The sequence below is a fragment of the Staphylococcus sp. HMSC065D05 genome, from assembly GCF_001813195.1.
Lineage (GTDB): Bacteria > Bacillota > Bacilli > Staphylococcales > Staphylococcaceae > Staphylococcus > Staphylococcus epidermidis.
Window position 1 is genome coordinate 1 of record NZ_KV811775.1, and the last position, 50,179, is coordinate 50,179.

A 50,179-nucleotide genomic window follows, 5' to 3' on the forward strand; every position below is an offset into this window, starting at 1 on the left:
TTTATATAATTCCCACTAATTGGGGTCAGTCCAATTTTCCTAGGTTCTTTATTATTAATCACAAACAATGACAGAATTGAAAAGTTATTCTTCTCAATAAAAGATGTAGCCCGAAAATGAAGAATTTCACCGGAAAATAACACAGACAATGTCAATTGAGGCACATGGTTAGTATGAATATTGTCCCCCCTTCTTTTAATCTTACGTGGTAAAATATGATTCAATAAAACGGGTTATTTGTTTATATTGTATGTAACCATCTGCTACATATTCATCATTCATCGTAACTAATGGGTAAAACAACTCATCTTCATTAATTCTTTCTATAAATTGCATATCATGATCAGTTAAATTTTCAGTATCATTTCGTATGTCAATATATGTAAATTCAAAATGATGTTGAGGAAACTTTCTTAAAAGTAATGCTTGAAGCCATTGATAAGTATCTATAGAAGTAGGTGCATTTACACAACTCGCACAAACGACTTCTGCTCCATATACGACAACACTAATTTTAGTCATTAAAATCCCCTATCTTATTTTATAGATTTTTACTACTTTATCTATTATAATGTAATAATAATGATTATGAAATAATTGCTCTGAAAGGAGACATGTCACATGCCTACTGAGAATCCAACAATGTTTGATCAAGTAGCAGAAGTTATAGAACGTTTGCGTCCATTTTTATTACGAGATGGTGGCGATTGTACGCTTGTAGATGTTGAAGATGGTATAGTTAAGCTACAATTACATGGCGCTTGCGGAACATGTCCTAGTTCTACAATAACCTTAAAAGCTGGCATCGAGCGTGCGCTTCATGAAGAAGTTCCAGGTGTAATAGAAGTAGAACAAGTATTCTAATATATCCCTATATATTTATAAACCTAGGACTCATAGTAACGTCCTAGGTTTTTTTAATTTGATAGAAATGAATAATACTTTACATCGAGGTGTTTCCCTTACAAATCTCGTTACACGGGATGAACAACGAATTCTGTACCTAGTTCACCTAATTTTATTTCGGTTAATAATATTATTTGTTGCCTTGATGTTAATCATCTTGACGACCTTTGTGATGTTTGTGTGGTGGTTTATTTTTAGAATAATCGACTTCATGATTTTTAGGTGCATGACCATCCATATGTCTTGCGATTTGCTGGTCGACATAAACCCAACCTTTCCATCCAATATGAACAGCATCACTAATTACGTACTTTTCATAGTCCTTGTTTGTCAAATCATAAATTTTTCCACCATTATCAACTACTGTTGAATGAATCTTTTTATATACAGCTTCACGTCTATCTTTTTTGATACCTATATGATCATACCATCTTCCATTTGAAGGTATACTAACATATTGTACATCAGCTCCAGCAGCATGTAGCGTTTGCACTAATAGTTTTAAATCTTGGAACTCAGGTGAGTTAATGTTGAACTCATAATCCCTTTTGATTTTACGCTTGTTTTGTTTTATCAATTTCCAATATGGATCTCTTATATCATATTTATTAGATTGAGTATTTGCTTTGCCTATATCGACAGCTTTATGTTTCATTTCATCCCATGAAGCATCTTCTCTTGTTGCCGGTTTTACTTCTTCTAAAGGTGGCTTAGTGAATGAGAATAATGATTTAATAGCTTCAATCTTAGTTAATTGATTTTCTTTAAATGAAGAAATGTAGTTTCCAGAGACATCATCAGGGCGTTTTGCTTGTTCTCTAAGGTATGACTTATTGTGTGCATGCGGAAACTGTAACAATCTTTGTGCATACCGTTTCTTCAAATTAGCTGGCATATCTTTTTGATTAAACATCTGATTGATTTGACTTTGTGACATACGAGCATCAAAGTTTTGATTTGTTAATCCATGATTCGTAAACCATTGTGGAGAAATAATAAATGTAAATTTCTTTCCTTTTAAATTGTCGTATTGCGCTGCAAGTTCAACTGCATTAATTAAATCTGTCGAACCTCCCGCACCAATAAGGAACGTTTCTTTACTAGCATTTTGTTTATTTAGCGCTATACCTGGATTAAAAGGATCATCCTTTTCCAGTTCACTGGAACCATAAATCGGGTAATACTTATTTGACTCGAATAATTTATTTTGAATGAGCGTGCCTTTTAAAACTTGATCAGTTAAAGAAATTCTATTATCAGCTAACGTCTTATTTGTCACAAGACCAGTAAACCAACTTGCTGGTAAAAATAAAAATATAATAAATATGACGCTGCTGATTATAATGGGTAAGAATGGTTTCAGTTTCATCGTAACTCTTCTAAAGCTTCTACAATTTTATTAGGAGTTGCCCACTCATCTCTATCAAAGTCCATAATTGACACTTCAATATCCAATTTATTTTGAATTTCTAAAAGTAAACCTACAGTTTGAAATGAATCAATAATACCTTCTTCAAAGATTTCTACATCTGGGTTTTCCTTCACAATGTTATTTTCAGCTACTTCTGCTAATAAATCTAATACTTGTTCTCTAAATTCCATAATTAATTACTCCTTTATTAAATAAATTTGCCTGAGAAAATTAAGAATCCGAAAGTTACAAAATGGAAGGTAATGATAATACTTATAGCTGTAGTGAAACCATTTTGCCAACGTGGTGGATGCTTTTTACGCCAACGCTCATAATAACCATAACCTATGAATAACGCTGCGTGGTATAATCCATATACAATGTAATATACTTCTAGACCATGCCATACTCCCATTATGAAAAAGTTTAAAAAGAACGCTACATTTGACATTGCAAATTGACTTTTTAATAACTTCTTACGTGACATGTAGAATAAAGATCTCATATAGATACAATCTCTAAACCAGAAAGATAAAGTCATATGCCATCTATTCCAGAAATCTTTAATATTTTTGGCTTTAAACGGTTGTTTAAAGTTAGGTGGCGTCTTAATACCATATAAATAACTCACTGCAATCGCGAATAAACTGTATCCTGCAAAATCAAAGAATAAATATAAGCTATAGACGTACATATATAGCCACATATGAGTAAACCCATGTAGGTTAAGTTGTAAAGGATTAACAGCGTATGTCTGAATCAAATACGCAATAATATATTTATATAAGAACCCTAACATAATCATATGAATTGCTTTGATAACAAGCTCTCTGTACTCTGCACCACTAGGTACTTTCTTATCATCTTTCACAAAACGTTTATATCTATCAATAGGTCCAGATGAAATGGTTGGGAAGAAAGAAATGAATTGTATCAATTTCCCTACTTTGATTTCTTTAATAGAACCATCACGAATCTCCATAATTAATTGAACACTTTTGAAAGTGACGTACGAGATACCTAAAAATCCTACAAATTCAATTAATTTACTTTCATGGAAGTGAATTTGATGTCCACCTAACCATGAACTCTGTAATATCTTAACAATTGCTAGAGGGAGAATAGACAATACCATAATTGTTACAAATTTTGTAAATGTATTCTTCCTTTGTCGTGATTGATAGTAGTACATAATGAGGGCAACCTGCCATATGACATAAATAATAAAACAAAAAAGTTGTGCACTTAGATATTTTTGCCCTAACAGATTATGTTTATCTGATGCAAATATAATGACAATCATGATTGCTGTACTTATACCATTGTAAATATAACTTCGCTTACCTAAGAATCCAAGTATTATCACAGGTATAAGAACGATAAATGCAATTAAGAAAAATGTAAATGTGCCATAAGGTATCATCCGTTTACAACCTCGGCAATTTTCTTACGATCTAATTTACCATTTAATGTGAGTGGTAGTCGTTCCATCCATTCGAACTTTCTAGGAATCATATATTCTGGTAAGCGTGATTTAAGTTCGTGTTTAATTTGAGTTGTCATTGCTAAATTATCTTCTACAGATTCAGTAGGTACTACTGCTCCTATTAAATGTACGACCTTTCCATTTTTATAAACCGGCACAACAACAGCCTCTCTTACATGTTTTGACTGGCGTAATTGTGTTTCAATTTCCTCTAGTTCCATACGATAACCATTTAGTTTAATTTGGAAATCAATACGTCCTTGAATAAACCACAATCCATCTTCAATTTTAGCTTTATCCCCAGTATGATATGTTCTGACACCGTCTTCAAAATTAAATACTGCGGCTGTCTTTTCTTCATTCTTTAAATAACCTAAACTGACGCTTTGCCCCTCAATGACAAGTTCTCCTTCTTCAGTAGCAAATAATCTTGTACCAGGTCTAGTCACACCAACTGGTAAAGGATTATATTGATTTAAAATTTCTTCTGTGATTTGTATACTTGTGACTGCAACAGTAGCTTCAGTTGGTCCATATGTGTTATAAATCATTGAATTCGGAAATCTTTCAACTAAGACTTTAGCTGTTTTATGCGGTAAAATTTCCCCACAGAAAAAGAATTGCTTTAAGCTATTATATTGTTGTTCATTTAAATTAGGTAATAATAAACACATTTCTATAAAAGAAGGCGTAGAAACCCAAACATTCATCGGTGTTTGAACTAACATTTCGTTCAATAGTTTAGGTTTTTTGATCATATCTTTATCAACAAGATTTAAAGTACCACCTGATGTTAAACAAGGATAGATTGCCATTACTGATAAATCAAACGAAAATGGCGCTTGATTTAACCATTCTTTACCAGTACCAGTTTTATTTAAAGATACCATCCATTCTGCGAATTCATTTAAACTTGCATATTCAATTTGTACACCTTTAGGTTCTCCCGTAGACCCTGAAGTAAAAATTGTATATACTACATCGTTTTGCTTCATTTGACTATCAAAGACAATTGGATATTGTGAATCCTGAATATCGCTAACCTTAAGCACTTGTGCATTTGTCTGTTCCAAAGTCTCATCTGAAGTATTGAAAATGATTTCCGGTTGTACTTTATCAATAATCATATTGACACGTTCTTTTGGAACAGAAGTATCGATAGGAACATAACCGCAACCGGATTTAATCGCTCCAATCATACCAACAATCATGTAAGGTGACATGTGACCATATAAAATCATTGGCTTTTTACTATCTTGTAATAGATGTGCTAACTTACTTGATTCTTCATCAAGTTGCTTATATGTTAGCTCATCATTTGTATGTCTAACCGCAACTGCTTCAGGTTGTTCCTGAACAAAGTGGTTTAGAATATTAATTAAGTCTGCCATAACTACTCTCCCTCATTAGAATTCATTATAAATGAAGTTGTTTTGTGTATCACCACTACCATAAATTAAATACAGCGCTATAAAAATAGCTAAATATAACAAAGTGATTAAGTAAGGCTTCATTTTATCAAAATATTTGTTAGAAGGCTCTTTTCCTTTCATTTTTAAATAGCACCTCTCAAACTCTAACTATTATTAATCGTAAATCTTCTCAATGTTCTTATATTAAATCATGTACTATGAACCTTAATCATTACTAATAGACATCAAGCAATACAATATACATTTTATAATTTAATTTTACAATTCATTATATCTTTGTTTCAAATATAATTCAATTCAAATTTTATGTCTTCATTAAAATTGTATTGAAATTTTTACATATTCAAATCATATGTCAACGACTTAATTAGAAATGGTTCTCTCTTTTTAAGAACAACATTATTTTAATTCTAAAGCCATAATTAGACAATTACAGTGGATATAACAAAATTGTTAGTTTTATCAAATAAAAAAATTCACGTTATCACATTCAATTGATGGAATATGACTAACGTGAATAAATTTTAAATGTGTAAAGGGGTTACAGGGGTTAGTGGTGCATCATTATTTAATACTGCTTTAATATTATCTATACAAAGTTGTACCATTCGATTTCTAGTGACTTGAGATGAACTTCCTATGTGAGGTAACACCACAGCGTTAGGTAATTTCAGTATTGGATGGTCAGGTTGAATAGGTTCTTGACGCATAACATCTAAACCACAGGCTTGTATCTCATGATTTTTTAATGCTTCTAAAAGTGCTTCCTCATCTACAATTGCACCTCTTCCAATATTAATGAAGACAGCATCATTTTTCATTTTATTAAAAGCTCGATTATCAAATTGATTCTCAGTTTTCTTTGTTAAAGGTGCTGTGCAAATAATAAAATCACTTTGTTCAAGTAAAGAGCTAAATGTTACATATGTAGCATTTAACTCACTTTCAGCAATTAAATCACGTTTGCGGTTGTGATATATTATCCGTGCATCAAACCCTTGTAAGCGACGTGCAAACGCTTTTCCTATATCACCCATTCCAAAAATACCAACAGTTGCACCGTATACATCTTTTCCTGATAATAAGTATGGTCCCCAACTTTTCCACTTACCCTCTTGAATATATGAAGTCGCTTCTATGATTCTACGGGCTACAGTAAGCATCAATGTAAACCCTAGTTCGGCAGTTGTCTCTGTCAGTACGTGAGGTGTATTAGTAACAACTACACCATGTTTCTTTGCTAATGTAATATCAATATTATCAAAACCTACAGCCATATTAGCAATCACTTTAAGTTGTTGTGCCCTGAGAAATACTTCTTCATCAATATGCTCACTCAATGTGATCACACATGCTGTTGCATCTTCAACGTTAGCAAGAAATGACTCTCTAGACATGGGCGTTAAATCGTGTTCCCACATGACAACTTGTCCTATTTTTTTAAGTTGTTCAATGTAGTGTTGTGGAATTTGACGTGTTACGAGTATTTTATTCATATGCACACCTCTATTAATTTCAAAACAGATAGATGATAATTTTATTTTTCTAATTCTGCAATAGCTACATTTAAATCTTTAAATGAATACGTAGGCGGTATTTCTTTAGATTGAATATCTTCATACGTACTCACACCAGTTTGAACATGTATCGTATCAATACCCACGTTAATACCTGACATAATGTCTGTGTCATATAAATCACCAACCATTGCCACTTCTGATTTTTCTAATCCAAGTATATCTAAAGACTTAGACATTATAATTGTTTCAGGTTTACCAATAAACTCTGGCTGAATGCCGGTAGAGACGCTGACCACACTCGTAATAGCACCATTACCAGGTAAAAAACCTCTCTCTTTAGGTATTGATACATCTGGATTGGTAGATATAAATTTAGCTCCATTACGTACAGCTAATGTTGCAATTGATAATTTTTCATATGTGACCTTTTCGTCTAAACCAATAACTACATAATCAACATGTTCATCGTTTTTTATTGAAAGCCCTGCATCAGTTAGTGCAGTTTTAAGTCCATGGCCACCAATCATATATACAGTTGCATTAGGATGCTGTTCAGAGATATAATCCGCTGTTGCCAATGCTGACGTTACAACTTCATCTGGTTTAGCATCAATATGCATCTCACGTAATTTCTCAGTAACTTGAACAGGTGTCTTTGTAGAATTATTAGTTACATATAGATGAGGGATATGATTATTATTTAAATAATCTATAAATTGTGCGGCACCGTCAATTTCCTCTGTGCCTTTATACATTGTCCCATCTAAATCGATTAAGTATGCCTGATAATGTTTCACTAGTTATTCTCTCCTTTTCCAAATGCGGTAATTGGTACATTTTCATTTTCTAAAAATTGTCCTACTTCTTGAATAAATTGCTTATAGTGTGGTAGTGCATCATCAAATAACGGCTCAATTTTATTCATATTCAAATCGATATAGTGATGTGCAAACTGTTTTCTAACATCAATAGTTCGATTGATATGTGATTGTGTTTCTTTTGAAATAACATTTTCCAATTCTAAAATATCTATTACATCTTTATAATTACCAGGATCTCTTAAAATAAACCCATCTATAATCATATTGCCGATATCTACAGAAGATTCAATTAACATTTGGCCAATTCGTTCAAAAGCATATGGATTCCTTTTATTATCATTGTAATCTTCAGTGAGCTTTTGTAAGTAAGTGATTTTCTGAGTTAGTTTATCTTTATCTACGAAATACATTCGCTTGTCACCTCTTCATACATCTAATAAATTAATCATACCATAGTTTTGCAGTCATCATCATTTGTCGTTATACTTAAATATAATAGTTTTCGCAATGTAAAGGAGCGTCAGAGATATGATAGATATGTATTTATATGATGATGAAGAACAAAGCCAAGTACAGTTCGTCGGCTTTGTTGGTGAGCATAGTCGCTACGACTTAATGCTTGTACAAACAGATAGACACTACGGTAAAACTTTAGTTTTAAATATGCAGACTAATCAATTTGGCATTATAGGTTCAGATGATATAGAAGAAGAAGGTTACATTTCTCATATATTAGGAGTATCAAAGGAAGAAGCGGATGAAATTATTGAATATTTAAATGAGGTTATTCAATAGAAGCGTTATGTTATAAAAGTCCACTTAAATTGAGATGACGCTCTCAACTTAGTGGACTTTTATTGATCTATAGCTCGGGTATGTTTTTCTGTGTCTTGAATAGTAGGTTGAATCTTAACATCATGTAATTTATCAATGATATCTTCTTTATCATCCATTTCTTCAATAAATTCATTTGGTGACAAACGTCTGACAACAAAATAAGGACAACCAAAATTACAATATTCTAATATATAATCTTGAATACTTGAAAACCGTTTACTTATTTCTGCCTTTTTATTACTATCTTTATAAAATCCTTTTAAGCGTAATTGATCGTAACCATAATCACCTACGACATAATCATATTTATCTAATATATCCGAATACCTAGCAGAAAATATTTCCTCATCAAAACATTCTCTATATTCTTCTATCAATTCAAAATATTGTTGGTCGACTTTAATCATATTTTCACCTTACAAAAAATGAAATAGAGGCAATAAGCATCAAAAATGCCATAAATCACTCACCGATATCTTCAATACACACATTTATTAAAAATATAATGAAATTTTATGTATCACATAAATTATAGATACTCGATAAGCGAGGCACTTATGCCTCTATTTTTAATAGTTTAAAAAATTATTACTTAATTGAGTTGTTCTTCACCTTGGCGTTGTTTCTCTTTAGCCGCTTCATTCACTTGTTCATCAGCATGATACGAACTTCTTACTAAAGGTCCTGCTTGACAATGTTTAAATCCTTTTTCCATTGCAATCTTTCTCATTTTACCAAATTCTAATGGCGTATAATATTTCTCAACTTTCAAATGTTTTCGAGACGGTTGTAAATATTGACCTATAGTTAAGATATCAACATCATTAGCGCGTAAATCATCCATCGTTTCATAAATTTCTTCCATCGTTTCACCTAGACCAACCATCAAACTAGATTTTGTTGGAATATCAGGTTGCAATTCTTTAGAACGACGTAAAAATTGTAAAGTTCTATCGTAAGTTGCTCGAGCTCTAACTCTTGGTGTTAAGCGACGAACCGTTTCAATGTTGTGATTAAGAATGTCTGGTCTAGAAGCCATTAATGTTTCAAGGGCTTCATAATCGCCACCCATGTCAGATGGTAAAATTTCTATTGTTGTAAATGGATTTCTTTCTCTTACTTTGCGTACTGTTTCTGCATACACATTTGAACCTTGATCTCTTAAATCATCACGTGCAACAGCAGTAATTACAACATGTTTTAAATTCATTAATTCTACTGATTCTGCAACTCGTTCTGGTTCATTTAAATCTAATTCATTAGGCAAACCCGTTTTTACTGCGCAGAATCGACATGCTCTTGTACATACTGCCCCTAAAATCATAAATGTAGCTGTACGACGCGCACCCCAACATTCGTGAATATTCGGACATTTAGCTTCTTCACACACTGTGTGTAAATTTTTCTCACGCATCATTTTCTTAAGACCAGTATAATTATCGTTTGTGTTAAGCTTAATCTTTAACCAATCCGGTTTACGTAAAATTTCTTCATTTCTAGTCGCCATAACAACGCATACCCTCCTGTTTAATATATCTTCGTTTATTATAACATATCGGTATTAACATTAAATTAAAATTCAATATACGCTTTTTTATAATTTTAGTAATTTCTCTTTAAAAATATCACGTAAAAATTCAGGCATAATATAATCTATAGATAACCCCTTTAACAGTGGGAAATATCTTCCAAAAGTATACATATCAACAGTACCTAACGTATATTGTTTATCATTTTGAATCTCTTCATCGCCTATAAAATAACGCTCTTCTGACTCAATAAAGCCAAGATTATATAAAATATATCCTCCAAAGATATCCCCTCTAAAACCAAGACCTTGTGCATGTTCGTGCATATATTCTTGCTTTTGGCTTTTTTGAATCACTTGCTTTAATTGTTTGCCAGTTAATCGAACCCTTACAATATTGATTGGATGGGGTAACATGCGATGTATATCATATTCCGTCACTTTATCAGCTTCAATGCCTTTTACTATAAGTCCAGCATTTACGATTGCACAATCAGCGCTTGAAAACTCATATACACTCTCAGCCAGTAAATAGGATGTTCTAGTAATAACATCTGTTCTTTTGACTAAGTTCACATGATGATTAACTACTGGTTTACTTAGAAGTGCTCTTCCTTGTTCTTCAAAATGTGTCTCGACTAAAGGAAGTGTTTCAATAGGATGAATTTTGGCGATTTTATCAACGATTTTTCCATTTTCAATCGTGATATTAACTTCACCTAAATAATAGCCATATTTTCCTGCAGCTGCCATCAAAACACCATTATTTATTTCTCCATGTTCAAAATGATGGTGTGTATGACTACCAAAGATAACATCTATTTCCGGAATCTCTTGGCATAACTTTTCATCAAAAAAGATACCGACATGGCTCATAACCATCAAAAGATCATATTCACCTTGATGTGCATTGATTTCATCTTTGATTGCCGCTAGTGGATCAGTAACAATCCAATCCAGTGCTCGATAAAAAGGTGTGAACGGCGCCGTTGCTGCAACAAATAAAATACGCGTTCCTTTTATTTCTTTGATATACGAAGAGGCAATATGATGTGGAAGATGTCCCTCTTCATCTATGACATTCGTGCAAATCACTTTAAAATTCGCATCGTTATATAGATTTTGTAAAGCATCATGAGAAATTGTCATTCCTTCATTATTTCCAATGGTTGCAATATCACAATGTGCTTCATTTAAAAGTTCTATATTTTTATGTCCTACCGTAGCTTCTGTCACAGGTGCTGATAAATCAACATGATCACCTATATCTATATAGAGTGAGGGATGTTCAAGTTGCGGTCTATGTTTTGCCATATAAGCTTGAATACGAGCATATTCATTTAAATGACTATGAATATCATTCGTGTGATATATTGTTAATTCCATAACATGATCCCCCTCTTTAAAATTTATATACTTAATTGTACTTTAGCATTAAAGAACAAAGTCTCAAAGCATAACTACTTCACTTTTAAATAAAAGATTTAATGATTAAATATACCCCCATGATAAGCATTACTGTTCTCAATAACATCACAACTGTGTCGGATTTCATAGATCGATTGACCCTTACACCTATTTGTGCACCTATCACACTTGAAATAATGAGAATGATGGAATATCCCCAAGCCACATGTCCTTGAAGGATATGCCCTATCGAACTCATCACACTTGAAAAGAAAATCATCATCATACTTGTGCCTACTGCAACATGTGGTGGAAATCTAAAGACGATGAGCATAAGAGGGGTCATCAATGCACCTCCACCTATGCCAAACAGCCCTGTTAATATCCCAATAAATAACGTTGTTATAAAAGCAAACAGAGGAGGGACACTATAACGGTATGTTTTCCCTTCAGCATCAACATATGTACGCGCATACTTAGGTTTGTCAAAAATTTTAAAAGGTTTTATTTTGTGACGAATCATCAGTAATATCGACACAAATATCATAAACACGCCAAAGTATAAGTTAAATGAATCAAGTGTAAGGTATCTACTTAAAAAAGAACCAACCAAAGATCCAGGTAGTAGCCCAAATAGAAATATCGAGCCGTTTTTTATATCTACTTGTTTGGTTTTTAAATATCCTAATGAGGAAGATAGTCCAGTAACAATCAGAATAACTGAAGAAGTACCTATTGCAATTTGCGTCGTAATACCATGTAGAAGATGATGGTTTACGCCTAAATAAACAAGTGTGGGGACGATGATGATTCCACCACCAATACCAACGATAGATCCTAAAATCGCTGAAAATCCCCCTATTAATATTAATAGAATAATTGTTAATAACATGACATTCGCCTCTTAAAATAGTTTTAATTGTTGTGGTGCTAAACCTTCATAATCAATGTCTAAAATATTTTGATACTTTTTAGCATTATTAGCTGCATGACCGCCAGAATTATTATTAAAAATAACGTATACTTTCTTAGCCTTTTGATTAAGTATTTCGACTTTACGAGCCAAGTCAGCTAACTCTTCCTCGCTATAATCATATAAATATCTTACATCTCGCCATTCTTGATCAGTCATATCTTTTTTAGTCCAACCATAATGATTACGTCCATGATAACGTACAAAAGCAATATCACTAGTAATCCTATTTACTAAAGGAATGCTCCCCTCTTTAATTTGAGGTTCATCTACCACTGCATGAATGATTTGATGTTGTGTTAAGAAAGATAAAGTTTGCTCTTTATATTGATTGTCAAACCATGATTGATGTCTAAATTCAATGCTCATCGGAATATCACTTAATTGTTTTCTCACATATAAGATGTAATTTATATTTTGAACGTTACAATCAAACCAGGGTGGGAATTGTACGAGCACCATCGCCAATTTATTATGCTCTTTTAACGGATTAATCATTTCTTTAAACTGTTTAAATAATACATCTCTCGACTCTGCATAATCTCTATAGTCAGCATGTAATGTTAATGCTTGATGAATTTTAACGACGAATTGAAATCTATTCGGCGTTTCATTTATCCATTTAATTATATTTCGTTCTGGCTGTATCGCATAATACGAAGCATCCAATTCTACTATCGGGAAATGACTAGCATAAGTTTTTAACTTATCTGTTTTACGCTCTAAATCCTCATATAATGTATCATGGTCACCCCAACCAGTAAGACCTATTTCTATCATATTTATCACCAACAACATGATACCACATTACAATTCATTGATTCACTTGAGTTAAATTAAATTTACATATTCTTTAATATACACATATCTGAAAGTTAAACAAAAACACCTCTTATGGTAAGAGGAAGATACAACCACTTTCAAATATCTTGTATAACCTTAGCAATAAAAACTAAGGTTAATAAAAATTATATTTATCGAGTTTTTCATTCTATTATTGCCTACTAAAATAAAAAAACACCTGGAACATTGTATCATGTCCCAGGTTTTCTATCTTTACAATTTATATCACAGCTAAATTATACAACATCTTAATTGCCCCGCAACTTGTTTGACATTCATAGCCACTATCATTTTTACAACAAAATTAACGATGCATCATGCTTTGCGGAAATTTTTGATGTTTTAATTTATTTTCTTCTTCACGATCCATTTCATCCTCAATATCCATACCAAGTAGCTCTTCTATTAAATCTTCGTGCGATACAATAGCATCCGTACCGCCATATTCATCTAATACAATCGCTAGATGTTTTCGTGAAACGGTCATTTTACGCAATACCCATTCTGCCCTATTATGTTCATTTACAAATAAAGGGCTTGATGCATAATTTGTAATTACGTCCTCTTTATGTTTACTCCAAGCTAATAAATATTTTGAGTGGAATACACCGATGATATCATCTATATCTTCATCATATACTGGATATCTAGTATATGGATTATTCATCACTGTATCATAAGCTTCGTCATATTTTACATCCTTTGAAAAAGCTACAACATTAATACGGGGCGTAGTATCAACATCCTTAACTTTCAATTGTTCAAAGTCCATAACGTTTTGAAGTCGAGTATTTTCTATCTCATTAAATGCACCTTCTCTACCCGCAATATTTAATAATGTGCGAATTTCTTCTTTAGAAAATCTTTTTTCAACAGGTTGGCCTCGAGATAGTAAATGATTAATACCATCTGTCATCTTGTTTAATAAAATTGTAATGGGCTTGAGTACAATGACACATATATGAATGATAGGATACACAAGTTTTGAAATTTTATCAGGAAATGTTGCAGCAATTGATTTAGGAATCACTTCAGAAATAAGTATAATCACAATTGTTACAATTGCTGATGCTATTCCCACGTTCACTCCAATATCAATCGCTAAGATTGTCACGAGTGTAGGTAAAATAATATTCGCTACATTGTTACCGATTAATATAGCAGTGATAAACTCACTTGGTTTATCTAATAACTTTGTTAAACCTTGCGCTTTACGATCACCCTTTTTAGCTTCAGTTTGAAACTTAGTGCGATTCGCGGCTGTTAATGCTGTCTCACTACCTGAAAAGAAAAATGAAACAAATATTAATAGTATAATTGCAATAATCATGATGCATTTCTCCTTAAGATTTAGTCCTTATTAATACACTATTTCCCGAGAAATGAGTTATCAAACTTATCATTCATATTGGATTACCACAACGCACGAATATGAAAGAACTAATGTAAAACATTTTTATAGTTTATCGTGGCTTACTCTCGTAAAGTATATCAGTAACTTAACTATTCCTTTTGTTAAAAATTAAACGATTAGCTATGATAATTCATTTCATTTATTGAAGTAAAGAGTTCAGACTTCTAAAAACTACCACTTTAAATACTTTGTAAAAATATAAGAAGTAAAAATCAGCTAAATATATTGTAAAATGAAATTCATGTCGTAATTATCATTAAAATGTTAAATAACACAATGATAAAAAGTGGTTTAATAGTTCTTAAAGAAAATTTTTCCTTTTAATCCATAAAATGAAATCGATGATAAAGTAAGCAATAGAGACTAGCATAACAATTATGATAATAGTTTCTATTCCTTGCAATTCTTTACTTTTAATTTCTGGCACTCTTATAAATATATATGCTAGAAATAACATGATCAAGACAACTATTGATATGTACGACTTGACCCTGGATAATTGAATATTTACTGACATACTCTCGTATTGGTCAAGCGTCAATTTTTCATGTGGGTTATCTATAATCTTTTCTAACTTTTTCATTGTATTGATAATTTTATTACTCATCTTAATATCTTTTTTAGTTATCAGGAATGTAGTAGCTTTACCACCACCCTATAAAGCATCGCTATATCCATCTAATTCTTTTTTCAACTGAACGAATTGTTTAGTTTTCGAATAAGCAGTGTATAACTGCTTTATAAGACCGAGTTTCCTGCTATTAGTGAGCAATCACCCGGTATACCTTTCACTTCTTTTGAAACCATAGTATCTACAGGTGCAATCATATCCAATAAATTTGCATCATCCAAATCATGTTTAGCTTGAAAATCTTTGAAGTCACCCAAAGTAATTTTGATATGCTTATTCAAATCTTTACCATTAACTTCATTATTTGCAATAGCTAGTGTTTCTGTAATATCTTCAATGTTTTTACAGTAGAATCCATTTTATTTAATGAATTGAAATATTAAATGAGATACTAAAAAAAATTTCATAAAAAAGACTCATGATTGATACTCTTATATAAGATGTTATTAACCAATAAAAATAAATATTAGAGCCAATATGAGCTAAAACAATCATAAATTAACTACTCATGCAAGTATAAAGTATTATTAGAAAAGAAAATTATTCTTTTAGAGTTTTTACGAATCAGTTAAACCGTTTGCTTTCAACTATTTATCATAAAATCAAAAGAAATATCATAATTATATTGTTTAAAAAGCTTAAATAAATTATGGAACTCGTAAAAAGAATTATGTTCACTTTTCTAAATTAACTAATTTGAAATAAGCGGATAAGGTATTAACTTCTATTTAATTTTTTCAATGCCACCAACTGAGTTTGACATAAAAATAAAACAACCAGCGAATCACAAACGATTCGTTGGTTGTTAATCATATTATAGTTGATTTAGTATTAACCAATTGAGCCTTCCATTTCAAACTTAATTAAACGGTTCATTTCTACTGCGTATTCCATTGGTAATTCTTTAGTGAACGGTTCAATGAATCCCATAACAATCATTTCTGTCGCTTCTTCCTCAGAAATACCACGACTCATAAGATAGAATAATTGCTCTTCTGATACTTTAGAAACTTTAGCTTCATGTTCTAGAGAAATATTGTCATTGAACACTTCATTATAAGGGATAGTATCTGAAGTTGATTCATTATCTAAAATTAATGTATCACATTCGATGTTTGAACGTGCACCCTTAGCTTTACGTCCAAAATGAACGATACCACGATAAATGACTTTACCGCCATTTTTGGAGATAGATTTAGAAACAATAGTTGAAGATGTATTAGGTGCTTTATGAATCATTTTAGCACCAGCATCTTGAACTTGGCCTTTACCAGCAAATGCAATGGATAGCGTGCTACCTTTAGCACCCTCACCTAAAAGTACACAGTTAGGATATTTCATCGTCAACTTAGAACCTAAGTTTCCATCTACCCATTCCATATTACCATTCTCATGTACAAAGGTACGTTTAGTTACTAAATTATATACGTTGTTGGCCCAGTTTTGGATAGTAGTATATCTTACATGTGCATCTTTGTGTACAATAATTTCAACAACTGCCGAATGTAGTGAACTTGTGGAGTATACAGGTGCAGTACAACCTTCTACATAGTTTACTGATGCACCTTCATCAGCAATAATTAATGTACGTTCGAATTGTCCCATATTCTCAGAGTTAATACGGAAATATGCTTGTAGTGGTGTATCTAATTTAACATTCTTAGGAACATAAATGAATGAACCACCAGACCATACTGCTGAATTTAATGCAGCAAATTTATTATCTGCAGCAGGTACTACAGACGCAAAATATTCTCTGAATAACTCTTCATTTTCACGTAATGCACTATCAGTATCTTTGAAAATAATACCCTTTTCTTCCAATTCTTTCTCCATATTATGATAAACAACTTCTGATTCATATTGAGCAGAAACTCCAGCTAAGTATTTCTGCTCAGCTTCTGGAATACCTAATTTATCAAAAGTACGTTTGATTTCTTCAGGCACTTCATCCCATGAACGTTCAGTATGTTCAGAAGGTTTAACATAATACGTAATATCATCAAAATCTAATTCAGATAAATCTCCACCCCATTGTGGCATTGGCATTTTATAGAATAATTTCAATGCTTTCAAACGGAAATCTAACATCCATTGTGGCTCTTCTTTCATTTTAGAGATTTCTGTTACTATATTTTCCGTTAAACCACGCTCTGATCTAAAAATGGAAATATCTTCGTCATGGAATCCGTATTTATAATCCCCAACATCAGGTGCTTGTTTTGCCATTTTAATCACTCCTTGATTTTATAATTAATAAACGGCATGCGTATAAAAAATTTATTTATATTTATGTTTACTCTATTTTGTTATGCTCTATCATTATGATTTAAACTTTTATGATGTAATACAATCACTGAATTAAACATATGAGGATGTTGATTCAGTATAACAATATATTTACATCATCAAAAGGTATTATAATGTATTAGTTTTAATCTTCTTCAGTTGTACCTTCTGATTTACCTTCTTTTTCGACTGTCCCTTTTTCTAATGCTTTCCATGCAAGCGTTGCACATTTAATTCGAGCTGGGAATTGTGAGACACCTTGAAGTGCCTCAATATCTCCCATTTCTTCAGTAATCTCGTAGTCTTCACCGAGCATCATTTTAGTAAATTCTTGGCTCATTTGCATTGCTTCACCAAGTGAATGACCTTTAACTGCTTCAGTCATCATAGATGCACTAGACATTGAAATTGAACATCCTTCACCTTCAAACTTAGCATCGTTAATGATTCCGTCTTCAATATCAAATGTCAAACGTATGCGATCACCACATGTAGGATTATTCATATCAACAGTCATTGAGCCATTGTCTAAGACACCTTTGTTTCTAGGGTTTTTGTAATGATCCATAATTACAGATCGATATAATTGATCCAAATTATTAAAATTCATAAGAGAAAAACTCCTTCGTTTGTTTCAATGCTTGAACTAATTGATCTACATCTTCTTTCGTATTATAAACGTAAAAACTTGCACGTGCTGTTGAAGAGACACCCAACCATTTCATCAAAGGTTGCGCACAATGATGGCCTGCACGAACTGCAACACCTTCTGTATCAACGGCTGTAGCTACATCATGTGGATGTATATCTTCTAAATTAAAAGTAATGACCCCTGCACGTCTATCTTTTGGTGGACCGTAAATTTCAAGACCATCTATACTTAACATTTGTTCATATGCATATTCTGTCAATTCTTTTTCATGTTGATGAATCGCATTAAAACTTAAATTCTCAATATAACGTATAGCTTCTGCTAGACCTATTGCTTGAGCAATAAGTGGTGTACCAGCCTCAAATTTAGTTGGTAGGTCAGCCCACGTGGCGTCATATTTACTTACGAAGTCTATCATATCTCCACCAAATTCAACGGGTTCCATATTTTGTAATAATTCTCTTTTTCCATATAAGACTCCAATGCCAGTAGGACCTAACATTTTATGTCCACTAAAACTATAAAAATCAGCATCAATATCTTGCATATCTAAAGCCATGTGTGGAGCTGATTGCGCACCATCCACACTTATAACTGCACCATGTTCGTGTGCAATTTTAGCGATAGTTTTAACATCATTAATTGTTCCTAAAACGTTGGAAACGTGAGCGATAGCAACAATTTTAGTTTTATCATTGATGGTTGCTTTTATATCATCTAATTGCAATTCACCATCTTTTGTCATAGGAATAAATTTTAGTGTTGCATTCTTACGTTTAGCTAATTGTTGCCATGGAACAATATTAGCATGATGTTCCATTTCTGTTACAACAATTTCGTCACCCTCACTAATATGAGCATCACCATAACTATGTGCTACGATATTTATTGATGCAGTTGTTCCTCGAGTGAAAATAATTTCTTCAAAGTACTTCGCATTGATAAAACGTCTTACTGTTTCTCTCGCATTTTCATAGCCATCTGTAGCTAATGACCCCAATGTGTGTACACCACGATGAACATTAGAATTATAACGCTTGTAATAATCATCTAGTACATTTAAAACTTGTACAGGTGTTTGACTAGTCGCAGTTGAATCAAGGTATGCTAAACGTTTATTATTTACCTTTTGCTCAAGTATCGGAAAGTCTTTAATGACTGCCTTAACATCAAGAGAATGTTCGGCCATTATAGTCACGACCTTTCTATATATGAGTTTCCCCTCTAGGAGGTATCAATTGAATTAATCTTTGACTTTATTTTGAAACTTTACGCTCAATTACTTCTCTTAGTTGACGTTTTACATCGTCAATCGGTAATTCACGTACTACTGGGTCTAAGAAACCATGTATAACTAAACGCTCTGCTTCAGCTCTTGAAATACCACGGCTCATTAAATAGTATAATTGCTCAGGATCGACACGACCAACTGAAGCTGCATGTCCTGCTTCAACATCATCTTCGTCTATTAAAAGAATAGGATTAGCATCACCACGTGCATTTTCAGATAACATCAAAACACGTGACTCTTGGTTCGCAATAGATTTTGTACCACCATGTTTAATGTAGCCAATTCCATTAAATACAGAAGATGCATTTTCTTTCATAACACCATGTTTCAATATATACCCGTCTGTTTCTTTACCGTATTGAACAATTTTGGAAGTTAAATTTATTTTTTGATCACCTGTACCAACAACAACTGATTTCAATGCACTTGTTGAACGATCACCGTTAAGATTTGTAGTATTATCTATAATTTGGCTACCTTCATTCATCAATCCTAATGCCCAATTGATAGAAGCATCTGCATCTGCAGAACCACGACGAATGATATGACCTGTAAATCCTTTATCTAAATAATCAACTGAACCATATGTGACGTTAGAGTTTGCGCCAGCGATAACCTCTGACACAATATTAAGTTGGTTATCTTCACCACTAGTAGTAGAAAGATAGTTCTCTACATAGGTAACCTCTGCACTTTCTTCTGTAACAATGATGACGTGATTGTAAAAGCTCGCTTGTTCATCATCATGTAAAACAACATACTGTATCGGATGTTCTACAACAGTATTTTTAGGTACATAAACAAAAATACCACCGTTCACTAATGCAGTATGTAATGCTGTTAAACGATGTTCATCAACATTTACTGCTTTAGTCATAAAGTACTTTTGAACTAAATCACTATGATTGACTAGTGCTTCAGATAGACCTTCAATAATCACACCATCATTTTTAGCTTGATCTGATACCTGTGTATATGCCAAATCATTATTATGTTGAATGATTAAATTTTCTGAGTTTTCAACATCAATGATTTCTTTAACAGATTTTGGTAAATCAGTTAATTGATGGTATGAATCTCCTGTTGTATGGTGTTGTTTAAACGTATCAAAATCCCATTTTCTTAATTTCGTTTTATCAGGTTTTGGCATTTCTAAAGTTTCTGTTAATTTCAACGCTTTTTTACGTAACTCTGTCATCCAAGAAGGTTCATTGTGCGCTTTAGAATAATCAACAAGTTGTTCTTCAGAAATGTTCAAAGTTTTAGTTGTCATCACTTTTTCCTCCTACTTGATGAAATAAATTTTACTTCGAATGTTCAGTTTCATCATTTTATGTGAACATCTCAATGCTAATTTTGGAATATGACTATTCAGCAGCACCAAATTCTTCTTTAACCCATTCATAGCCTTCTTCTTCAAGACGTTTAGCTAATTCTGGGCCTCCAGATTTCACAACTTTACCACCATACATCACATGTACTTGATCTGGTGTAATATAATTTAAAAGTCGTTGATAGTGCGTAATCATTAATGCACCAAACTCTTCACCACGCATTTGATTAATACCTTTAGAAACCACTTTTAAAGCATCGATATCCAAACCAGAGTCAATTTCATCTAAAATAGCGAATTTCGGTTCTAACATCATTAATTGTAAAATCTCATTTCGTTTTTTCTCTCCACCAGAGAAACCTTCATTTAAATAACGTTGAGCCATATCTTTATCGATATCTAAAAAGTCCATTTGTTTATCCAATTTCTTGATGAACTGCATTAAATTAATTTCTTGTCCCTCTTCACGTTTCGCATTGATTGCTGAGCGCATAAAATCTGCGTTTGTTACCCCTGTAATTTCTGATGGGTATTGCATAGCTAAAAATAAACCTGCTTTAGCTCTCTCATCAACGTCTAACTCTAAAATATTAACGCCATCTAATAATACTTCACCTTGTGTAACTTCATAACTTGGATGTCCCATAATTGCTGACGATAATGTTGATTTACCAGTACCATTAGGTCCCATAATTGCGTGTATTTCACCAGTATTAATTGTTAAGTTAACACCTTTTAAAATTTCTTTATCCTCGATAGACACATGTAGGTCCTTAATCTCTAATGTTGATGACATTTATATTCCCTCCGTAAAATATAAAGTTTTCTTAACTAGTTTATAATAATTTTAATCTATAGTCAAAAAGACTCATTGAATTTCAATCCACTTCATTATAACGTACTTAGTCGCTAATATAAACTTTTTAAAACACTTATTTAGATTTATTATTTAACAATAATTATTTTTATGTAATCGTTCTGAAATTTTTTAAATGATAATGGCAAGCTCACTTTCTCAATAGCCAATCTTTAGACAAAAAGAAAAATATCCCAAGAAGTTCAAATAATGTGATATTATGCACTTTAACCTTTAAAATTTTCTTGAAAGGAGTTTATTATGAAAAAATTCAAATGGATAAATATATTTAAAGGTTTTGGTATGGGCACAAGTGATCTCGTCCCAGGTGTAAGTGGAGGGACTATCGCTTTATTACTTGGAATTTATGAAGACTTTATTAGCTCAATTAGTGGTTTGTTTTCAAGACGATTTTGGCCTAGCTTAAAATTTTTACTACCTATTTTAATAGGAATGCTAATAGCTATAGGACTATTAAGTCAATTATTTAATTATTTGCTTAGTCAACATCATATTCCTACTATGTTATTTTTTACAGGTTTGATTCTCGGTATCATCCCTTATTTATTAACCGTCTCTAATTTCAAAAAAAATTTCAGTATAATACATTATTCTATTCTATTATTAGGTATTGCTATTATAGTCGTTTTCGCATTGCTTAATAATGGGGACAAGCATACAGGTGAAACACTTACTTTATCTTTCAGTCTTATCATTAAATATTTTATCGCAGGTGTTTTCGCTTCAAGTGCTATGTTATTACCGGGCATTTCTGGATCATTTATGTTACTTGTCTTCGGAGTATATGGGACGCTAATGTATGCCATCTCTGAACTACTTCATTTTAATTTAAATGCATTACCTATCATATTAATAGTAGGTTTCGGTATTGTCACTGGATTTATGATTTCAAGTCGATTAATTCAATATTGTCTACATCAACACCCTACAATGACCTTTGCTTTGATAATAGGCTTTGTGATTGGATCGTTGTATGCAGTTTTCCCTGGATTCCCGAAAGACTTAATCCAATGGATCATATCATTTTTCCTATTGGTCACTGGCTTCTTAGTAAGCTATGTTCTTGGTAAAATTACAGCAAAAAATGAAGCATCATTTTGATATATACACAAACAAGCCCTCATATACCTTAGAGTACATGAGGGCTAAATTATAAGGACTATTATTAGTCACCTTTATTACCTTTAAATTTATCAATAACGTCATTTGCTTTTTCTTTAACGTTTTCTACAGCTTCTTTTGCTTTACCAGAAGCTTTGTCACCTTTACCATCTTTTTCTAATTCTTTATTATCAGTAGCATTACCTACTGTTTCTTTAATATTACCTTTAGCTTGTTCAAATTTATCTTCAGCCATTTAAAATTCCTCCTTATGCTTAACTTATTAATATTGTTACCCTCTTATTTATGAGCTAAACATCTTTTATGAATTTTTTTCACATACAGATGATTTTACGAAAGAAACTATAAATTTACAGTAGATTATAGTATATTGAATATAAAATAATTATAAGTTGGGTTGGTATATTTTATGAAATTTATTACTATTAAAGCGATTACTGAAAAAGGGTTAGATAAAAAAAGTAAATCAATTTTTAAAATCACATCCACAAATTGAAATTATCAAATTTGATTACCAAATGGGATATAGCGGTGTAAGTGTTGGTATTTTATACCGTGATAATATTTAAATAATTATAGATATGTTGTGCGTATAAAGACCATTGGCTTTACCTCTTACAAAGCTTCCTATTCTAAAAATATGGCTAGTGAATAATAGTCATTGTTAGATAACTATAATCACAGAAAAATGTTTATGGAAGTTAAAATGTCTAACAAAAGTGAGTTAAAAATTAAAGGTTCAATAGCAAAAAACACGTAAATGATTTTATATTAAATCATCTACGTGTTTTTGTATAATCATGTGACAAACGATTAAATATTATTAATTGTTTGCTATTTACTTAGCAGGTACGACAGCTCCATCATACTTATCTTTAATATAATCTTGAATTTCTTTAGATTGTAGCACTTCCATTAATACTTTGATATTTTCATCATTTTTATGACCTTTTTTAACTGCAATTAAATTTGCATATGGGTTATCTTTAGGAGATTCTAAAGCAATCGAATCTTTTTTAGGACTTAATTTTTGGTCAATCGCATAGTTAGAATTAATGATTACTGCGTCAGCGTCTTGATTTTGATAGATTTTTGGTAAATATTCTGCTGATTGTTTGTTGTTAAATTTAATATCTTTTTTGTTTTCAGTTATGTCATCAAATTTAGCATTTTCAATTTTAACGCCTTTTTTAAGTTTAATAAGACCTTCATCTACAAAGAATTTTAAGAAACGACCTTGTTCAGCTGGGTTATTTGATACATATACTGTTGCACCTTTAGGTAGATCTTTTAAGCTTTTATATTTTTTTGAGTATACAGCCATAGGTTCTAATTCAACATTCCCAGCCGATTCAATTTTATACCCTTTTTCTTTACTTTCAGTATTTAAATATGGTGTATGTTGGAAGAAGTTCGCATCGATTTCACCTTTGTCTAATAATTTATTAGGCGTTGTGTAATCGTTAATTGGTTTGATTTTTAAATCATAACCTTTTTTCTTCAATAATGGTTTTGCTTTTTCTAAAATTTCAGCGTGTGGTGCTGGAGATGCACCTACTGTGATAGTTTTTTCCTTATCTTTACCTCCACCACATGCAGCTAAGGCAATCGTTAAAGCCAATACTAAAATAATTCCGAATAATTTTTTCATAGAATATAATCCCCTTTTCTTTAGCGTTTATCGATTTTATTTGTAAGCCAATCCCCTAGGAACTGGATTATAAATACAATAATTAAAATAAATACTGTTGAAACTAAAATGACATCATTTTGATTTCGAGTAAATCCTGTTAAATATGCTAAATTACCTAAACCACCTGCGCCAATAACACCTGCAATAGCTGTAGAACCTACCAAAGCAATTGCAGTAACGGTAATACCTGAGACTAATGCAGGCATTGCTTCAGGAAGTAGTACTTTTCTCACAACTATCCAAGTGTTCGCTCCCATTGACCAAGCAGCTTCTATAACACCTTTATCAATTTCTTTAAAAGCAATCTCGACCAATCTAGCGTAGAATGGCGCTGCACCAATAATAAGTGCTGGTAATGCACCAGTTGGACCACTGATTGTTCCGAGAAGTACACTTGTAAATGGAATTAACAGTAAAATTAATATGATAAATGGAATTGCTCTAAATAAATTAACAATGAATGACACAATCGTGTAGAAAATCTTAGCAGCCAATGAGTTACTTTTCGCAGATAAAAAGAGTAATACCCCTAATATAAGTCCAAAGACAAATGCAAAAAGTGTCGAAACAACAGTCATATATAGAGTTTCTAAAATTGCTTGCCAAACCTCTGGCCACTGAACATTCGGCATTGTCACCATTTCATGAAATATTTCACCGTAAGATTTACCCATGTCTTAGCACCTCCACATTAACGTGTTGTTCGTGAAGATTATGTTTAAATTGCTTGAAATGTTCCTCACTTATATGTGGTATGTGAATAACTAAAAATCCAAGCGAACCGTTTTTAGTATTCTTAATATCCGCTTCAAGAATATTCACATCTATGTTATGTGTCTTCGTCATATAAGATATGATAGGCTCAGTCGTATTATCACCAGTAAAGTTTAACCTCACAATATATGCATCATGATCTAATGGCTCCAAATACTCTAAAGAATCTTCAAAATCATCGTTTAAATCATCTTTCACAAAACGTTTCGTTACTTCATGTTGTGGATTCTCAAATACTTTACTTACCGCTCCTTGTTCAATAACTTTACCGTTTTCCATTACAGCAACTTCATCACAAATTCTTCGTATAACATGCATTTCATGTGTTATAAGTACAATAGTTAGATTTTGTTGTTCCCTTACCTTCAATAATAAATCTAGAATTTCATCTGTAGTTTGTGGATCTAATGCACTTGTCGCCTCATCACATAACAATACATCTGGATCATTAGCTAATGCTCTCGCAATACCCACTCTTTGTTTTTGTCCGCCTGATAATTCAGACGGATACGCACTTTCTCGACCTTTTAGACCGACAAGTTCAATAAGTTCCAATGCTTTTTGTTTAGCTCGACCACTTGGAACGCCAGCAATTTCTAATGGAAATGTTACATTTTTCAATACATTTCTTGACCATAGCAAGTTAAAATGTTGAAAAATCATACTCACCTTTTGTCGTTTTTTTCGTAACTGTGATTTAGATAATTGACTTATATTGTCTCCATCTATAATGATTTCACCTGACGTTGGAGATTCTAAGTTGTTAAACATTCTTATGAGCGTACTTTTACCAGCTCCTGAGAAACCAATCACACCAAAAATAGAGCCGGATTCAATGTTTAAATCAACGTGATCAACAGCAAGAACATCTTTGTCCTTGGTATGATAGCGTTTAACAATTTGGTTTAGCTTAATCACGTTAATAGCCTCCTTATGTTGCTTAGTAATCAAATTAAAAATGCTTTCTCAATTTTTAGAAAATTTGAGAAAGCATTTGTTGAAATGTTCTTTCTCTCATCTTCTAAAGTTATACTTTATGTGAATTGGCACCATTTCTATTTTAGACGGTTGCCGGGCTTCTTAGGGCACATCCCTCCACCTCTCTCGATAAGAGTTAAAGCATTATTTAATTTGTATTAATCCTACCATCGTACTAATGTTTCGTCAATAATTATTTTAAATTTTCTAACAAATAAGTAACTGACTGAAATGCATAGATTCTTTTTATCTCTTCATCTCTACGCATAAGCAGCAATACAGGAACAGACATAATTTGTTTCTCTTTACTCCATTCAGGATGAAAATTAAGATCTATTTTTTTTATTGGCAATTGTAAGATTTCATTAGAAATATCCAACATCCTTTCAGAAATCTTACATGTTCCACACATTGGTGTATAACCAAATATGAGATGTTTATCTTTATTAAAATTAACAGTTATGTCTTCAATATCCTTCAATTTATTCATTTACTAAAACTAGCCTTTCAGTTTTTAAATTATTCATAAGTTTCTTTTCTTTTTTTACATTAAAACCATATCTACTTAATACATGTGCTAAATAATTTTTGGGGCACTTAGCAACTTCACAAAACGTTTTATCAACATAAATATGTTCACTTTCGCTTAAATAACGTTTAAACCATTTTCTAATTTTTTCACCCTCATCATCAGAATCGGCAAGAACATAAACTTGTTTGTCATAAAGTGTTTCTATCATGTTGTCTATCTTATCTATACTCATAGTGCCATGTGTACAAATGATGTTTACAGGTTCAGCGATCACTTGTTGTACTCTCTTCTTATCCGATTTACCTTCGACAATAATAACCTTATTTACAATAGCCATGTCAATCCACCTTCTAAGCGTCAAAGTAACTGTCACTATCATCATTCACAAAATCCCCAAAACCTAAACATTTAGTGACACTACAATTTTCAATTGCTAGTGTCACTTATGCTTGAGCCTTGCTCAAACGTTCCTCTTTTTTACTGCAATTTTCAATTGTTAGTGTCACTCATGCATGAACCTTGGCTTACGTTTCTGATTAAAGTTATTTCTTCTAAAAAAACTCCTTGATTAAATCTAATCGAGGAGTTTGTAATCATTATTCACCAATCATTTCTGAGTATTGATCTGCTGATAATAATTCTTCTAATTGACTATCGTCACTAATTTCAATTTTAACCATCCATGCTTTTTCGTATGGTGATTCATTTACAAATTCTGGGCTATCTTCCAATTCTTCATTAACTTCAACAATTTTCCCAGAAATTGGCGCATACAACTCTGATACTGTTTTTACTGATTCAACACTACCGAATGTGTCACCTTCATTTAATTCATCTTCAGTTTCAGGTAGCTCAACAAATACGATATCACCTAATTCGTTTTGTGCGTATTCTGTAATACCAATTGTTGCTACATTATTTTCAATTTTAACCCACTCATGCTCTTTAGAATATTTAAATTCGCTCGGTACTGCCACGAAAATCCCCTCCTGATTAATTTAATTACAATTTAATGATGCCACACACATATTATTCATTCAACTATTATTACAAAGAATAAATGAATTAAAATTCGTTTTTAAATATACAAAACACCATTTTAATTTATATTTTTTTATTAATGTTCACTTTCTCTAATTTAATATCACACCTATAACCATTGGTGTTGATACTCATTTTCTTTAAATCCTAAAGTCAAATGGTTACCAGAGATAGCTAATGGACGTTTAACCAACATTCCATCTGAAGCAAGTAGTTCTAGTTTTTCATCATCAGACATATTTTTAAGTTTCTCTTTTAAATTTAATTCGCGATATTTGATACCATGTGTATTAAACAACTTATTAATATTCACACCCGTTTTATCTACGATATCTTTGAATTCTTTTTTAGTCGGTGTATGTTGAACAATATCAATAGATTCAAAATTCACATCGTGCTCATCTAAAAACTTTGCAGCTTTTTTGCACGTTGTACATTTGGGATACTGATAAAATTTAATCAATTACCTTTTACCTCCTTCTCTCTATTAACTTAAATATATCATGATATTTAATTGAACGCTTTAATTTTCAAGCTAATATTTTTGTTAATGTGCAGTCATTCGTTATAATAAGTTTACCAAATTACAAAAAGGAGTAGATAGTGATGAAAAATATTCATCAAACTGAAGAATTTAATTCTACTATTGATAGTACCGATCCAGTAATTATCAAGTTTGAAGCCGACTGGTGTCCAGATTGTAAAGCGATGGATATGTGGATAGATCCGATTGTTGAAAAATATAATAATTATCAATGGTATGTGGTCGATCGTGACGAATTAGAAGATGTAACAACTGAAAATGATGTTATGGGTATCCCAAGTATTTTAATATTCCAAAATGGTGAAAAATTAGCCCACTTGCATTCAGCAAATGCTAAATCACCTGAACAAGTTGAATCATTCTTGTCTGAACATTTAGATCAATAATATTTAACCAAAAAACCTGAGACATTATCAAACGTCTCAGGTTTTTCTTGTATTATTCGTCAGTAACTAAAGTAAATACTTCTGTTTTCAACTCTGTTACTCATTGTCACGGTGAAACGATAAACACAAATTACATCTCACCTATTTTTAATACACGCTCAATATCACGGATGATTTATTCAAATTCGGTAATAAGATTTTTATTTTTACGTTTAGCCTTAGTTGGTACTTCTTCTAAATCAGTAAGATACAAAAATCCTGCTAATATTTCATTATCTTTTACACCTAAGACTTTTCGTATTTTAGGATCAAAGATATATTGTGGCGACTTCCAACAAGTACCAATGCCCGCTTCGTATAAAAGTAACATTAAATTTTGAGCAAACGCTCCAAATGCAAAATAATTTTCACGACTTTGACGTTGTCTTGGATCATCTTTTAAAATCAACAACAACATGCCACCCAAATTTGTTACTGCATGAAAGTGATTCTCTCGCTTTTCAGGACTATCTGGAAAAGCAAATCTTGTGATATCCCTACTAAAATCACCGAGTTTATCTTTTGAAATATGAACCAATCTCCATGGTTCTCTCATACCATGATTTGGAGCGTCAGCAGCTTTATATATTGCATCGTAAACCGTTTGATCATCAACCACCATATCGTGTTTAAATTTTTTGACGCTTCTACGATTAGATATAGCTTCTTGTAATTCCAATGTATTTCGCTCCCTTTATTTTATACATGATAACCATTATCAATTATAAGATACATTGTTATTGAATTCAAACTTACAAGTTAATCCTCATAAAATGAAACCAAGGATTTTAACTTAGAGACATGTATCTGTCCCGGTGCTTGTGGTTCTTCTATGCAACCATAAGACAGCGTTCCACCAAATACGCCTTGAGCAATTCGGCTGACTTTACCCAAACTAGACATCGATATACCGACAATTCGGCATGATGTGTGCTTCGCTGTCAGTGACATGGCTTCTAATAAATGTAACACGTCCTCTTGACTTTTAGGCATAACCGCAAGCTTTAAATAATCAGGATTGAGCTTTTGCATTTTAAAGTAAATAAATTTAAGTTCATCTAAAGCCGGTGTTTCTTGAAAATTATGATGCGAAAGAACAACTTCAAGCCCTTTTTGTTGTGCACGTTGAACAAGAAGCATATATTTTTCAATATTGACGGCACTGCTCCACTCAATATCAATCATATCAAATTGTGGGCACTCGATTAATTCACCTAATATATTTAAATACTCTTGCTCATTTACAGCTCCTTTCCCCCCTTGAATTGAAGTTCTATATGTTACTAATATTTTCAAATGGAATATTTTTAATTGCTTAATCACTTCCTTTAATAATGCCTTATTAAAGGATGGCCATTGGTCAATGCGCAATTCAACGATATCTATTGATTTCTCGTTTATTTTTATATCATTGAGTAAAGTTTTAGAAAGCTTTTCTTCTGGTGCAATTGTCGCCGCGATATCTACATGGGTCATTCTATCCCTCATTTCGTACACTATAGTAATTTTATTTTATATGATTTTCTTTCATTCATACAAATATCTCTAAACTTATTATTAAAATTTCAAATGAATGATTAAGTTCACCTACTGTTGGGTATCAATAAAATACATACATTTTGAGGAGGTAATAATGATGGCAGTTCAATATGAAACTAAAGCAACTAACGTAGGTGGACGTAAAGGTCATGTCCATACTGACGATAACGCAATAAATGTAGATGTATTACCACCACAACAAGCTGACGGTAAAGCGACTAATCCAGAACAATTATTTGCTGCAGGTTACGCTTCATGCTTTAATGGTGCATTTGATTTAATTTTAAAACAAAATAAAGTGCGCGATGCTGAACCTGAAGTAACGTTAACAGTACGCTTGGAAGATGATCCAGATGCTGAAAGCCCAAAACTTAGCGTTGATATTCATGCAAAAGTTAAAAATGTTTTATCACAAGAAGATGCTGAAAAATATTTACAAGATGCGCACGACTTTTGTCCGTATTCTAAAGCTACACGTGGCAATATCGATGTAAACTTAAATGTTGAAGTAGTAGAATAATATTTTATCGATTAATTATATTCTTCACCCACAATTTGTGCTATCAAATTGTGGGTGTTTTTTATTACTTTTTAAATTTCTTATGTTATCAATCTTGCTTATTTAATTAGTATTTATAACATACTTTTCAATAATTTTTTGTAAAGATTCAAAATATACCTTTCGTTTTTTCAAAATATTGATAAAATAAAATGTGATAAATTCATTTCAAAGTTATCATTTCTCAATTGCCAAAAATATAAAATGGATTTTAAAAACGATTTTTAAATATATTGTTAATAATGTTTTTTATGGTAACAAAACGATTATTGCGTATTTTTAATAATTCTTTTATTATGTATTTAATAAGTCTTAATTTCAAAAATCATTTTTTATTTATGTTATTTCTTTTAATGGGAGGTCACCATGAACAATATCCGTTTATTGAATCAAAACGATTTGGATTCCTATATTGAATTAATGAAATTTGGTCACCATAACTATGAATGGGATCGTTACTATTTAGAAAATGTTGGCATTGATAGACTCAAAACTATCCTGTCTAATCATACTGATTATTGGAATATATTTGGTGCTTTTGAAGATGATGAACTTGTTGCAACATGTACTTTAAAACAAATGAATTATGTAGGTAAATGCCACAAAGCTATTCTTGAAAATAATTTTGTTAAAAATAATGATGAAATTGTTAACCGAGAATTAATTAATCATATTATTCAATACGCTAAAGAACATAACATTGAAACATTGATGATTGCTATTGCATCAAATAATATAAGTGCTAAAGTGTTTTTTAGTTCTATAGGTTTCGAAAATCTTGCTTTTGAAAAAAACGCTAGCAAAATTGGCGATGAATATTTTGACGAAAATTGGCTCATTTATTCAACAACTGAGTCATCAGAATAAAATACTTATATTTACCTTTTAAACATTTTCATTATTAAGTCCATACATGGAAATAGTACTTTTTGATGATGAGTTTATATGGATATTTAAAATGACTACTTCAAAAATCAGTAACTCAAAACATATATTATTTAAGTGATTCCCATATACAAAAAGTTTAAAAATTTAGCCTCCAATGAAATTACACAAATCATTTGAGGCTATGTTAATTTTTCTGTAGTTATTGAACAATTAACGTACGCATATTATTAAAACTATCTTGTAAATAAACTATTTTTTAATGGGATTAATTATATCTTTAAATATAAATTCTTCTCCATCGTATTCAAATTTTACAATGTTACAATTTCCTATTTCAAATTTACTTCCCCTATCATACCCTAATATATTTCTTACAAATAAACCAATTGTGCTACCATGACTCACTGCTAGAATCGTCTCTCCATCTGTTGTATCCATCATTTCATAGAGTGCTCGATTAACCCTTTGTTCAACTTCAGATCTTGATTCTCCTTCAAATGGTACAACAGCATCACCATACAAATATTTAGGTTGTTTAATAGCTCTTAATAACTCGATACTTTCCCCTTCAAATAATCCAAATCCCCACTCTTTAAGATCTTTTACACACCAATATTGTTGGTTTGGCACAGTGTTCTCTAACGTGTCACGTGCTCTTTGTTGTGGTGATGAATAAAGATAGTCAAAATGAATATTTTTCGTTTTAAAATATTGTTGTGCTGCATTCGCTTGTTGTACACCTAAAGCAGTCAAAGGTGAGTCACTAGCCCCTTGTATTTTACCTTTTAAGTTAAATACTGTTTGACCATGTCTCATTAGATATAATGTTTTAACCAACTGTAAACACCTCTACAATCATTATTTAATATATTCACCAAATTATACACCGATCATTTTTTATGACACTTTTATTTAATCACTGCCAAATTACAAAGTAAACCAATGATTTAAAAAGTTAGAAATCTTACAATTTAAAAGCTGATTGTTTAATAAAATTTGTTTAGGGTATAACTTAACATTAGATTTACATGTAATAAAGGAGGATTAATAATGTCTGCTCATAGTCAATGTAACTATGTCAATCCTAATTCAATTTCTTTAGATTGGGAATGTTTAATTATAAGCAAAACAGATATGCTACTTGATGGTGTACCTAAAGAATTAATTAATACTTGGTTAGATCAAAATGTTATCGAGCCGTTTTGTGTTCGTAATAATGAAATAAACTTTAAAACTAAAGATGTTTGGAATGCGCTTAAGACCCATAACTGGTATTATTCAAATTAATTGATATAAACTAATTGCACGATTTGTACTTTCGATTAACTGACGATCATTATAATTAAGAAGCACATAAGTTCTTATAGAATTATTGTTTTTCTCTTCCTTTGGGAAACCAGCATCATTTAAAATGTATTGTGCTAAATGGCCTAGTGGTGTATCGTCATTGATAAATCCTAAAATAAAATCATAAAAAGACATTTGATTTCAGCCCCTTTTTAAAGTGTTAAAACACTTAAGTCACCTACTTATATACTTTCACCTATTAATCATACCAAATTACTCGATTTTTTTATGTGCAAAAAGTTCTTTTTTGCACTATTTACATAAACTTTTTTGTTAATAATGATAATTTTCATTTATTATGTCTCTTGTGATGAAATTACAATTGTTAAAGGTTTAAAAACAACTATAACATTATATCGATTCATATATATTATAAAGTATTACTAAATTTTTCACCATAAGAACGTCGATAATGTGTATGTCTCAAATAAAATATTTTTTATTAAAGGTAATATATTTACCTGTATGAAATAAATGATATTATAGTATATAAATAACTTAGTTCTATCAAGCAGTATCTAATGAGGTGTAACACCCATGAAATTAAACAAAGCAAATGTATTCAACTTGATATTCACCATTTTATTTTTTACATTTAACATTCTCATAACCTATAACGCAAATATTGATTATAAGTTATGGTTAATACCTGGTTTAGCAATTTGTGGCTTTGCTCTTTTTTCAAGCTTGACCTTAGTAATTATCTATAGTGATTTATTCAGTGAAATATTATTTTTTATCAACATTATCTTAGCACTATATTATATTTATCCGATTTTTTATGAATTTGTCTAAATTTTTGATTAGGGAGGGGTATCAATGAGCTTACATTTCCAAATTTTGCTGTGGCTTTCTATCTTATTTATCATCGCAGGAACGATATTATTGGTAACAATGCTTAAAACTAAAAGAGAAGAACGAAAAGAATCTTATCTAGGTTTTACTGTAATTTTCTTAATCTTTGGTTTTGCCATCTTAATTTATACTTTTATATTCGGAATTTTATAATATGTAGAAATAGAATCACTTCTAGTGAAAAGGCATTATACTATATTATGCATCTCAAAAAGATAAACAATGTATTCTTTTTGAGATGCTTTTTAATAGCGTGATTATGATTTACTAAATTATATTTGATGTAAATCAATTATTTTTGTAACTAGCTTTATGAAACATTTAAGGAGCTTCTATAAATATATGAAATTAACATCTAAAAGCATATACTTAACATTTATATTTTTTATTTTTAGTCTCATGTTATTTACCAACCAAAGTTTTGCAAATGATAATAAAAGTTTTCAGCTAAAACCAGGTGATATTATTATTACAAAAGGTCCTGTTTTAAATGGTTTTTTTGGTCACTGTAGTTTGGCAATTGATCATGACACTGTACTTCAAATTGAAGGCCCCGGGGATAAACCATTAACGGAAGATTTTGAATCTTATCGTGACAGATATGGAAAAGGTAAAAATGAATGGATAAAAGTCTATAGATGTTCACACCCTAACGCTGGATCAAAAGCAGCTCAATGGGCAAAGAATCATTATGAGAACAGTGATAGCGAATATCTTGTTACACTCAACTTAAAAAGCAAAACATTTACATATTGCACTAAAATTATATATCAAGCATATAAATACGGGGTAGACAAAAATTCCGTAAGTGATCACGGTTTATATATTATTTCACCCTATGCGCTAACAGATAATTTTACAGATGAATATAAATTAAAATTAGTAAAAACATATTAAAAATCCCGATGGTAACGTGAACTTATTCCGTTTTCACATTACCATTGGGATTTATAGTCATCCTTCTTTAAAAAAGTTAATAAATTGGTCTTGCTTATCAATAAGTTCTAAATAGGAAATTGAACTAAACGGTATAATACGTGTACAATTTTTACATGGATAAATAATAACTTCGTTTTCATAATCAACATGAATATCATTCTCTAATACAATTCTCTTATTCCCAATAACAACGACAACTGCTTTGAAACTATCATCATTCAAGTATTTTTTTAATAGATTTTTATTCATCACACCATCACATCCCTTTACTATAAATTACCACATTATTGTTAAAACAATGTGAAGATTTTGAATTCTTTTATTTTATTAATTAGTATCCATTCAAAATGGGTATAGAAAATATATAGTAAAAATTTAGTATATAATAATTAAATGGAATTAAATTTATAACCTTATTAAATATTTAAGAATATTTATTGTTTATATAAAAAAGGAGTTACTATGAGAAACAAAGACAATCAGCATTCGAGATTATATTATATTATTTTGACAATCGTTATTATCGCAATTTGTGTTGTTGTTGTAATACTTTTTAATACTTTAAAGACAAACCGTTCTCATTCTACGGATAGATACGCAGATTTTACTGAATTAAAAAAAGATACGATAAAAAATAAAGATTGGCGTATTAAAACAAAACACCGTAAAAATAAGGATATTTTAGTCACTGCAATTCACGGTGGAGGTATCGAACCTGGTACGACTGAAATTGCACGACGTATTTCCAATGTTGGAAAATATAATTTTTATACCTTTGAAGGTCTTCGAAAATCTAATAACGATCAACTACATGTAACATCCACTCATTTTAACGAACCTATATTAGATAAGTTACTTAAAAACACTAAAGAAACATTATCTATACATGGATTCTCTGGAGATGACCCTATTGTTTATATCGGAGGTAAAGATAAAGAGATGTCTCACTCTATCGCAAAAGAATTGCGTAAAAAAGACTTTACTGTAAAAGAAAGTCCTAACAGAATCGATGCAAAGTCATCAGATAATATAGCTAATAAAAATGAATCTAATTCAGGTGTCCAATTAGAACTCACGACTGCATTGCGAAAACAGTTTTTCAAACATTATAAATTAGATCGACATACACGTAGTGATTCAGATAAATATACTAAAGATTTTTACAAATTTGCGAACGCAGTGCAAAAAGGTATCGAAAAGGTAAATTAAATTTTAAAATAAATATTGTAATGCTTAAAAAAATTGCACTTACTTAAAATCTAATAAGTGGAATAATATTTATTTAATATAGTCGGAGGCAGATTTTGATGGAAAACCTTACAAAAGAACAAAAATATACAATAGCTAAATTTTATAAATTATATATGGAAAGGTCTAATGCGGGGCAACCAGAAGAAGAAGCTAATCATTTTAAAGATTCTGTAACGGCACAAGATGATTATTTTTGTGATAGAAAATATGAAGATTTCATTCATAACTGTAAAGTCTTAATAAATGAAGGTTACTTAGATGGCGAGGTTGAAGATAACAAAATATATAATATTCAGGTTACAACAAAAGCTTTTACAGAAATTGAGCGTAGCTTTGGTTAAAAAATTACAAGTAAGGTGATGAATATGAAAGACTGGACAATTAACAATCACTCCAAACGACAATTGATTATTCAAAACAATCATGATGATATTTCGATTATAGAACCATTGCGAAATGGTTCTTTTAAAATACTTGCTGAATTTAATGCCTTAAATACAGATTACATTCAAATTTATGACCACACACTTGTTGTTTCTATACATGAGAAAGAGATTAGTGTGTTTGATCGATCGTCACAGTCAATTTAAAGTAAGTAACTATTTAATTTATAATTGTTTCAATTATTATTTAGAAGATTTTTAAAAAGCACATCACTTTAGAGCAATTTAGTTAGATATAAATATATTTTTGTGATAACCTATACATGTTACACTCTGTGAGTGTTTAACATTACTTCTTGTTATCGCCGTGCAGACTTTAATTTTCGTCATTATTAAAGTAACTGCATTGGCGTTTTTTTATTTCAAAAAGGTTTTTACTACAAATATAATAGAATTAACATTTAAAATATAGTAATCGTTATAAAACAACTACACTTTTCATTGCTATCTTTTATTTAATTTTATGATCTTATGGTATACATCAATCATCATCATAGATAAACTTGCTCTAAAACAAAACCAAAAAAAGTATATTAATAAGTATAAATCAACAATAAAAAAAGAATTACACACAAGAAATTCTATAAAATGCAACGTGGAAAGCTATATAGAGAATTTTAATAGAGATGTTTTATAGACATAACAAATTGATATTCGAACTACCAGTTGAAGATCTGACTAAAGGACTGAATATTAATTTAATTATCAACAAAAAAAGCCTAAGACAGTTATTTCTGTCCTAGACTTAGTAAAGATATATAATTATTACATCTTAACAACGTTTGCAGCTTGTTCTCCACGTTCTCCTTCGACAATATCGAATTCAACGCTTTGGCCTTCTTCTAAAGATTTATAACCATCCTCAACGATTGCTGAGAAATGCACGAATACATCTCCGCCATTTTCTCTTTCGATGAAACCAAACCCTTTTTCTGCATTAAACCATTTAACTGTACCGTTATTCATATAGAATACCTCCACGTGCTTTTGCACTAAATATTTGTAACAAATCCATTAATTAAAAGAGAATATTCTATAAAAATAATTCCACAATCAACTTCACGTACTTTATTACTTAATCACTACTATACGCTTATTTTTGGAAAAGTAAAGTATTTTCTATATTTTATAAATTTTAGAACTCTCAATAATGTCAAAAGCTATATAAATAAGGTATTGTACAGATTAATAGTTTATTAAAACTCAGAATCAAAATGAGCTTTTCATAAAATCATAAATACATTTAACGATTAAGAACTATATTATTTTCTTACATTTATTTTTTTAACAGCGTGGCAATTAATATTACTATTTACGCAAACTTAAACTTTTAATCAAATAAATCAAATACAATGTAACTGTAATCAATTGAATTGGAGGTGTACTTCATGTTTATTTTTGATTTATTAAATAAAGGTGTTCAATTTTTTAAAGATGTTTTTAAAACTGATGAAAAATAATCAAAGCCTTTAAGAGAACAATTAATAATTAAACCTTTAGGCATTTTATCTCACACGACTACATTACAAACACATTTATATCAATCATTTTCAACTGTTAGGACATAACGTATTGAATTTTACTTGAATGTTCTACATGTTAAAAAGTTAGGGAAAGAAATACAATTCTTCAAGAATTTTTTCTTTCCCTACTTTTAAAACATTAATCCTTATCAAACATATAATAATTATAAAATACATAAATTATATCATATTTTTCGAAACAGAAAAGAATTCAAAGTTATTTTGTTTTTGAAATTATTTTACACTTAAGAATATTTTTTGATTACTTTAGAACTAGAAACCCAATTACTTTAGTTCAATACTATAATTTAGTTAACAAATACATAGGAGGTGAGTCACATGTTCATCATTAACTTAGTTAAAAAAGTTATCTCTTTCATCAAAGGTTTATTCGGTAATAACGAAAACGAATAATATTAAACTATTCTCTACTCCGCCCCTCCTGTTAGAGGGGTTTTTTACGTTAATGATTGTCTGACGCTGAACATAGCTCAATCAATACTATTCAAAATTCAACTTCAAAAAAGCACACTGAAAAATGAAGTAGAACTATAGTCATAACGGCAGAATTATTAATAGAATTAGTGAAAATATTTCTACAAACGTTATCAAGTTTCATCACAAAAAGACATAAAGATAAAACTTGAATAATAAAATTTAGTATCCAATGGCTATAAAATAATGCTCATCAAACTTTATTTGGGAGTCCTTTTAATTCATTAAGATAAAGTTATATAACTAGAGTGTAAGTAACTTTTTCATACACATTATTTATGCAAAAAAACTCTTAATCAGTAAAATACTACTCCCCTATTCTTGAAGTTGTTTGAAATAATCCTCATCTAAATGATTGAGGTTTATATTTTCAATTTGAAGTGTTACATGTTCTAAACCGTATTGTGTTTTTAACAAATCCGAAACTTTATTTATTGTAGCATAAGGCGATTTAATGTAGTCATCACTTAGTACAACATGTGCACTTAAAGAACTTTGATTCGTTGTAACACTCCATAAATGGAATTCATGAATATCTATCACGCCTTCAACATCTTTCATTGCTCCCATAATTTCATCTGCATCATATCGATCCGGCACACGCTCCATCAGAACTTTTGAAGCATTTTTAATAATTTTGTATCCTCCTCTTAAAATAATCAATGAAATGAGAATACTAATAATTGGGTCAACAATGTTCCATCCAGTAAAATGAATCAACACAAACGCCACAATAATACCTAAAGAATTTAATAAATCACCAATGAAATGCCATAATGCACTTTGAATATTAATATTATTCTCTTTTTTTAGAGAAATCATTAAAATGATGGTCAATACGATATTGGCAATTAAACCAATAAACGCAATTAGAATCATAATGCCACTTTCAACAGGTCTAGGGTGTATAATTCTCATGATACCCTCATACATAATTCCTAGTGAAATAACAATAAGTGCTAAGCCATTGAGAAAAGCTACGATAATTTCCAAGCGTAAAAAACCATATGTATAGTTCTTTGTAGGCGGCTTGCTCGAGAAATAAATCGCTACCATTGATAAACCTAATGCTAGAACATCACTTAGCATGTGAAATGAGTCAGAGAGTAACGCTAGTGAATTTGACACAATACCTCCTACAAACTCAACTACAGTGAATATCATAGTAATAACTAAAGATAACCATAATGTAATTTTTGAGCTACTTTGAAACTTTCTATGTTCAATGTGGTGAAAATAATCAGGTTTATTTTCCATGTTTTTCCTCCATCTTTTTACATCTGTTTAATTTTAAAGTTATTATACCCTTAATCTCATTTAAATAACTTAAATGAGTATTCGTTTGTAACTTCTCTAACTTTTTATAACTCAATTTTTTAATATGTTATAAAACTAACATTTCCTTTAAATTAAAGTTCATATTATTTAAACATTTAAAGGACATAAAAGTAATATAATTAGGTTGAATTCTATTAAAGTTTCTCTTTTTAACAACGCTAATGGTGTTTAAATATAAATGAGGAACATAAGGAGACATGCAAAATGAATCATCAAAAAAATCAGAGTAGGTTTAAACTACTAATAGCTGGCATAATAGCAGGACTTTTATCTGGTGTAGTCAAACTAGGTTGGGAGGTAATGTTCCCACCCCGAACACCTAGTAGAGATGCCACTAACCCACCTCAACAACTCTTACAATTACTAGGTATTCCGTCAGATATAACCCATCTCACATACAATTTTTCTGAGCATGCATTACCTTGGATAAGTTTTATCGTACACTATAGTTTTTCTATCGCTATTGCAATCATCTATATTTATATCGCAAAGAAATATACAAAAATCACATTAGGTTATGGTGCTTTATTTGGTATAGTTATTTGGATCGTTTTTCATTTAATCTTAATGCCGATGATGCATGTCGTACCTAATGCTTTTAATCAACCATTTTCAGAACACCTATCAGAATTTTTCGGACACATTGTTTGGATGATGGTTATAGAAATGGTCAGAAGGTATTTCTATAATATTCAACTAAATAATTAATTAATGAGACACAAAGTTCCAAAAGAATTGCATTTTTGTATTCATTTGGAACTTTTTTATTTCCTAACGTTATAGACAATATAGTATTGATACTTTCATGATTTCACATTCCCCTTATTACATATAGTAATAAACAATCATACTATTTTTTAAATCATATGTTAATGACAACATTTTATATTCTCTATAATACAGTAGCAATTAATCCTAATATTGTCGGTTATAAATTTACATTGTATACTGTGTTTTATATAAGAATAAATATGGAATACGTTTGTTATTTTCGTTTCGCTGTTCAAATTAATAGTTATATAAATTTAGTATTTGGAGAAATTACTAATGAAAGTTAAAGCATTAGTTGTTTTTCTTATCAATATCACTATTCTTAACGGCATGTGGTCTAAACTCCAAATATAGCTCAGAAAAAATATTGAAATGAGAAGTCAAAGTAAAAACAAAGCATCTCAAGCTTAAGAATTACAATGAATAAGTTCATTGAACATTACTACAGTGATTTATGATTCTTAAAAGCTCTCAAAATACAATTCAAACTCAAGAACAAGCTATTGATGAAAGTAATAATTCTAAAGATACTCAATATAATCAAAATTCAAATACCATTTCAACAATTTGCAATAACAACCTGAGTACACGCCAAATAACAAATATATGAACATGCCAAATCAAGAATGGATAAATAATACTAGGAATGGACTATCTTCTAGTAAGAGACAAATTCGTGACGAAATTCTCAATGGTAATTACGAAGGAGATGACGCACAGAAAGTTCTAGATGCAAATAATTATTACAAAAATTAAAAATTTACATTTAGTTCAACTAAATAGAAAGAGGTTTATATGTTATACGTAATTATAGGCTTTTTTATAATAGGAATCGGACTATATATTTTTAGTTTCTTTTTAGCACAAAATCAAGGATTATCTTATAAAAGTCATTGCAGAAATTTTTCTGCAGTTTTTATATCACTCGGTGTATTATGCTTAATGGGATATCTCGTTCATTATATATCTAAACACTATTTAGGCATATAGTTATCTCAACCAACTACACTTACCAACAAGCGTAATTTTTTTAATTGAGCGAAAGATAAGGGCCAACGTTTTATGTATAGACGGATAAAATCTATTATTTAATGTATAGCTCTTTTTTATTTAATCATCTCAACATACACGATATTATTTATTACTATTTTAGTCACTATATATGTCTTACCTTTAATACCAACTTTTAATGTTTAAAGATATAACCATCATGGTTTGCTCATAACTACATTTATTAAAATAATCGCATTGAAAATATCACTTAAGATACTTCAACAATGCCTTCTAGAATCAGACTAAAATTAACAGTTGATATTATCGACTTCATTTGTTTTATCGTCCTTGACATTGACGTTACGTTATAGATTAAAGTTGATCTTACCAATAAAGGAGGATTAACTATGGAATTATATAGTATGCCTATGTTTAATAAAATGTTAGTTAACGACATAGAGAAATCATCAGAATGGTATCAAGAGAATTTAGGTTTTAAAAGTATTTTTAAATTTAAAAATGAACAAAATCAAATTTTAATGGAACATTTACGATTAGCAAAATATCAAGATATAATGTTAATTTCTGGCAAGCAGTTTGAGGTCGGTAATGCAGTTTATACAAATATACTTGTACCAAATATACGAATTTTAAAACAACGAATATCTTCTCAATATATCGTGGAAGACCTTGAAGAAAAACCATGGAATTCTATTGAAATGACAATTAAAGATTTAGATAATCATTTAATTACGCTTACACAAAGTAACATAAGAAATGAAGAGTTTAATGCCTTGATGCAACATACTTCAAAAACTTTTTAAACTATAAGCTAAATCTCCTAGACAATAATTATTGTTTAGGGGATTTTATTTATAAACAGTCATTAATTAAGTTAAAAGTATAATAATATCACGCATTTTATTTCTAATTTAATGAGGTAATTCAAAAAATTTAATAATCACTCTCCATTACTGTATTATATTAAATCGTTAATACCATTGATTTGTATAACTTGGAATATCTATTCAGAAAACTATGATTATATCTTTTGTATTGTCGTTTTATCAGTATCTGATGAATATTTAAGTCTGAAACCCATAGTTCTATCCATACTAATATGAGCTAACCATATTAAAGCAATCTGTAAAAGTAACTTTTCATCAATGTATAAATATAATAGCGCGATAATTATAGGTATGATACACGTATGTCCAATATTGTAGACATAACTACCTGTTTTTCTATTAATCACATATCCTAACATAAAAATATCTGGAACTAATAGTAAAAGTAAAAACAGCCATATAGAAAATTCTAATTTAAAATAAACAGCGATTGTGATTATAAATATAAATGCATTTTCCAACTTAATTACACTACGCATATTAACCCCCACTTTACTTTGATGTATTTTAATTGAATACTTACTACTACAATTTTAAAAATTATCACTTATTCAGGCTAAGCATCTTTTTAAAGCTAATATCGTGCTTATGCTCACTGTAAATAGTAAATATTTAAAAACTTTAACAAGTTATTACACTTTAAAATTCACTTATGATATTATCATCTTTGTTATATAACTCATATAAAGAATGGTGGAAATTTATGAGCAAAGTAAATAAACCTTTATATTTCTATCTTATGTTATTTCTGTTGACAACTTTAATTGGTGCTTTTCTACTCTATTTGCCCTATACAGGAAGGAAACCCATTAACTTTATTGACGCATTGTTTGTAGCTTCTAGTGCATTCACAGTAACTGGTCTATCACCAGTTGATGTCGGAACACAATTTAATATTTTTGGGGAAATCATTATCTTATTACTTATACAAATTGGTGGATTAGGTATTGTTACAGTAGCAATGCTAACTCTCATCTTTTTAAATAAGAAAATATCAATTAACAATAGAATTTTATTTATGATTACTTGGAATATTGACGAACCCGGTGGTGTAATTAAACTTATTAAACATCTAGCCATATACAGCATCGCCACTGAATTATTTGGTACACTTTGTCTATGTTTATCGTTTATTCCAAAATTTGGTATAGGTAAAGGTCTATTTTTAAGTCTATTCACTTCAGTTTCCGCATTTAACAACGCAGGATTCGCCCTTTTTAAAAACAACTTAATCGACTTTTCAAATGATCCGGTAATCATTATCACTATTCCAATACTTATCATTTTGGGAGGCTTGGGGCATTTAGTTGTGGTTGATTTGTGGAACGCCAAAAGTTTTAGAAAATTATCCCTACACTCTAAACTCGTGTTAACGACCACTGGTTTATTAATTTTGATAGGCACAGTTTTCTTCTTTTTACTAGAAAATCAAAACTCTATGTTACACATGGGATTAATTGAAAAAATAGGAAATGCATTTTTCCAATCAGTGACAACAAGGACTGCAGGATTTAACACAATTGACGTTGGAAACATTAAAACACCTACAGCTTTATTACTTATGGCTCTCATGTTTATTGGAGGTGCACCATTGAGTGCTGCAGGTGGTATAAAAGTTACAACTTTTGTTGTTGCAACAATCGCTATTTTTAATACAATACGCAAAGAAAAAAATAACTCTATATTTAATCGAGAAATATCAGAAAGATACATACAGTTGTCTTTCGTAACTATTCTCATTTCTATTGCATTTATCGGTATGGTTACGTTTATACTTACCATAATCAATTCCAATATACCTTTAATCAAAATACTCTTCGAAGTCGTATCAGCATTCGGTACAGTCGGTCTCACTATGGATTTAACTTCCGAATACTATAATTGGACTGAGTTTATTATTATTATCGTAATGTTATGTGGTAAAATTGGATTACTGAATATTAGTAGAGCCCTTGTTCCACCTAAAGACCCTAAAAATTATAGATATACAAAAGGACACATTCACCTATAATGAGTTCCAATTACTGTAGAGTTAATATTCAAGGGTTAAAAAATATGTACATAATTTCTAAGTTATTTAAAGCGTAATTGAAAGGATTTTAAGTTCTAAAATTTTAACTGTGAAAGGATATAGAAGCGCATTTGTTAAGTATAAACCTACAAAAGCGCTTCTTTTTTATTATATAAAGAAGCCAGTAAATGAATTTATAAAAACTCATTTACTGGCTATTTTGCTAGGAATTATGTCCCAGCCTCTGTATAGTGGAGACGGCGGGAGTTCATTAAACCGTTTATCTATTGATATGATAATCGCTATAAGTATTGTCATATCAACGTTTACATTGACTAATCAGTTGTGTGTAAAATGGTAAAATTGAAAAAACAAAAGTAATTTGGGGCAAAGAATAGCAATAATTTTACATCAACTTAAATTTCTTTTATCCTATACCACTTCGTTGCATTTTTATAAAATATATTCTCACACTCTTCGTTAGTGAAATTATTTTCTATAATTTGAATATCATTCTCGTTAAACCTGTATGGTGCTCTGGTCGATGGTAAATCTGTACCAAACATTAGTGCTTCTGGATTAATATTATATATAGATCTCAAAGTATTGGGAATATCTAAATCAGTCCTGCTAAAGCCAGTAGCCTTTACTTTCACACCTTGTTCAACTAAATCAAGCATATGTGGTAATCCCTCTTTTGACAGCCCTAAGTGATCTATTGAAACTGCAGGTAACTTTTTAATAGTTGTTTTAATATCAGACAATTTCTTCGAATCAATATATAATTCTGTATGCCAGCCAACAACTTCATTTACTCTTTTTGCAAAATATTCAAGCTTTGATAAGTCTTCTGAACCACCACGTTTTACATTGAACCTCAAGCCAGAAACACCTTGATTATTTAAAAAAATCAATTCATCATCAGTAACAGAATGAGGCAATTGTGTTACTCCTACATAATTACCATTTAATTTATTTAATGTATCAATTAAGTATGACTGGTCAAAACCTTGAAAAGATCCTGAAACAATAGCGCCACCTATAATATTTAAAGAATTAACTTCGCTTTTATATTCAAGTGGCATATAACCGTTATTTTCATTTATTTGATATTCATAATCTATTATATGTAAATGAGCATCAAATTTTTTCATTTTTCTTCTCCTTTTTTAGAGTTACTTAATTAAAACTCTATCATATTAATAGAAAAAAAAATTATTTAATATACAAATAAAAATCTAAATGTTGTTTACACCTTACTTCATCCACTTCTAAAACTCTGCAAAATGTTGCTTAAATTGATGTTTGTAGGAATATTACAGAGCGTTTATCAATCACTTAAAACACATAGTTACACAAGAATAAAACTCGATGCAACACAGTACGTTTCTCAGCGTAAAAAACGCCACAATTAAGTGGTGTTATCTATCTTGCTGTAAATGATCAATTAGAATTTTAGGGCACTTCTTTTTAAAATGACATACTCTCTCATTTAATGGTAGTGTTTTTTACATTAGACTACTAGGCATAGAACATAGACACTTACAAATTATTAAACTTTTTATGTTTGCTTAGTCTTATACTTATATTGCAAAGTTTTGTTTTTGCAAATTCACTATTAAAGGAGATCACTGTATAATGAAAATCACAAAAACTGTTGGATCACTAGTCTTAAGTGCTGTTTTATTAACATGTGTTTCACCTTTAGCAAGTGCAGAAGAACAAGTTCAAACGCAAAATAGCAATGTTCAACAACCTCTAGATAACAAGACAAATCAACAAACTAATGAAAACAAAAAAGATGTACAAACCTATGTAGGTGGGACATATCTTACTAAAAAAGCTATTAAGGGTATATTAAATAATAAAGGTAAATTAGTAGGTGTAGTTAAAACTTTTACTGGCAATCAAAAAGCAACAAATGCTGTTTCAAAAAATTTCGACGCAATTGATGCAAAACTACGACCTTTGTTAAAATTATCTAAAGTCCCAGCTAACTCAGTTGCTGATGCAGTGTATAGAGGATTAGTAGAAGCTGGCGTTAAAAAAGGCCTCGCTGGTCAAGTTAAAGTTGCAGTAAAAGAAGGTATTAAATTACTTGTTTAGGAGTGAAAATAATGTTTGAAAATAAAGATGATATAAGGTTACTATATCAAGCAGTTTCAGAACTAGCTGAAATCGTAGGACATCATCCTTACAATACAAAATCAATAAGTCTTTTATGTTTAGATTTAGGTATCACTCTAGATGAATTTGAAAAAGTATTTATGGCATTTATAAGGTTGTCTAATAACAAAAGTACTGATGATATGAACATTGAAGAATTTAAATCTATATTAATTGAAAATGTGGGTAAATATGACGAAATAACAGACTCTCAAACTTTAAGATTTATAGAAGGCTACGCTAGAAATTATATACCTGAATTATTACCATATGCAGAAAAGTTATATCTTGATTTAAGAGTATAAAAATAAGTGCTTAGCATTGATTTGCTAGGCTCTTTTAATTTTAACCCTCTAATAGAACATCATTTATAATTTTAGTTCTATTAGGATACTTTTTTCGTTTATTTCTCAGCATCTTCTATTTTCTTACGTGCGATTGATTCAGAGCGTTGTGCTTGTCCCACTTGTGATTGGAGTTGAGCATTTTGTTCATCTCGTTGTTTAAGTTGTTTCTTTAACTCTCGCAATTCTCGAACAGTCATCTCGTCTGGTGTTTTAGTTTCTCAATTTGACGTTATGTGTTCTTTGGTGCGTTCTGGTTCGGGGAGAGTTGTAATAAGATATAAAGCACTTGAACCTAAATTGTGGTACGTATCAGAATTTGGTAATTCTGATGAAACCTTCATAAATCTGTTATCAGTATTCCAATCTAAATTTAAATTTTTAACCACTTGCTAAATTCTCCATGTGCTAAATCATTTTCTTTAACATGTTTCAATCTGCGACCTATTTCAAATATCGATTGACCAGCAATGTTGTTCGTATTTCATGCAGTTATATTTACACTTTAAACATAGGTTACACAAGAATAAAACTCGATGCATCACAATACGTTTCTCAGCGTAGAAAACACCACTATGAGAAGTGGTGTAATCAATTTTTATTCGTTCAATTTTTAGATTGTTCTTTTTTGATTACTGAAACAGATTTTTCTTTAGACTTCATCATTGACTCCAATTCTGAACTTGTTGATAACACATCTTCAAATTGATAGTTATCAAATTGTCCTATGTGTGCAGTGAAAATTTTACCTTTATCGTTGTTTATGTAACCTATTATTGCATATCCATCCATTGGATTCTTCTTAATTTCTGTGAATTTAATAGCTTTGAAGTCTTTTACGTTATACTTCATATAAAGAGTAATTCTTTCTTTTTGTTTATCATAGTATTTCTCTTCTTGTTCTTTTTGTTTGTCATTCTTCATTTTTAAATAACCACTTGAACCTATAATTACAATTACTAGTATTAATAAAACTAGAGTTTTAATTTTCATTTTCTTTATTTTTCTCTTCTTTTTTTATTTCTGAAACTGTTTTAGGATTTTTAATAATTATTTTATCAAATTCTTCAGTACTTGAGTAATCTCCTTCAAATTGATTTTTTTCATCTAAATAAGCAGACGCAGTAAAGCTTAATTTTTTATTATTATTAATATAACCTTTAATTGCGTAACCTCCCATTGGATCTCTTTCGCAACTTGTAAAATCAATACTTTTGAAATCTTTAACATTATATTTCATATATAATGTTATCCTTTCTTTTTGTTCATCATAGTATTGTTGCTCTTTTTCTTTTTGTTTGTCATTCTTCATTTTTAAATAGACGCCTCCTATAATTAATACTATACTAATTAATACAATGAATATTAAAATTATTTTTTTATTCAAACAATCATTCCTTTGAAGTGAAATAACATACAATCTTCATACTAAGAGGGCCTGTACCAGCGTAACCCATCACAATATTATTCGTGTCTGGCTTTCCATTAACAACTGGTGCAAATGCATAAGATCTTAAACCATTTTGGGTATCATCTCGTTTTTCCATAATTTCAAAAGTCTTACCATCATGTTTTACTGTATCTCCAATTTCATAATTTTCATAACTTTCTTCTGACAGGTTTCTAAAGTCTTGATCAGTATGTACCATAATTTGCTCCTTACTATTTTTGAAAAGAGGGTACTTGTATGAATAAAAAAATTGTATTCCTATTTGTATGTATAATAACATTAATCTTAGGGGGATTGTATATGTATAATAAAAACACAGAAAAACACTATATTGATACTCAAAAAAAAAAGGATAGATCTTTTTTTTCAAAATAATTTAAGTAATTACGAAAATTCTTCAATTGATTCAATACAAAAAACTCCAATGGGAAGCATTGAATTAAAAGGACACATCAATAATAAAAAAAATTTATATTTTAACGTAAAGCTAAATAAAGAAACAAATTATCAATTTAATGGAGATTTAGGCCAGTCTAAGGATTTGACTGAAAAATATATAAAAACCTTTTCTGATAAACAGAAAACTCCTTCCGAATTAATTAAAGAGAAAAAACTTAATAAAAAAGACTACGAAGCAGATCCACCTCTAATTTTGGGGTTTTAACATCAGAAAAGCACTAACTACTCAAGCTAATGAATAGTTAGTGCTTTTAAATTTCATTATTAGTCCTCCAACGATACATCATCAACAAATACCGGTCTGGTTGGATGTTCGTCTGCTACTTTATTTACCTCATTGTCTAATTCTTCATCTTCCTCATTCCACTCACCTATATTAATGAAAATTGGTGTGTCCGTAGCTTATTTATGTTATTGACCTCTATTTAATGTAAAAACACCCACCAACACTTCTGCTGATGGGTGGGCTTTGCTTAATATACTTCAAATGAGTCGACTAAGAATTCAAAATCTGTATTCATATCAATATTCTTACTTTTTAATTTCGTTACATTTGTTTGTGCAGCTTCACTTGCTTCGCCCTCAAATACTTCATCTAATTCTTGCCCTGCACTGTTGATGACTTCAATGATTTGTTGAATGTCGTTTTTACGTGTTTCTACATCTGATTTGGCTTGCTCTACCATACTTTCTGTTTCTGATCGCATAGCTTGTTTTAATTGTTCCAGTCTCGCCAATTCTCTTTGTTTCTTTTCTGCATCTTTCGAACTCATCTATGTCACCCCTAACTAAATAGTCCAAATACATCGCTTTCCTCTAAATCTTTTTCTTCAAATTTATCTGCTGCATATTCTAGTTTTTCTGCAAATTGTAGTAACGCTTTTTTATTTTGATGTATATCTTGCGTTACTTGTTCCATTAAATGATTATCATAAAATTCTAAGTTCCCTACAGACCCTCCTTGTGCTAGGGCTTCCATATACTCGGCCAAATCATTCGGACTTATAAATTTATGGGAACCACTCAACAATTCAGATTCATATTTGTCTAGGATGCGTTGGGAGCTTTTCTTTGTCTCCCTTTCATATTCCTCAATGGTTCTTAGTACATCATCATATTTATGTATTCGATCACGTAGA

The 50,179-nt window shown here is 30.6% G+C and carries 64 protein-coding genes, 1 pseudogene and 1 riboswitch; of the genes and pseudogenes, 20 read left to right on the forward strand and 45 right to left on the reverse strand.

The annotated features are described in order from the left end of the window. Positions 1-201: 201 nt before the first annotated feature. On the reverse strand, positions 202-522 hold the full coding sequence (locus tag HMPREF2897_RS11570; RefSeq protein WP_002446032.1) for a YuzD family protein: 321 nt from the start codon (positions 520-522) through the stop codon (positions 202-204). A 99-nt stretch (positions 523-621) separates the two neighbouring features. Between HMPREF2897_RS11570 and HMPREF2897_RS11575 the strand changes: the two genes are divergently transcribed. Beyond that, on the forward strand, positions 622-864 hold the full coding sequence (locus tag HMPREF2897_RS11575; protein ID WP_001831958.1) for a NifU family protein: 243 nt from the start codon (positions 622-624) through the stop codon (positions 862-864). A gap of 190 nt (positions 865-1,054) precedes the next feature. Here HMPREF2897_RS11575 and dltD read toward each other — a convergent pair whose 3' ends face one another. From dltD to HMPREF2897_RS11615, 8 genes are all read right to left on the reverse strand, one after another. Next, positions 1,055-2,275: a D-alanyl-lipoteichoic acid biosynthesis protein DltD gene (gene dltD / locus HMPREF2897_RS11580; RefSeq protein WP_070593304.1), complete on the reverse strand. Its 1,221-nt coding sequence runs from the start codon at positions 2,273-2,275 to the stop codon at positions 1,055-1,057. After that, a complete protein-coding gene (dltC, locus tag HMPREF2897_RS11585; RefSeq protein ID WP_001831996.1) occupies positions 2,272-2,508 on the reverse strand; it encodes a D-alanine--poly(phosphoribitol) ligase subunit 2 in 237 nt (78 codons plus the stop codon). The genes dltD and dltC overlap by 4 nt, the downstream gene beginning before the upstream one ends. Positions 2,509-2,525: 17 nt before the next feature. After that, entirely contained in the window at positions 2,526-3,740 is a 1,215-nt protein-coding gene (gene dltB / locus HMPREF2897_RS11590) for a D-alanyl-lipoteichoic acid biosynthesis protein DltB (protein WP_070593306.1), read from the reverse strand. Next, the gene (dltA, locus tag HMPREF2897_RS11595; RefSeq protein ID WP_070593308.1) at positions 3,737-5,194 is read right to left on the reverse strand and encodes a D-alanine--poly(phosphoribitol) ligase subunit DltA; all 1,458 of its coding nucleotides are present in this window, start codon (positions 5,192-5,194) and stop codon (positions 3,737-3,739) included. The genes dltB and dltA overlap by 4 nt, the downstream gene beginning before the upstream one ends. A 15-nt stretch (positions 5,195-5,209) precedes the next feature. Next, positions 5,210-5,356, reverse strand: coding sequence for a teichoic acid D-Ala incorporation-associated protein DltX (locus HMPREF2897_RS11600; protein ID WP_001831913.1), 147 nt, complete (start codon positions 5,354-5,356; stop codon positions 5,210-5,212). A gap of 404 nt (positions 5,357-5,760) precedes the next feature. Continuing rightward, positions 5,761-6,732, reverse strand: coding sequence for a 2-hydroxyacid dehydrogenase (locus tag HMPREF2897_RS11605; protein ID WP_002475050.1), 972 nt, complete (start codon positions 6,730-6,732; stop codon positions 5,761-5,763). A 41-nt stretch (positions 6,733-6,773) separates the two neighbouring features. Next, on the reverse strand, positions 6,774-7,553 hold the full coding sequence (locus HMPREF2897_RS11610; protein WP_002446027.1) for a TIGR01457 family HAD-type hydrolase: 780 nt from the start codon (positions 7,551-7,553) through the stop codon (positions 6,774-6,776). Then, positions 7,553-7,987: a DUF86 domain-containing protein gene (locus HMPREF2897_RS11615; RefSeq protein ID WP_070593310.1), complete on the reverse strand. Its 435-nt coding sequence runs from the start codon at positions 7,985-7,987 to the stop codon at positions 7,553-7,555. The genes HMPREF2897_RS11610 and HMPREF2897_RS11615 overlap by 1 nt, the downstream gene beginning before the upstream one ends. 118 nt (positions 7,988-8,105) lie before the next feature. Here HMPREF2897_RS11615 and HMPREF2897_RS11620 point away from each other — a divergent pair, with 118 nt between their 5' ends. After that, positions 8,106-8,372 (forward strand): DUF3055 domain-containing protein, encoded by a 267-nt coding sequence (locus tag HMPREF2897_RS11620; RefSeq protein WP_002439025.1) that lies wholly within the window; start codon positions 8,106-8,108, stop codon positions 8,370-8,372. Between the two features lie 59 nt (positions 8,373-8,431). Here HMPREF2897_RS11620 and HMPREF2897_RS11625 read toward each other — a convergent pair whose 3' ends face one another. The 12 genes from HMPREF2897_RS11625 to sufC all read right to left on the reverse strand — a co-directional run bounded on the left by HMPREF2897_RS11625 (position 8,432) and on the right by sufC (position 21,571). Further along, complete coding sequence (locus HMPREF2897_RS11625; protein ID WP_002446025.1) at positions 8,432-8,821, reverse strand: YutD family protein; 390 nt, start codon at positions 8,819-8,821, stop codon at positions 8,432-8,434. A 185-nt stretch (positions 8,822-9,006) separates the two neighbouring features. Beyond that, on the reverse strand, positions 9,007-9,921 hold the full coding sequence (lipA, locus tag HMPREF2897_RS11630) for a lipoyl synthase (protein ID WP_001831979.1): 915 nt from the start codon (positions 9,919-9,921) through the stop codon (positions 9,007-9,009). Positions 9,922-10,008: 87 nt separating this feature from the next. Beyond that, positions 10,009-11,328, reverse strand: a complete 1,320-nt coding sequence (locus HMPREF2897_RS11635; protein WP_070593312.1) for a bifunctional metallophosphatase/5'-nucleotidase — start codon at positions 11,326-11,328, stop codon at positions 10,009-10,011. A gap of 85 nt (positions 11,329-11,413) precedes the next feature. Beyond that, positions 11,414-12,241 carry a sulfite exporter TauE/SafE family protein gene (locus tag HMPREF2897_RS11640; RefSeq protein WP_002446023.1) on the reverse strand — a complete coding sequence of 276 codons (828 nt, stop codon included), beginning with the start codon at positions 12,239-12,241 and terminating at the stop codon, positions 11,414-11,416. Between the two features lie 12 nt (positions 12,242-12,253). Beyond that, positions 12,254-13,102, reverse strand: coding sequence for a DUF72 domain-containing protein (locus tag HMPREF2897_RS11645; protein WP_002446022.1), 849 nt, complete (start codon positions 13,100-13,102; stop codon positions 12,254-12,256). 367 nt (positions 13,103-13,469) lie between these two features. Further along, positions 13,470-14,495, reverse strand: coding sequence for a hemolysin family protein (locus tag HMPREF2897_RS11650; protein ID WP_070593314.1), 1,026 nt, complete (start codon positions 14,493-14,495; stop codon positions 13,470-13,472). An 822-nt stretch (positions 14,496-15,317) separates the two neighbouring features. After that, positions 15,318-15,491, reverse strand: coding sequence for a hypothetical protein (locus HMPREF2897_RS13025; protein ID WP_002475038.1), 174 nt, complete (start codon positions 15,489-15,491; stop codon positions 15,318-15,320). Positions 15,492-16,041: 550 nt separating this feature from the next. Next, a complete protein-coding gene (gene sufB, locus HMPREF2897_RS11660; RefSeq protein WP_002446019.1) occupies positions 16,042-17,439 on the reverse strand; it encodes a Fe-S cluster assembly protein SufB in 1,398 nt (465 codons plus the stop codon). A 205-nt stretch (positions 17,440-17,644) separates the two neighbouring features. After that, on the reverse strand, positions 17,645-18,109 hold the full coding sequence (gene sufU, locus HMPREF2897_RS11665; protein ID WP_001831954.1) for a Fe-S cluster assembly sulfur transfer protein SufU: 465 nt from the start codon (positions 18,107-18,109) through the stop codon (positions 17,645-17,647). Then, positions 18,099-19,340 (reverse strand): cysteine desulfurase, encoded by a 1,242-nt coding sequence (locus tag HMPREF2897_RS11670; protein WP_070593318.1) that lies wholly within the window; start codon positions 19,338-19,340, stop codon positions 18,099-18,101. Before HMPREF2897_RS11670 ends, sufU begins: the two co-directional genes overlap by 11 nt. Positions 19,341-19,407: 67 nt before the next feature. Then, positions 19,408-20,715, reverse strand: a complete 1,308-nt coding sequence (gene sufD / locus HMPREF2897_RS11675) for a Fe-S cluster assembly protein SufD (RefSeq protein ID WP_002446017.1) — start codon at positions 20,713-20,715, stop codon at positions 19,408-19,410. Between the two features lie 94 nt (positions 20,716-20,809). Further along, positions 20,810-21,571, reverse strand: a complete 762-nt coding sequence (gene sufC, locus HMPREF2897_RS11680) for a Fe-S cluster assembly ATPase SufC (protein ID WP_002446016.1) — start codon at positions 21,569-21,571, stop codon at positions 20,810-20,812. A 321-nt stretch (positions 21,572-21,892) separates the two neighbouring features. On the opposite strand from sufC, the gene HMPREF2897_RS11685 reads away from it, so the two are divergent. Continuing rightward, positions 21,893-22,753: a polyprenyl-phosphate transporter PopT gene (locus HMPREF2897_RS11685; protein WP_070593320.1), complete on the forward strand. Its 861-nt coding sequence runs from the start codon at positions 21,893-21,895 to the stop codon at positions 22,751-22,753. A 64-nt stretch (positions 22,754-22,817) separates the two neighbouring features. Here HMPREF2897_RS11685 and HMPREF2897_RS11690 read toward each other — a convergent pair whose 3' ends face one another. From HMPREF2897_RS11690 to HMPREF2897_RS11730, 8 genes are all read right to left on the reverse strand, one after another. Then, a complete protein-coding gene (locus tag HMPREF2897_RS11690) occupies positions 22,818-23,009 on the reverse strand; it encodes a CsbD family protein (protein ID WP_001831967.1) in 192 nt (63 codons plus the stop codon). Positions 23,010-23,612: 603 nt separating this feature from the next. Beyond that, a complete protein-coding gene (locus HMPREF2897_RS11700; RefSeq protein ID WP_002457213.1) occupies positions 23,613-24,425 on the reverse strand; it encodes a MetQ/NlpA family ABC transporter substrate-binding protein in 813 nt (270 codons plus the stop codon). A gap of 20 nt (positions 24,426-24,445) precedes the next feature. Beyond that, positions 24,446-25,141: a methionine ABC transporter permease gene (locus HMPREF2897_RS11705; protein WP_002446013.1), complete on the reverse strand. Its 696-nt coding sequence runs from the start codon at positions 25,139-25,141 to the stop codon at positions 24,446-24,448. After that, positions 25,134-26,159 (reverse strand): methionine ABC transporter ATP-binding protein, encoded by a 1,026-nt coding sequence (locus HMPREF2897_RS11710; protein WP_002457215.1) that lies wholly within the window; start codon positions 26,157-26,159, stop codon positions 25,134-25,136. The genes HMPREF2897_RS11705 and HMPREF2897_RS11710 overlap by 8 nt, the downstream gene beginning before the upstream one ends. Before the next feature lie 93 nt (positions 26,160-26,252). Beyond that, positions 26,253-26,355, reverse strand: a riboswitch (SAM riboswitch). A gap of 57 nt (positions 26,356-26,412) precedes the next feature. After that, the gene (locus HMPREF2897_RS11715; RefSeq protein WP_070593322.1) at positions 26,413-26,709 is read right to left on the reverse strand and encodes a thioredoxin family protein; all 297 of its coding nucleotides are present in this window, start codon (positions 26,707-26,709) and stop codon (positions 26,413-26,415) included. Continuing rightward, a complete protein-coding gene (locus tag HMPREF2897_RS11720; protein WP_002457216.1) occupies positions 26,702-27,088 on the reverse strand; it encodes a toprim domain-containing protein in 387 nt (128 codons plus the stop codon). Before HMPREF2897_RS11720 ends, HMPREF2897_RS11715 begins: the two co-directional genes overlap by 8 nt. A 259-nt stretch (positions 27,089-27,347) precedes the next feature. Then, positions 27,348-27,728: a glycine cleavage system protein GcvH gene (gene gcvH, locus HMPREF2897_RS11725; protein ID WP_002475964.1), complete on the reverse strand. Its 381-nt coding sequence runs from the start codon at positions 27,726-27,728 to the stop codon at positions 27,348-27,350. Between the two features lie 173 nt (positions 27,729-27,901). Beyond that, entirely contained in the window at positions 27,902-28,255 is a 354-nt protein-coding gene (locus HMPREF2897_RS11730) for an arsenate reductase family protein (RefSeq protein ID WP_002446009.1), read from the reverse strand. A gap of 143 nt (positions 28,256-28,398) precedes the next feature. On the opposite strand from HMPREF2897_RS11730, the gene HMPREF2897_RS11735 reads away from it, so the two are divergent. Then, positions 28,399-28,722, forward strand: coding sequence for a thioredoxin family protein (locus HMPREF2897_RS11735; protein ID WP_002446008.1), 324 nt, complete (start codon positions 28,399-28,401; stop codon positions 28,720-28,722). Positions 28,723-28,897: 175 nt separating this feature from the next. Here the strand turns inward: HMPREF2897_RS11735 and HMPREF2897_RS11740 are convergent, their stop codons facing one another. Then, the gene (locus HMPREF2897_RS11740; protein ID WP_002475966.1) at positions 28,898-29,440 is read right to left on the reverse strand and encodes a nitroreductase family protein; all 543 of its coding nucleotides are present in this window, start codon (positions 29,438-29,440) and stop codon (positions 28,898-28,900) included. 80 nt (positions 29,441-29,520) lie between these two features. Then, entirely contained in the window at positions 29,521-30,237 is a 717-nt protein-coding gene (gene aroD / locus HMPREF2897_RS11745) for a type I 3-dehydroquinate dehydratase (protein ID WP_002475962.1), read from the reverse strand. A 160-nt stretch (positions 30,238-30,397) separates the two neighbouring features. Between aroD and HMPREF2897_RS11750 the strand changes: the two genes are divergently transcribed. Both HMPREF2897_RS11750 and HMPREF2897_RS11755 read left to right on the forward strand, forming a co-directional pair. Beyond that, positions 30,398-30,820 (forward strand): organic hydroperoxide resistance protein, encoded by a 423-nt coding sequence (locus tag HMPREF2897_RS11750; RefSeq protein ID WP_002457221.1) that lies wholly within the window; start codon positions 30,398-30,400, stop codon positions 30,818-30,820. A 405-nt stretch (positions 30,821-31,225) separates the two neighbouring features. Then, on the forward strand, positions 31,226-31,726 hold the full coding sequence (locus tag HMPREF2897_RS11755; RefSeq protein WP_002446003.1) for a GNAT family N-acetyltransferase: 501 nt from the start codon (positions 31,226-31,228) through the stop codon (positions 31,724-31,726). A gap of 270 nt (positions 31,727-31,996) precedes the next feature. Here HMPREF2897_RS11755 and HMPREF2897_RS11760 read toward each other — a convergent pair whose 3' ends face one another. After that, positions 31,997-32,584, reverse strand: a complete 588-nt coding sequence (locus HMPREF2897_RS11760) for a histidine phosphatase family protein (RefSeq protein ID WP_002490737.1) — start codon at positions 32,582-32,584, stop codon at positions 31,997-31,999. A 213-nt stretch (positions 32,585-32,797) separates the two neighbouring features. On the opposite strand from HMPREF2897_RS11760, the gene HMPREF2897_RS11765 reads away from it, so the two are divergent. Beyond that, positions 32,798-33,034 carry a hypothetical protein gene (locus HMPREF2897_RS11765; RefSeq protein ID WP_002446001.1) on the forward strand — a complete coding sequence of 79 codons (237 nt, stop codon included), beginning with the start codon at positions 32,798-32,800 and terminating at the stop codon, positions 33,032-33,034. Here HMPREF2897_RS11765 and HMPREF2897_RS11770 read toward each other — a convergent pair. Beyond that, positions 33,026-33,229: a sterile alpha motif-like domain-containing protein gene (locus HMPREF2897_RS11770; protein WP_002446000.1), complete on the reverse strand. Its 204-nt coding sequence runs from the start codon at positions 33,227-33,229 to the stop codon at positions 33,026-33,028. The two genes, HMPREF2897_RS11765 and HMPREF2897_RS11770, sit on opposite strands and share 9 nt — an antisense overlap. Positions 33,230-33,631: 402 nt before the next feature. Here HMPREF2897_RS11770 and tsaA point away from each other — a divergent pair, with 402 nt between their 5' ends. The 3 genes from tsaA (at position 33,632) to lnsA (ending at position 34,846) form a co-directional block, all read left to right on the forward strand. Then, complete coding sequence (gene tsaA / locus HMPREF2897_RS13205) at positions 33,632-33,889, forward strand: type II toxin-antitoxin system antitoxin TsaA (protein ID WP_002445999.1); 258 nt, start codon at positions 33,632-33,634, stop codon at positions 33,887-33,889. 24 nt (positions 33,890-33,913) lie between these two features. Further along, positions 33,914-34,102 (forward strand): type II toxin-antitoxin system toxin TsaT, encoded by a 189-nt coding sequence (tsaT, locus tag HMPREF2897_RS11780; protein ID WP_002445998.1) that lies wholly within the window; start codon positions 33,914-33,916, stop codon positions 34,100-34,102. Between the two features lie 189 nt (positions 34,103-34,291). Next, positions 34,292-34,846 (forward strand): lipoprotein N-acylation protein LnsA, encoded by a 555-nt coding sequence (lnsA, locus tag HMPREF2897_RS11785; RefSeq protein ID WP_002490730.1) that lies wholly within the window; start codon positions 34,292-34,294, stop codon positions 34,844-34,846. 57 nt (positions 34,847-34,903) lie between these two features. Here the strand turns inward: lnsA and HMPREF2897_RS11790 are convergent, their stop codons facing one another. Then, positions 34,904-35,137, reverse strand: a complete 234-nt coding sequence (locus HMPREF2897_RS11790; RefSeq protein ID WP_002445996.1) for a hypothetical protein — start codon at positions 35,135-35,137, stop codon at positions 34,904-34,906. A 213-nt stretch (positions 35,138-35,350) separates the two neighbouring features. On the opposite strand from HMPREF2897_RS11790, the gene HMPREF2897_RS11795 reads away from it, so the two are divergent. The 3 genes from HMPREF2897_RS11795 (at position 35,351) to HMPREF2897_RS11805 (ending at position 36,729) form a co-directional block, all read left to right on the forward strand. Continuing rightward, on the forward strand, positions 35,351-36,097 hold the full coding sequence (locus HMPREF2897_RS11795) for a poly-gamma-glutamate hydrolase family protein (protein WP_070593324.1): 747 nt from the start codon (positions 35,351-35,353) through the stop codon (positions 36,095-36,097). 98 nt (positions 36,098-36,195) lie between these two features. Next, the gene (locus tag HMPREF2897_RS11800; RefSeq protein ID WP_001829635.1) at positions 36,196-36,480 is read left to right on the forward strand and encodes a hypothetical protein; all 285 of its coding nucleotides are present in this window, start codon (positions 36,196-36,198) and stop codon (positions 36,478-36,480) included. Positions 36,481-36,504: 24 nt separating this feature from the next. Next, positions 36,505-36,729 (forward strand): hypothetical protein, encoded by a 225-nt coding sequence (locus HMPREF2897_RS11805; protein WP_002474944.1) that lies wholly within the window; start codon positions 36,505-36,507, stop codon positions 36,727-36,729. 618 nt (positions 36,730-37,347) lie between these two features. Here the strand turns inward: HMPREF2897_RS11805 and HMPREF2897_RS11810 are convergent. Further along, positions 37,348-37,548 carry a cold-shock protein gene (locus HMPREF2897_RS11810; RefSeq protein ID WP_001829681.1) on the reverse strand — a complete coding sequence of 67 codons (201 nt, stop codon included), beginning with the start codon at positions 37,546-37,548 and terminating at the stop codon, positions 37,348-37,350. A gap of 896 nt (positions 37,549-38,444) precedes the next feature. Here HMPREF2897_RS11810 and HMPREF2897_RS13305 point away from each other — a divergent pair. Beyond that, positions 38,445-38,519, forward strand: coding sequence for an epsilon family phenol-soluble modulin (locus tag HMPREF2897_RS13305; protein ID WP_095658922.1), 75 nt, complete (start codon positions 38,445-38,447; stop codon positions 38,517-38,519). 396 nt (positions 38,520-38,915) lie between these two features. On the opposite strand, the gene HMPREF2897_RS11815 is transcribed toward HMPREF2897_RS13305, so the two are convergent. After that, the gene (locus HMPREF2897_RS11815; RefSeq protein ID WP_070593327.1) at positions 38,916-39,857 is read right to left on the reverse strand and encodes a cation diffusion facilitator family transporter; all 942 of its coding nucleotides are present in this window, start codon (positions 39,855-39,857) and stop codon (positions 38,916-38,918) included. Between the two features lie 285 nt (positions 39,858-40,142). Here HMPREF2897_RS11815 and HMPREF2897_RS11820 point away from each other — a divergent pair, with 285 nt between their 5' ends. Then, positions 40,143-40,646, forward strand: a complete 504-nt coding sequence (locus tag HMPREF2897_RS11820) for a YagU family protein (protein ID WP_002487167.1) — start codon at positions 40,143-40,145, stop codon at positions 40,644-40,646. Positions 40,647-42,109: 1,463 nt separating this feature from the next. Next, entirely contained in the window at positions 42,110-42,526 is a 417-nt protein-coding gene (locus tag HMPREF2897_RS11825) for a VOC family protein (RefSeq protein WP_070593329.1), read from the forward strand. Positions 42,527-42,744: 218 nt separating this feature from the next. On the opposite strand, the gene HMPREF2897_RS11830 is transcribed toward HMPREF2897_RS11825, so the two are convergent. Continuing rightward, complete coding sequence (locus tag HMPREF2897_RS11830) at positions 42,745-43,089, reverse strand: DUF4260 domain-containing protein (RefSeq protein ID WP_038813099.1); 345 nt, start codon at positions 43,087-43,089, stop codon at positions 42,745-42,747. 224 nt (positions 43,090-43,313) lie between these two features. Between HMPREF2897_RS11830 and HMPREF2897_RS11835 the strand changes: the two genes are divergently transcribed. Continuing rightward, a complete protein-coding gene (locus HMPREF2897_RS11835) occupies positions 43,314-44,621 on the forward strand; it encodes a TrkH family potassium uptake protein (protein WP_002474948.1) in 1,308 nt (435 codons plus the stop codon). A 416-nt stretch (positions 44,622-45,037) separates the two neighbouring features. On the opposite strand, the gene HMPREF2897_RS11840 is transcribed toward HMPREF2897_RS11835, so the two are convergent. Then, on the reverse strand, positions 45,038-45,775 hold the full coding sequence (locus HMPREF2897_RS11840) for an amidohydrolase family protein (RefSeq protein ID WP_002457237.1): 738 nt from the start codon (positions 45,773-45,775) through the stop codon (positions 45,038-45,040). Between the two features lie 484 nt (positions 45,776-46,259). Between HMPREF2897_RS11840 and HMPREF2897_RS11845 the strand changes: the two genes are divergently transcribed. Together HMPREF2897_RS11845 and HMPREF2897_RS11850 are read left to right on the forward strand one after the other, a co-directional pair. After that, on the forward strand, positions 46,260-46,727 hold the full coding sequence (locus tag HMPREF2897_RS11845; RefSeq protein ID WP_070593330.1) for a hypothetical protein: 468 nt from the start codon (positions 46,260-46,262) through the stop codon (positions 46,725-46,727). A gap of 11 nt (positions 46,728-46,738) precedes the next feature. Further along, on the forward strand, positions 46,739-47,092 hold the full coding sequence (locus HMPREF2897_RS11850) for a hypothetical protein (protein ID WP_002457239.1): 354 nt from the start codon (positions 46,739-46,741) through the stop codon (positions 47,090-47,092). 98 nt (positions 47,093-47,190) lie between these two features. Here the strand turns inward: HMPREF2897_RS11850 and HMPREF2897_RS13210 are convergent, their stop codons facing one another. The 5 genes from HMPREF2897_RS13210 to HMPREF2897_RS11865 all read right to left on the reverse strand — a co-directional run bounded on the left by HMPREF2897_RS13210 (position 47,191) and on the right by HMPREF2897_RS11865 (position 48,780). Then, positions 47,191-47,316, reverse strand: coding sequence for a hypothetical protein (locus tag HMPREF2897_RS13210; protein WP_020366806.1), 126 nt, complete (start codon positions 47,314-47,316; stop codon positions 47,191-47,193). A 188-nt stretch (positions 47,317-47,504) separates the two neighbouring features. Then, positions 47,505-47,567, reverse strand: coding sequence for a hypothetical protein (locus HMPREF2897_RS13215; protein ID WP_229378760.1), 63 nt, complete (start codon positions 47,565-47,567; stop codon positions 47,505-47,507). A gap of 170 nt (positions 47,568-47,737) precedes the next feature. Continuing rightward, complete coding sequence (locus HMPREF2897_RS11855; RefSeq protein WP_002490761.1) at positions 47,738-48,124, reverse strand: DUF1433 domain-containing protein; 387 nt, start codon at positions 48,122-48,124, stop codon at positions 47,738-47,740. After that, on the reverse strand, positions 48,114-48,518 hold the full coding sequence (locus HMPREF2897_RS11860) for a DUF1433 domain-containing protein (RefSeq protein ID WP_002457242.1): 405 nt from the start codon (positions 48,516-48,518) through the stop codon (positions 48,114-48,116). The genes HMPREF2897_RS11855 and HMPREF2897_RS11860 overlap by 11 nt, the downstream gene beginning before the upstream one ends. A 4-nt stretch (positions 48,519-48,522) precedes the next feature. Further along, entirely contained in the window at positions 48,523-48,780 is a 258-nt protein-coding gene (locus HMPREF2897_RS11865; protein ID WP_002490755.1) for a hypothetical protein, read from the reverse strand. Between the two features lie 132 nt (positions 48,781-48,912). Between HMPREF2897_RS11865 and HMPREF2897_RS11870 the strand changes: the two genes are divergently transcribed. Then, positions 48,913-49,245, forward strand: a complete 333-nt coding sequence (locus tag HMPREF2897_RS11870; protein ID WP_256276810.1) for a DUF1310 family protein — start codon at positions 48,913-48,915, stop codon at positions 49,243-49,245. Positions 49,246-49,513: 268 nt separating this feature from the next. Here HMPREF2897_RS11870 and HMPREF2897_RS11875 read toward each other — a convergent pair whose 3' ends face one another. After that, positions 49,514-49,813 (reverse strand): hypothetical protein, encoded by a 300-nt coding sequence (locus HMPREF2897_RS11875; RefSeq protein ID WP_002457245.1) that lies wholly within the window; start codon positions 49,811-49,813, stop codon positions 49,514-49,516. A gap of 11 nt (positions 49,814-49,824) precedes the next feature. Beyond that, a pseudogene (locus HMPREF2897_RS11880) lies at positions 49,825-50,179 on the reverse strand (hypothetical protein); the annotation flags it as partial.

Excerpts from the sequence above, each read along its gene's own strand:
- HMPREF2897_RS11820 (WP_002487167.1), top strand. The coding sequence starts at position 40,143 with ATGAATCATCAAAAAAATCAGAGTAGGTTTAAACTACTAATAGCTGGC.
- HMPREF2897_RS11645 (WP_002446022.1), bottom strand. The coding sequence starts at position 13,102 with ATGATAGAAATAGGTCTTACTGGTTGGGGTGACCATGATACATTATAT.
- HMPREF2897_RS11800 (WP_001829635.1), top strand. The coding sequence starts at position 36,196 with ATGGAAAACCTTACAAAAGAACAAAAATATACAATAGCTAAATTTTAT.
- HMPREF2897_RS11715 (WP_070593322.1), bottom strand. The coding sequence starts at position 26,709 with ATGAATAAATTGAAGGATATTGAAGACATAACTGTTAATTTTAATAAA.
- dltB (WP_070593306.1), bottom strand. The coding sequence starts at position 3,740 with ATGATACCTTATGGCACATTTACATTTTTCTTAATTGCATTTATCGTT.
- HMPREF2897_RS11790 (WP_002445996.1), bottom strand. The coding sequence starts at position 35,137 with ATGAATAAAAATCTATTAAAAAAATACTTGAATGATGATAGTTTCAAA.
- HMPREF2897_RS11840 (WP_002457237.1), bottom strand. The coding sequence starts at position 45,775 with ATGAAAAAATTTGATGCTCATTTACATATAATAGATTATGAATATCAA.
- HMPREF2897_RS11705 (WP_002446013.1), bottom strand. The coding sequence starts at position 25,141 with ATGGGTAAATCTTACGGTGAAATATTTCATGAAATGGTGACAATGCCG.
- sufC (WP_002446016.1), bottom strand. The coding sequence starts at position 21,571 with ATGTCATCAACATTAGAGATTAAGGACCTACATGTGTCTATCGAGGAT.
- lipA (WP_001831979.1), bottom strand. The coding sequence starts at position 9,921 with ATGGCGACTAGAAATGAAGAAATTTTACGTAAACCGGATTGGTTAAAG.
- HMPREF2897_RS11845 (WP_070593330.1), top strand. The coding sequence starts at position 46,260 with ATGAAAATCACAAAAACTGTTGGATCACTAGTCTTAAGTGCTGTTTTA.
- sufB (WP_002446019.1), bottom strand. The coding sequence starts at position 17,439 with ATGGCAAAACAAGCACCTGATGTTGGGGATTATAAATACGGATTCCAT.
- sufD (WP_002446017.1), bottom strand. The coding sequence starts at position 20,715 with ATGACAACTAAAACTTTGAACATTTCTGAAGAACAACTTGTTGATTAT.
- HMPREF2897_RS11835 (WP_002474948.1), top strand. The coding sequence starts at position 43,314 with ATGAGCAAAGTAAATAAACCTTTATATTTCTATCTTATGTTATTTCTG.
- HMPREF2897_RS11625 (WP_002446025.1), bottom strand. The coding sequence starts at position 8,821 with ATGATTAAAGTCGACCAACAATATTTTGAATTGATAGAAGAATATAGA.
- dltC (WP_001831996.1), bottom strand. The coding sequence starts at position 2,508 with ATGGAATTTAGAGAACAAGTATTAGATTTATTAGCAGAAGTAGCTGAA.
- HMPREF2897_RS11855 (WP_002490761.1), bottom strand. The coding sequence starts at position 48,124 with ATGAAAATTAAAACTCTAGTTTTATTAATACTAGTAATTGTAATTATA.
- HMPREF2897_RS11720 (WP_002457216.1), bottom strand. The coding sequence starts at position 27,088 with ATGGCTATTGTAAATAAGGTTATTATTGTCGAAGGTAAATCGGATAAG.
- HMPREF2897_RS11825 (WP_070593329.1), top strand. The coding sequence starts at position 42,110 with ATGGAATTATATAGTATGCCTATGTTTAATAAAATGTTAGTTAACGAC.
- HMPREF2897_RS11685 (WP_070593320.1), top strand. The coding sequence starts at position 21,893 with ATGAAAAAATTCAAATGGATAAATATATTTAAAGGTTTTGGTATGGGC.
- HMPREF2897_RS11570 (WP_002446032.1), bottom strand. The coding sequence starts at position 522 with ATGACTAAAATTAGTGTTGTCGTATATGGAGCAGAAGTCGTTTGTGCG.
- HMPREF2897_RS11735 (WP_002446008.1), top strand. The coding sequence starts at position 28,399 with ATGAAAAATATTCATCAAACTGAAGAATTTAATTCTACTATTGATAGT.
- HMPREF2897_RS11635 (WP_070593312.1), bottom strand. The coding sequence starts at position 11,328 with ATGGAATTAACAATATATCACACGAATGATATTCATAGTCATTTAAAT.
- aroD (WP_002475962.1), bottom strand. The coding sequence starts at position 30,237 with ATGACCCATGTAGATATCGCGGCGACAATTGCACCAGAAGAAAAGCTT.
- dltD (WP_070593304.1), bottom strand. The coding sequence starts at position 2,275 with ATGAAACTGAAACCATTCTTACCCATTATAATCAGCAGCGTCATATTT.
- HMPREF2897_RS11670 (WP_070593318.1), bottom strand. The coding sequence starts at position 19,340 with ATGGCCGAACATTCTCTTGATGTTAAGGCAGTCATTAAAGACTTTCCG.
- HMPREF2897_RS11615 (WP_070593310.1), bottom strand. The coding sequence starts at position 7,987 with ATGTATTTCGTAGATAAAGATAAACTAACTCAGAAAATCACTTACTTA.
- HMPREF2897_RS11750 (WP_002457221.1), top strand. The coding sequence starts at position 30,398 with ATGGCAGTTCAATATGAAACTAAAGCAACTAACGTAGGTGGACGTAAA.
- dltA (WP_070593308.1), bottom strand. The coding sequence starts at position 5,194 with ATGGCAGACTTAATTAATATTCTAAACCACTTTGTTCAGGAACAACCT.
- HMPREF2897_RS11795 (WP_070593324.1), top strand. The coding sequence starts at position 35,351 with ATGAGAAACAAAGACAATCAGCATTCGAGATTATATTATATTATTTTG.
- HMPREF2897_RS11690 (WP_001831967.1), bottom strand. The coding sequence starts at position 23,009 with ATGGCTGAAGATAAATTTGAACAAGCTAAAGGTAATATTAAAGAAACA.
- HMPREF2897_RS11810 (WP_001829681.1), bottom strand. The coding sequence starts at position 37,548 with ATGAATAACGGTACAGTTAAATGGTTTAATGCAGAAAAAGGGTTTGGT.
- HMPREF2897_RS11650 (WP_070593314.1), bottom strand. The coding sequence starts at position 14,495 with ATGATTATTGCAATTATACTATTAATATTTGTTTCATTTTTCTTTTCA.
- HMPREF2897_RS11755 (WP_002446003.1), top strand. The coding sequence starts at position 31,226 with ATGAACAATATCCGTTTATTGAATCAAAACGATTTGGATTCCTATATT.
- HMPREF2897_RS11765 (WP_002446001.1), top strand. The coding sequence starts at position 32,798 with ATGTCTGCTCATAGTCAATGTAACTATGTCAATCCTAATTCAATTTCT.
- HMPREF2897_RS11850 (WP_002457239.1), top strand. The coding sequence starts at position 46,739 with ATGTTTGAAAATAAAGATGATATAAGGTTACTATATCAAGCAGTTTCA.
- HMPREF2897_RS11700 (WP_002457213.1), bottom strand. The coding sequence starts at position 24,425 with ATGAAAAAATTATTCGGAATTATTTTAGTATTGGCTTTAACGATTGCC.
- HMPREF2897_RS11575 (WP_001831958.1), top strand. The coding sequence starts at position 622 with ATGCCTACTGAGAATCCAACAATGTTTGATCAAGTAGCAGAAGTTATA.
- HMPREF2897_RS11600 (WP_001831913.1), bottom strand. The coding sequence starts at position 5,356 with ATGAAAGGAAAAGAGCCTTCTAACAAATATTTTGATAAAATGAAGCCT.
- HMPREF2897_RS11770 (WP_002446000.1), bottom strand. The coding sequence starts at position 33,229 with ATGTCTTTTTATGATTTTATTTTAGGATTTATCAATGACGATACACCA.
- HMPREF2897_RS11830 (WP_038813099.1), bottom strand. The coding sequence starts at position 43,089 with ATGCGTAGTGTAATTAAGTTGGAAAATGCATTTATATTTATAATCACA.
- HMPREF2897_RS11805 (WP_002474944.1), top strand. The coding sequence starts at position 36,505 with ATGAAAGACTGGACAATTAACAATCACTCCAAACGACAATTGATTATT.
- tsaA (WP_002445999.1), top strand. The coding sequence starts at position 33,632 with ATGAAATTAAACAAAGCAAATGTATTCAACTTGATATTCACCATTTTA.
- sufU (WP_001831954.1), bottom strand. The coding sequence starts at position 18,109 with ATGAATTTTAATAATTTGGATCAATTATATCGATCTGTAATTATGGAT.
- HMPREF2897_RS11875 (WP_002457245.1), bottom strand. The coding sequence starts at position 49,813 with ATGAGTTCGAAAGATGCAGAAAAGAAACAAAGAGAATTGGCGAGACTG.
- HMPREF2897_RS11620 (WP_002439025.1), top strand. The coding sequence starts at position 8,106 with ATGATAGATATGTATTTATATGATGATGAAGAACAAAGCCAAGTACAG.
- HMPREF2897_RS11815 (WP_070593327.1), bottom strand. The coding sequence starts at position 39,857 with ATGGAAAATAAACCTGATTATTTTCACCACATTGAACATAGAAAGTTT.
- HMPREF2897_RS11605 (WP_002475050.1), bottom strand. The coding sequence starts at position 6,732 with ATGAATAAAATACTCGTAACACGTCAAATTCCACAACACTACATTGAA.
- HMPREF2897_RS11865 (WP_002490755.1), bottom strand. The coding sequence starts at position 48,780 with ATGGTACATACTGATCAAGACTTTAGAAACCTGTCAGAAGAAAGTTAT.
- lnsA (WP_002490730.1), top strand. The coding sequence starts at position 34,292 with ATGAAATTAACATCTAAAAGCATATACTTAACATTTATATTTTTTATT.
- tsaT (WP_002445998.1), top strand. The coding sequence starts at position 33,914 with ATGAGCTTACATTTCCAAATTTTGCTGTGGCTTTCTATCTTATTTATC.
- HMPREF2897_RS11640 (WP_002446023.1), bottom strand. The coding sequence starts at position 12,241 with ATGTTATTAACAATTATTCTATTAATATTAATAGGGGGATTTTCAGCG.